Here is a 44,601-nt window from a genome sequence, read left to right on the forward strand (position 1 = left end):
ACGGATATCAACCTTGTTCGGTAGCGACATCGCGTTTCCGACCAGTGCTGCGGCCATGCCGTGATTCTGCAAGCTGACCATCAGATCCGCGGCAGCAATCAGACGCGTTTGCTCTCGCCCGGCCGCACTGGAAACATCGAGCGCCTCATCGTGGCGCCTGCATTCACTGATCGTTCCTTCGACAATCTGAAGCATTCCTTGCACCCCCACCCAGGATCGGCCTGAACATCATATTCCATGCGCCTCATCCCCCTATGAGATGAAGCGCCTCGTGATTCATGATGCAACTCGAACCGGTGCATCCGTGCACCGCCTTGGAATCAGATCACCGTCAGGTTGGCGTAGGCCATCACCAGCCACTTGCTGCCGGCGTCGGCAAACTCGACCTGTACACGCGCGTGCGCACCGTTGCCTTCGTAGTCGGTGACCATGCCTTCGCCGAACTTGGGATGGTTGACCAACGCGCCGAGCTTGATCGGCGGCGCTTCGATCGCGGCATGTCCCATCACCCGGCTGGTGCCCAGCGAGGCCGGCCGCGAGACCTGCACCTTCGGGCGCACTTCGTTCAACAGCTCACGCGGGATCTCGCGCAGGAAGCGCGAGGGCAGGCTGTAGTTGTCCTGGCCGTGGATGCGGCGCGACTCGGCATAGCCCAGGATCAGCTTCTGGCGCGCACGGGTGATGCCGACGTAAGCCAACCGGCGCTCTTCCTCCAGCCGCCCGCTTTCCTCCAGCGAACGCGCGCTCGGGAACAACCCTTCTTCCATGCCGGCCAGGAACACCAGCGGGAACTCCAGGCCCTTGGCCGAGTGCAGCGTCATCAACTGCACGCCTTCCTCGCCTGCCTGCGCCTGGCCTTCGCCGGCTTCCAGTGAGGCATAGGACAGGAAAGCCACCAGCTCGCTCATGTCCTCGGCGCCCTCCTCGATGTCGTCATCGCGACGCACAAAGCGTGAGGCCACCGAGATCAGTTCATCGAGGTTGTCGGTGCGCGACTCCGAATCCAGCGCGTTGCGGCTTTCCTTGCTCCAGTGCTCGCGCAATGCCGAACGGGTCAGCACATGCTCGATGCGCTCGGCCAGGTTCATCGGCGCCGTTTCGACGGTTATCTGCTGCACCAGGTTGATGAAGCCGGCCAGCGCATTCTTGGCACGCGAAGTCAGGTCATTGCCCTGCGTGGCCAGCATCGACGCTTCCCACAACGACAGCGATTGCTGCCGTGCGATGCGGCGCACCTCGTCCAGGGTGCGCTCGCCGATGCCACGCGTGGGCGTGTTCACCGCGCGCTCGAAGGCCGCATCATCGTTACGGTTGGTCATCAAGCGCAGGTAGGCCAGCGCGTCCTTGATTTCGGCACGCTCGAAGAAGCGCATGCCGCCGTACACGCGGTACGGCACCTGCTCGCTGAGCATCGCTTCTTCGAAGGCGCGCGACTGCGCGTTGCTGCGGTAGAGCACGGCGATGTCGCCATAGCTGCCGCCATCGCGCACCCACTGCCGCGCACGGTCGACCAGGTAACGCGCCTCGTCCATCTCGTTGTAGGCGGCAAACAGGTCGATCGGGTCGCCGTCGCCGCTATCGGTCCACAACTGCTTGCCGATGCGATCGGGGTTGTGCGCGATCACAGCGTTGGCCGCGCCCAGGATGTTGGCGCTGGAGCGGTAGTTCTGCTCCAGGCGGATGGTCTCGGCACCCGGGAAATCCTTCAGGAAGCGCTGTACGTTCTCTACCTTCGCGCCGCGCCAGCCATAGATGGCCTGGTCGTCGTCGCCAACCACGAACACATGCCCGCTGTCGCCGGCCAGCACGCGCACGAAGGCGTACTGGATGGCGTTGGTGTCCTGGAACTCGTCCACCAGGATCTCGCGGAACCGCGCGCGGTAATGCGCCAGCAGCGCCGGGTTGTCGCGCAGCAGCTCATGCGCGCGCAGCAACAGCTCGGCGAAGTCGACCAGGCCGGCGCGGTCGCAGCGCTCCTGGTAGGCCGCATAGGCCTGGCGCAGGGTTTCGCCCCACTGGTCGTGCGGCTCGGGCTGGATGTGCTGCGGGCGGCGGCCCTCATCCTTCTGCGCGTTGATCCACCACATGATCTGCTTGGGCGGGTACTTGCCGTCATCCAGCTCCAGCTGCTGCACCACGCGCTTGACCAGCCGCAACTGGTCGTCCGAATCCATCACCTGGAAGGCTTCGGGCAGCTTGGCCTCGGCCCAGTGCAGGCGCAGCAGGCGGTGGGCCAGGCCGTGGAAGGTGCCGATCCACATGCCGCGGCTGCCGTTGCGCAGCTGCAGGTCGATGCGGTGCCGCATCTCACCGGCGGCCTTGTTGGTGAACGTCACCGCGAAGATGCCGTGCGTCGGCACGCCGAAGACTTCGTTCAGCCAGGCAATGCGGTGGGTGAGCACGCGCGTCTTGCCGGAACCGGCGCCGGCAAGGATCAGGTGGTGACCAAGAGGCGCGGAAACGGCCTCGCGCTGGGCCGCATTCAGCCCGTCGAGAAGGTGGGAGACATCCATCCGGCCATTTTACGCCAGACCGTCTCAATGACTGATCCCTCGATTGGCCGGGTACGACGATGGGGTGGCATACATGCGTATCGCACGGATGTCGGGGGGCTGAAGCGCAGGGTTTGTCCCGGGTTTCGACCGTGCAACAGGAAGCTCTCACGGCCTTGGTGCGTCATTTGACAGTGCAACCGGCACCCCAATAGAGTGTCATCGGCATTACGGTAGTTGCACTGCATGGATCAGCGGTAAGTCAACTTTCAGGAGAAGGATCATGGGAAAGATGATCAATGCACTCGCGGGCACGCTCGCGCTGATGGCTGTTCATGGCGCGGCACTCGCAGAGTCGGCCTCCCCGTCCGTACAGGATGTCGATCACCGCCAGGTGCTTCCTGTCTTGGTCAAGGTGGATGCCAAAGGCCGCGTATCCGGCGTCAATCCCGCCTTTCGCCTTTCTCCCAGGCTGAACCGCCTGCTGGAGGACAACCTGCAGGAAATCGTCACTGCTCCCGCCAACAACAAGGACGGCCGCGCAATCAGCAGTCAGTTCATTGCCAACATGGCCTTGACCACACTGACCGCCGAAGACGGCAGCCAGGCCGTCCAGTTCACTTACGTCTCCTCGCAGAGCATCCCGCGCGGTGAATGGTCGTGGGCGCATGTCGACAATCGACGCCTTGCCCTGATGAACCGGGACCAGCCGGTTCGCGGAGGCGAACGCTTCGAGCCATCATTCCGCTCGATGAATCCCCCCAAGGCACCCAACACCGGCGGATCCGAACCGCCCCCCGCTGGCGGCGGCCAGGGGAAGTCCTGAAACAACAGAGGGGCGCCAACGGCGCCCCTCTTCATTCCCCCGCCAATCATTCCCTGCCCCGCAGGGGTGACGGTTCAGCCCAGCGCCACAGCCGCCTGCGCCGCCTGGCCACGCAATTCCGGAATGGCCAGGCTTTCCCACAGCCGGCCGATGCGCAGGCTGCCCAGTACCTGCACGCGCGGCTCGACCGCGCCGTCGGCGTCGATCAGGCTGCCGTCCGGCGCACTGTCGATGCCCATGCCGTGCGGCCCCGGGCGCGCCAGCCCGCTGCCCAGCAATTGCTGCAGCAGGGGATTGCGCATGGCCTGGGCGCGCATCTCCACGCCGGTGGCGTTGACCACGCAGTGCACGTCCAGCGGCAACGGATGACGGCGCAGGTCCATGGCGGTCAGCCGCACGCAGGCACCCTCGCTGACCGCGGTCTCCAACCGGCCGCGATGCAGCACCAGCCGCTTTTCCTGCTGCATCTGCACCAGCTGTGCATGCACGGAGCCGGCGATGCGGTGGCGGTGGATGTCCCAATAGCGCACCACGTGGCGCAGGAAGCGCCGCTGGTCATCGCAGGACAGCGTCTGCCACAGCGCCTGGCCCATCGGCCGGATCCGCTCCATCACGTTCTGCCAGGGGATGCCGCGCGCGGCGGCCGCGCGCGCATGCCCGCGCAGGGCATGCAGGCGCTGGCGCAGGTTCATCGCCAGCAGCGGCTCCGGGTCGTAATCGGCGGCCGGCCCCTTGGCATGTGGCAACGGCATCAGGGCATGCCGTGACAGCACGTGGATACGCCCGCGGTGGCCGCTGGCCAGCAGCGACACCACGGTGTCGGCCATGCTCAGGCCGGAGCCGATGATCGCCACGTCGGCATGCTCGGCGATGCCACGTACCGCCGCGAAATCCCATGCCTCCACGCGCTTGCCCTCGGGCAGCGAGCCAGCGCCACGGGCCGGCAACGGGCGCAATGCATTGCCCGAGGCCAGCACCACGCGCCGGGCCTGCACCGCCTGCCCGGAGGCCAGGACCAGGCGCAGGCCATCACCGTCACGGTCCAGCTCAAGCACGCGCTCGGCGCGGATCTCCAGCTGTGCGGCGCTGCTGTCCACGGCCTGCTGCAGGCGCGCGCGCAGGTACTCGGCGTACCGCCAGCGCGGCACGAAGCTCGCGGCCAGCGTGTCGCGTGCCACCCCGGGGAAGGCCTGGGTGTGGATCAGGTAATCGAGGAAGTCCTCGACCTGGTCGGGGAAGCCGCCCATCTTGCCGGCCGGCACGTTGAGCAGGTGCTCATCGTAGGGCGTGGCGTAGGCCACGCCGCGCGCCAGTGGCAACGAGGGCTCCAGGATCAGGATGCGCAACGCCGACCGCGCGCCGCGCAGCAGGCCGATGGCGGTGAGGACGCCGGCGGCACCGCCGCCGATGATGGCCACGTCACACGGCCCGGGGGTATCTAGAACGCTCATCCGCCCGATTGTAGGCGATGCCATCCCCCTGCCTGATGCCCTGCCGGCATGTGTTCATGGGCGATGCGCCGGCGGGCTTTCACACGCCTGAAACACAGAACCCGCCTTGCGGCGGGTCCTGGGTGGAACGGTAGACCAGGCAATCCGGTTGGATTACTTGATCTTGCCTTCCTTGTACATCACGTGCTTGCGCACCACCGGATCGTACTTCAGGAATTCCATCTTCCCCGGGGTGTTCTTCTTGTTCTTGTCGGTCGTGTAGAAGTGGCCAGTGCCGGCCGAGGAAATCATACGGACCTTATCGCGCTTACCTGCCATGATCGTTTACTCCTCAGACCTTTTCGCCGCGGGCACGCAGCTCAGCCAGAACGGAATCGATGCCGTTCTTGTCGATGGTGCGCAGTGCATGCGCGGAAACACGAAGCTTGACCCAGCGGTTCTCGCTGGCGACCCAGAAACGACGCTCGTGCAGGTTCGGCTGGAAACGACGACGGGTCTTGTTGTTGGCGTGCGAGACGTTGTTACCCGTCTGCACTCGCTTGCCGGAAACTTGGCATACGCGGGACATTGCGCACCTCGGTAATGTTGGTGACTTCCTTAGCCAGGAAGACGGCGGCCCCGGCGGTTGCCCGCCACGTGTCATGGGAATCAAAGGGTTACGCTGACAAGGGTGGGCGAATGACACGTTCCCGACCACCAATCCGGAGGTTTCCGGACACAGCGAGCCGGTAATTATGCCGCGCGAAGTCCCCGAGTGCAAATCACCGGCCGCAGCGGGGCCTACTGGGGGGCGAAGTCCAGCGTGCGGCGCCAGCGCAGCGGCGTGCCGGCCCGGCCCGGGTCCGGCGGGAACAGGCTCAGGTAGCCGGCGGCGATGGCGCGGTCACGCAGGCGTTCACCCACGCCCTCGGCCACTTCCACCTCCACATGGGTGACCTTGCCTTGCGGGTCGACGTCCATCGCCCAGACCAGCCGGCCCGACCATTGTTCCGGCGGGATCGAGGCATCGTAGTTCGGGCGGCCGGCGACGTAGGGAATGCCACGCTCCTGGAACAACGGCGAGTCCTCCAGGCTTGGATCGACGCGGATCGTCGCGGTGTTGGTGCCGCCGTCACCGAGGAGGACATGCGCCGTCCAGTCTCCCGGCCTGCCACCGATGCCCAGGTCGGCCCGGTAGCACCGTTTGGCACCGCGGTAGTCGTCATAGCGGTGCAGGGACACCTGCTTGCCGTCGGCATCGCGCAGCTCCAGCTGCAGGCCGCCGACATCGTCGGTCGTGGCATTGGCGGCCACGCAGATCTGGTGCTGGTGATCGCCCGTCATGACGAACTGCCGCGTCTGCTGGCGGGCAATCGCGTCAGCCGGCGTCCTGGACCACAGGAACTCGATGTAGATGGGGCTGTCCTGCGCGGCGGCCGGGCCACACAGCGACAACAGAACCGGCACGGCAAGATGGTGCATACGCATGGGCCCGCTCCCTGAATGTACCTCCCGACTCTAGCCAGCCCGGCGCACGCACATCAAGTCAGGCCGCACGTGCCTGCGCGCCACGCAGCTCACGCCATACTGCCCGCGCCACCTTCCAAGCCGAGCGCAGGAACAGCAGCAGCAAGGCCACGGCGATCAGCAGGTCCGGCCAACCGGCACCGAACGCCCACACCGCCAGCGCGGCCAGGATCACGGCACTGCCTTCGTACACATCGTTCAGCGAACACGCCCAGGCCGAGGCCAGGTTGATGTCGCCCTGTCGGTACGGCCACAGCAGGCGCAGGCACAGCAGGTTGGCGACCAGATTCAGCAGCGCGGCGATGCCCATGCTTTCGAACAGCGGCAGGTGCGGATGGGCCAGCTTCCAGCCGATGCCCACGGCCACCGCGATGGCCGCGCACAGGATGAACACCGCCTTGAGCAGGGCCACGCGCGCCTTGGCGGCGAGGCTGGCGCCGACCACCGCCAGGCTCAGCGCATAGGTCAGCGCGTCGCCGAGATTGTCCAGGCTGCCGGACAGCAATGAGGCCGAGCCGCTGTGCCAGGCCGCGGCCATCATCATCACGAAGGTCAGCAGGTTGATGACCAGCACCTGCACCAGCACCCGCCGTTGGCGGGCCTGCATGCGTTCGACTTCCAGGGTTTTGCCGCAGCCGCAACACTCGCTCATGGGGACACCATTATCCGTCGTCGCCATTATCACGCCGAGCATGGCCGGATGCATCTGGCCAGGACCTCGCCGAGGTACTCGGCCGCGATCCACTATCACCCCGCTCTCAGGCCAACACGGCCCGACGCGGTCTCCCGGCTTGCGCGGCACCCGATGCAATCGGCTCGCCGGAAGCGGGAACCGCTCGCTCCCTGCCCCATGCCCGGATTCCCTCGATCTGTTCCGGCGCGGTTCGCGAGAGTGGCACCACGTTGTGGAAGCTGCGTCGGAACAACTCCGGATTCACCACGCCATCCCCGTGCAGGTAGGCCTCCTTGACGACCTCCCTCACCGCCGATTCCAGATCCGAGCCAGCAAAGCCTTCGGACAACTCCACCAGTTCGTTCAGCAACGACGCATCCAGCACCCCATCCGGCAGCCCGCGTCGGGCATAGATGCCGATGATGTCCCTGCGCTCCTCCGCGGTCGGCAAGTCGACGAAGAACAGTTCGTCGAAGCGTCCACGACGCAACAGCTCAGGCGGCAACCGGGACACGTCGTTGGCCGTCGCCACCACGAACACGCGCGTGCGCGCCTCCTGCAACCAGTAGAGGAACTGCCCTACCAGACGCGTCGAAGTCCCACCGTCACCACCACCGGTCGCACCGGCCAGACCCTTCTCGATCTCGTCAATCCAGAGCACGCAGGGCGCCACGTGGTCGGCGGTGGCCAGCGCCTCCTTCAGCCGCCCTTCGCTTTGGCCCAGGTACTGACCATGGATGGTCGACAGGTCAAGCCGATACAACGGAAGCTGCCAGTCATGCGCGATCGCCTTGGCGGAAAGTGACTTGCCGCATCCAGGCACGCCCACCAACAGCACACCGCGTGGCGGACGTATGCCGCGCTCGCGCAGGTCCGCCGTGAGCAGCGGGCGTTCGCGCTGCAGCCAGGCCTTGAGCCCGCCCAGTCCGCCCACCGTCATCTCGGCGCTGCGCACCGAAACGCGCTCGATACCACTGATGTCGGCGAAGATCCGATCCTTGGCCGACATCAGCTCGACCATGTCGGCCTTGGCAATGCGACCATTGACCAACAGCGTGGCAATGATGTTTTCGGCCTCAAGACGCGATACACCGGCCAGGATCGCAGCAGCACGCGACACGTCCTGCTCATCCCACTCGATCGGGAACTGGCTGCGGTAGGGGTCGATCTGCTCGCGGATGATCGCCGCCATCTCATCCTCATTCGGCGCAGACAACTGCACCGACATACCCAGCCTCTGCAGCTGCCCGAAGATAGGCTTGCTGGTGACCACCACCAACGAGCCACCGTGGTCGGCCGCCAACATCACCACGTCGATCAGCTGACGTGACGAAGCGGTGTCATCCTCAAGGTCCGAGACCTCGGTGAGCACGAAACTCAGGTTCTGCCGCTGGGTCATCTGCTGGCTGGCGAAGTCCACCGCGCCAATGACCGAACGATCCTCGTTCACCACGCGACCACTGGCCAACTCGCGCGTTCCCTGGGACAGGGTATGCACGAAGAACGGCGCATTGAGGCTGCCGGCAACTTCGCGCAGGATGTCCAGAACACGGGCGCGCTCTGTGCTGCGGATCGATATGAACGGAACCCGGGCCTTGAGGTAGCGCGTCAGTGTTGCCTTGAATTCACTTGCGTCGGTCATCGTCAAACCAGGAATGAGCGCCGTTTGGATGGCACTGATGAAGGAGGAGGTTCTCCGGCAGCGGGAACCGGCACGGGCATTGCAGCCTGGAAATGACACAGGTCCTGCTGGCGCAGCGTTCGCAGCAGCGCATCCGAGCGTTGGCTGCGCGCACCATCCTCCAGGGACTGTTGCATTGCTTGCGCCGCTTTCTGCAGCAATTCCTGCAGATGACTGCGCAACACTTCCGGCAGCACCTCCAGGCTTGCCAGCCAGTGGAGCACGGTCAGTTGGCGCCGTGCATCCAGCAGCGCACGCACGACGTCAACCTCATCGCGACAGTACTTGAAACTGCGATCGAGGCGGGAGCCCAGCGCCTTCAGGCGCTGGTCGAATACCTCATTTATGCGCTCACTGAACAACGTCGCCACACCCGGCGTCCAGTCCAATTGCCCCTGGCGCATGGCATGCAGCACTGACTCGTCGTCGCCGCCCTGGGCAAAGCGCTCCAGGGCGCTGCTCCAGTCTGCATAGACACGCGGGATAACCACGACCATGACTCAGCGTCGACGGCGGACGAAGCCATTGCCGGGAAGCAGGTCCCAACCTGGCAGAGCGCCGGCCAATGCTTCTGAAACCACTTGGGCAGATGCAACCTCGCCGCTTTCAGGTGACGACGGCGCTGCTGGCCCCACCGTCTGGGCAGGCAACGGCGGTGGCATCGGCGAATCAATCAATTGACGTGTCATGCGTGCCTCCTCAGGCAGTTGCCAGTACCCGACGGGCGGCATCGTGGCCGCCCAAAGCGAACTGGTCGGGGCTTGCCGACTCCAGCAAAGCAATCAGCGATTCGGACTGGGCGTCACGTCGGTCGAGCTCGCGCCGGACTTCCACCACCTCGGCCAGGCACGCCTTCAGGACCTGCAGCGACTGCACGCGTGCCTGGTCGAACTGGCTGCGCAGCTTGGCGCGCACGCCATCGAGGTTCTTGTAACTGACCCCGACCCACAGCAGCAGACCCGCACCCATTGCCATGGCGACCAGCGAACCGAATCCGGCCACGATCAGCAGGATCGCCAAAGCCAGGCCCAACCAATGCAACACGCCCAGCTTCACTTTCGCCAAGGCCGCCTGCAGTTGCGCCTCCAGATGCCCACCCAGCGATGCCTCCAGCTCACGCTGGTTCCCACCATCGCGGGTGATGCCGGTCCAGCCACTGATACTGATCGTGATATCGCCCGGCACATGCGCACGGATCTGCGCCGTCAGGTCCTGGTGCGCATCAAGGATCCAGCTACGCGACAATGCCGTGGCAAAACGCTGCGTGGCCCGCGATGCATGGCTCGTCTCCGGATGCATCGCCGAGTTGGTCAGCAGCTGGGTGAAGCTGACCTGCTCATCCAGCGTCTGCTGGAGGTCGTAGCGCTTCTGTGCGGCCGGGCGGTCACCACCTTCGGAGATGATCAACCGGCACATTTCCTCCTCGCGGCGCAGCGGGAGCTCCTCATCGTCGAAATGCGAAGTCAGCTTTTCGAGCAGGCGGTCTACATCCGCAGCCAGACTAGCCGTCGCCCTGGCTGGCCCCGCGAAAACACCCTCGAAGTGATCGGTGACCACCGCATGCAGCCCGCAGCCGTTGAGGGCATCCTGCAAGGCCGGCCACGTCGGGCTATGCCTGCCCAGGTTGGGAAAGCGCGCACTGTCGTCCCCGTTTGGCATCTTCGACCGCAACGCATCGACCCACTGCGCCCGCTGCTCCTCGACAAAACCCGCACGCTGGGATAACTCGTCGATCCAGCCAGCAGTGCGCTTGAGGCACCCCTGCGCCGTCTCCAGCCCGAACACGCCGCCGGCGATGGCATCGATCAACACGACGGTCTGGCGATCCAGGAGCATCGGATTCTGCTGCGCCATGTAGCGATCCATCCACTGCTGCGCAGCAGCAATACGGCCAGCGCGACGACACACCAGTGCAAACAGCAGGCTGGTCTTCTCGTCATCGCGGCGCAATGCTTCAGCCAGCCCGCGCTCTGCCAGGTCGCGGTTGTCGCTCAACCAGGCCGCCAATGCCACCAGCGCCGGCGCCAGCCAATAGCCCGGCGCAGCCAGCATCAACTGCTCGGTCGCGGCATTGATCGTGTCACGACGCACCAACCGTACATCCGCGGCCTGCAGGATACCGGTCGTCTGGCGACGAACATCCGCATGATGACCGAACCGCGATTCCAGCTCCTGACGCACCTTGACATGGCGGGTCTCGGCCAGGCCCAGTTCCTTGGCCCTGGTATCGGCGATGACAAAGGCATCAAACGCCTGTTGCAGCTTTTCCAGCTTTTCGCGGGTGTCCTCGACGTTGGACTGCACATAGCCGACCTGATCGCTCAACGCGCCAAGATCGTTGTTGATCGCACGCAGGTTGCTGGTGATGGCGGACAGGTCCGCCAGGTGGATGATGCGTTCTCCGCTCATTACGCCCCCTCGATGATTGCCGTTTTGCCGGACCCACTGACCGCCACCATGCGCGTGGCATATACCTCGATGCAGGCATAGGAGCGATGCAGTGCAAGCGCTCGCGCCCGCTCAAGCGTCAACGGCAGGGGCTGGCCGATCTTGTAGTGGTCAATGATCAACCCGTCCAGCGCCAGGGTATGGACCTCATAGGGTTGGCCCAGATAGCAACGCGAAACGATGCCGATCAATTGCTCGCCATCAACCAGCTCGCCCAGCTCGGCCTCAATCGCTGCCTTCAGGGCATCCAGTGCTTTCCGATCATGCACGTGAACACCGGCATCCAGCCCTGCCACGGCCTGCAGGTAAGTCGATGAGCGCGGCTGCCGGAGACGCTGCAACCGCGCTTCAGGCGATTGCAGCGTCGTGAGGGCGGCGCGGGAGCGGTCCACCACCGGGGTCACCGACAAGGTAGTCTCCGTACCGGTCAAAAGCGTTCGAACCATCTCCCTGTCCTTGTCGTGCCCCTACAAACCGTAGCCGCAACGGTACCAGCTCGGCCGACCTCGTCCAAGATCAACCCGGCGTGTAGGGATATTCCTTACATGCCTGTTCAAGCGGCAGTCCTGCGATGCAGCCAGCGGTACAGCACCGGCAGCAACAGCAGGGTCAGCAACGTCGAGGAGACGATGCCACCGATCACCACCGTGGCCAGCGGGCGTTGCACTTCCGAGCCGGCGCCGACGTTGAACGCCATCGGCACGAAGCCCAGCGAGGCGACCAGCGCGGTCATCAGCACCGGACGCAGGCGGCCCAGCGCGCCTTCGCGCACCGCCACGTCCAGCGAACGGCCCTGTTCGCGCAGGTGGCGCACGAAGCTGATCATCACCAGCCCGTTGAGCACCGCCACGCCGGACAGGGCGATGAACCCGATGCCGGCCGAGATCGACAACGGAATGCCGCGCAGCGCCAGGGCCAGCACGCCACCGGTCAGTGCCAACGGTACGCCGCTGAACACGATGGCCGCGTCCTTGCCCGAGCCGAATGCCCAGAACAGCAGCGCGAAGATCAGCACCAGCGTCACCGGTACCACCACCGCCAGGCGCTGGCTGGCCGAGATCAGCTGTTCGAAGCTGCCCCCGTATTCCACCCAGTAGCCGGCCGGCACCTTCACCTGCGCATCCACCGCCGCCTGCAGGTCGGCGACGAAACTGCCCAGGTCGCGGTCGCGTACGTTGGCGGTGACCACGATGCGGCGCTTGCCGTTGTCGCGGTTGATCTGGTTCGGCCCCTCGCTGCTCTCGATGCGGGCCAGCTCACGCAACGGCACGGTGCGCGCGTCACCGCTGCGCCAGCCACCGGCGCGACTGGACTCATCGGCGCTGTCCTGCGCCAACGCCGGTTCCAGCGACACCGGCAGGTCGGCCAGCGCAGCCGGGTCCTGGCGCAGGGCCTCGGGCAGGCGCACGACGATGTCGAAGCGGCGGTCACCCTCGAACAACTGCCCCGCCACGCGCCCGCCCACCGCGGTGGACACGGTGGCCTGCAGTTGGCCCGGGTTGAGCCCGTAGCCGGCCAGCGCGCTGCGATCGGGCGTGACCGTCAGCAACGGCAGGCCACTGGTCTCCTCCAATCGCACGTCCGCTGCGCCCGGCACCTTCCCGGCGACCTCGGCGATGCGCTGGCCGACCTGCGCCAGGGTTTCCATGTCGTCACCGAACAGCATCACCGCCACGTCGGCACGCACGCCGGAGATCAGCTCGTTCATGCGCATCTGGATCGGCTGGGTGAACTCGTAGTTGTTGCCCGGCAGTTCCTCCACCGCGGCTTCGAGTTCGGCCAACAGCTGCACGCGCGGCTTGCGTGGGTCCGGCCACTGCTTGCGCGGCTTCATCATGATGAAGGTATCGGCCACCGACGGCGGCATCGGGTCGGAGGCCACCTCCGGCGTACCGATCTTGGAGAACACCTTGTCCACCTCGGCGAACTGCAGCAGGCGCATTTCCACCTGCTTCTGCATGTTCACCGACTGGGTCAGGCTGGTGCCGGGAATGCGCATGGCATGCATCGCCACGTCACCTTCGTCCAGGTTGGGCACGAACTCGCTGCCCAACCGGGTGGCCAGCAGGCCACACAGCACCACCAGCAACGCCGCACCACCGACGATCCAGCGCCCGCGCCGCAGCACCGCGTCCAGCAACGGCTCGTAACGGCACCGCAGCCAGGCCATCAGGCGGTTCTCCTTCTCCTCCACGCGCCCACCCAGGAACAACGCGATCGCGGCGGGCACGAAGGTCAGGGCCAGCAGCATCGCGCCGGTCAGGGCCAGCACCACGGTGATCGCCATCGGGTGGAACATTTTCCCCTCCACGCCGGTGAGCGCGAAGATCGGCAGGTACACCGCGGTGATGATGCCCAAGCCGAACAGGCTGGGGCGGATCACCTCGGCGGTGGCGCTGGCAGTCTCGGCGAAGCGCTCCTCCAGCGTCATCGCCCGGCCCAGGGCATGCGCGCGTTCGCCGAAGCGACGCAGGCAGTTCTCGATGATGATCACCGCGCCGTCGACGATCAGGCCGAAGTCCAGCGCCCCCAGGCTCATCAGGTTGGCCGACACGCCGCCGCGCGCCATGCCGGTCAGCGTGAACAGCATCGACAGCGGGATCACCGCCGCGGTGATCAGCGCCGCGCGGAAATGACCGAGCAGCAGGAACAGCACCACGATCACCAGCAGCGCGCCTTCCAGCAGGTTCTTGGCCACGGTCTGGATGGTGCGGTCCACCAGCGCGGTGCGGTCATAGCTGGCGGTGACGGTGACGCCTTCGGGCAGGCTGCGTTGTGCCTGTTCCAGCTTGGCGGCGGCGGCCTGCGCCACCTCGCGGCTGTTGGCCCCGACCAGCATCACCACGGTGCCCATCACCACCTCGTGGCCGTTCTGGGTGGCCGCGCCGCTGCGCAGCTCCGGGCCCTCGGCGACCTCGGCCACGTCGTGCACGTGGATCGGCACGCCTTCGCGGCGGGCCAGTACGATGTTGCCGATCTCCTCCACGCCGCTCACCTGCCCGGGCACGCGTACCAGGAACTGCTGGCCGTTGCGCTCGATGTAGCCGGCGCCGACGTTCTGGTTGTTGCCCTCCACCGCTTCGGCGACGTCGTCGAGGGTGAAGCCCAACGCGCGCAGCTTGGCCGGGTCCGGAGTGATGTGGATCTGCCGCTGGTAGCCACCGATGGTGTTGACCTCGGTGACGCCCGGCACATTGCGCAGCTGTGGGCGCACCACCCAGTCCTGCAGCGTGCGCAGGTCGGTGGCGGTGTACGCGGTGCCGTCCGGTTTGCGCGCCTCGGGATCGGCGTCGATGGTGTACATGAAGATCTCACCCAGGCCGGTGGCGATCGGCCCCAGCTGCGGATCCAGCCCTTCAGGCAGCTGTGATTTCACCTGCTGCAGGCGTTCGGCCACCTGCTGGCGGGCGAAGTACAGGTCGGTGCCATCCTTGAACACCACCGTCACCTGCGACAGGCCGTAACGCGACAGTGAACGCACCTGCTCGAGTTTCGGCAGGCCGGCCATCACCGTTTCCACCGGATAGGTGATGCGCTGTTCGGCCTCCAGCGGTGAGTAGCCTTCGGCCGCGGTGTTGATCTGCACCTGGACGTTGGTGATGTCGGGCGTGGCGTCGATCGGCAGGCGGGTGAAGCTCCAGCTGCCGATGGCGATCAGGGCCAGCGTCAGCACCATCATCAACCAGCGGTGCGCGATGGCCGCGCGGATGATGCGCTCAAGCATGGCGCGGCCCTCCGTGGATGCGTTGGCGGCAATCAATGTTCATGCGACGCCCCCGCCTTGCCGATATCGGCCTTGACCACGTAACTCTGCTCGACCACGACCTGCTCGCCGGCGCGCAGGCCATCCTTGACCTCGACCTTGGCGGCATCCCGCGCGCCCAGCGTCACCTCGCGCGCGGTGTAGGTCTCGCCCTCGCGCACGAACACCACGTCGTGCCCATCCATGCTCTGCAGCGCCGACAGCGGCACCACGACGGCGGCCGGCTGCATCGCCACCACGATGCGCGCCTTCACCGCCGCGCCCGGGCGCCACAAGCCGTCCTCGTTGCGCACGACCGCGCGTGCCACCGTGCTCTGGCTGGCGGTGGCGGTGCCCGGCAGCACGCGTTCGAGCGTGGTGGCCTGGCTGACGCCATCGGTCATGCGGGTGACGGTGACCGGCACGCCGGCGGTGATGTGCTGGGTGTCGGCACCGAAGATGTGCAGGTCCACCCACAACTCGGACAGGTCGCCGATCTCGAACAGCGGCGTGCCCTCGCCCGCCACCGCGCCGACCTGCGCCTGCCGCGACAGCACCACGCCGCTGATCGGTGCACTGACGCCGTAGGTGGTCAGGCTCAGGTTGCTGTCGATGCTGGCCAGCGCCTGGCCGGCGCTGACGCGGTCACCCACGTTGGCCCGCAGCGCGCGGATCGGGCCGGGGAAGCGCGCCATCACCTGCGCCACGCGGCCGTCGACCGGCGTGAGCAGGCCCTGCACCTCATGCTCGTCGGCGACGGTGCCGGACTGTGCAGGCGCGCTGACGATGCCGGCCTGCTGTGCCATCGCCGCCTTGATGGTGGTGCGTTCGGCTTCTTCCTCGCCTTCCTCATGGGCGTGGCCGGCTTCGTCGTGGCCGGCCTCTTGCGCGGTGGCGGACGCCGCTGCCTCGGGCTTGCCGCCGCAGGCACTCAACGACAGCACCAACAGCACCAGTGCGGCGGTGGAAATCAACGGGGTGCGGCTCATCGTGCGTTCTCCAGGGCAACGGTGGCGTCATCGGCGAGCATCGACTGGCCGGTGAGACGCTGGATTTCAATCAGGGCAGTCTGTGCGGCGATGGCCGAATCGAGCTGGCGCTGGCGCGCCTCGATGCGCATGGCCTGCAACTGCGCCCATTCCATATAGCTGGCCGCGCCGGCACGCCAGGCCTGTTCGGCGGCGCGCTCGGCCTTCTGCAGCTGCGGCAGCACGTCGCGCTGCAGGCGTTCCACCTCCAGCCGTGCACCGGCATAGCGGCCGTGTGCTTCGGCCAGCGTGGCGTACAGCTGTTGCAGGCGCGCCTTGCGCTCATAGGGCAGCAACGCGAGGTTGGCCTCGGCTTCGCGGATTTCCGGCGCGGCGCGGCGGGCGCTGCCGAGCGGAATGCTGAACCCCCCGACCAGCGACGTGGCGCTGTCGGCGCGGCTGTTGCGCACCCCGACCTGCCAGTTCCAGTCCGGGCGCGCGGCCGTACGTGCCAGCTGCAGCTGGGCATCGCGGACGCGCTCCTCGCCCAGCAACTCGGCCAGCTCCGGTGCACGCTGCAGTTCGTCGGCCAGCACGTCGAAGTCACGTGCCGCCGGCAGGCGCAGGGCATCGCCACTGACCGACGCGAAGCCCGCCTGGCGTGCGCCCCACAGGGCGGCCAGGGCCAGGCGCGCCGAGGCGGCCTCCTGGGTGGCGCGGTCGCGGTCCAGCTCGGCCTGCGCCAGCATCGCCTGCGCGGTGAACAGCACCGATTCCGGTGATGCACCGGCCTGCAACCGCACGCGCGCGGCATTCACCGCACGACGGCGCTGCTCGATGTCGGTCAGGGCGATGTCCAGCGCGGACTGCGCGCGCGCCACGTCGAGGTAGCGACGGGCGGTTTCTGCCAGCAAGTCCAGCCGCGCGGTGGCACGCTGCGGGGCCAGGGCGTCGAGGTGGGACTGCGCCAGCAGGCGGCGCGCGTCGAGCTTGCCGCCGCGCTCCAGCACGCCGGACAGGCTGACGGTGGTTTCCAGCCCCTTCAGGCCGCGGTTGTCGCCGCTGCCGAGCAGGTTCTCGACATCGACGCCGAACTGCAGCGGCGGGCGCAGCGAAGCGGCGTCCCGGCGTGCTTCCAGCACGGGACGTTGTGCATCGACCAATTGCAGGTCGGGGTGGTCAACGGCGACGCGGGCAATGGCCGCGTCCAGGCTCAACGGAACAGCAGACACCGGTGCCTGCGCGTACACGCGCGGCACCAGCGCAAAGGCGGCTATCGCCGCCAGGCGCATCCACATGGGGAATCTCCAGATAGCAGTTGCAGACGTGGGAGCCGGCCAATGGGCCGGGACGTCAGGCGGCTATCGGGGGACGGAACAGGCTCTCGGCCGGCTGCGAGGCGCACTGCGGCACCTGCGCCAGCGGTGCGGACTGCACCGGCGGGAACGACAGCGACCACGCCGGCGCCAGGGTCGGCAGCACGCCGCCATGGCCGTGGCAGTCCACGCAGTGCACCAGGGCATGCAACAGCGCGTTGGCGGCATCCTCGGCATCGGGCGCCTTGGCCAGCGCCGCGTCGTCGTGTTCATGCACGTCGGCGCCGATATCGGCATGCGACAGCATGTGGATGTCGGTCAATGCCGAGGCCAGCGAGGTACCGAACACGCCGAAACCCACCAGCGCCAGCATCAGCAGGCGCAGCAGGAACAGGCGGCGGTGGCGCAGAGACTGCAGCATCGGCGCAGCCTACCGGTGGTGGGGGCCGTTACACAATCGCAGGGGGCAAAAGCTGCCCTCATCCGGCGCTGCGCGCCACCTTCTCCCGCACGCGGGAGAAGGGCTTGCGTACTGCAATTGCAGGTATTGCTCCAGCGGGCGACCAACCCCTCCCTTCTCCCGCAAGCGGGAGAAGGTGGCGCGCAGCGCCGGATGAGGGCGCCTTTGCTTCGGCCTTACTTGGCGTTCTTGCGTTGCTCAATATAGGCACGCACCTGCTGCTCCAGCACCGGCAGCGGCACCGAACCCAGGCGCAGGATGGTGTCGTGGAAGCCCTTGACGTCGAAGCGGCTGCCCAGAGCCTGCTCGGCCTCGGCACGCAGACGCACGATGGTGATCTCGCCCAGCTTGTAGCTCAATGCCTGCGCCGGCCAGGAGATGTAGCGGTCGACCTCGGTGGTCACCTCATGCTCGCTCAGCGCGGTGTGGTCACGCAGGTAGGCGATGGCGTGCTCGCGGGTCCAGCCGTAGTGATGCAGGCCGGTGTCGATCACCAGCCGGCAGGCACGCCACATCTCGTAGGTAAGCCGACCGAAGTCCTCGTACGGGGTCTGGTAGATGCCCATCTCCACGCCGAGCTTCTCGGTATACAGGCCCCAGCCCTCGCCGTAGGCGGAGATGTAGTTGTTGCGACGGAACTCCGGCAGGTCGGTCTGCTCGGCGGCCAATGCGCCCTGCAGCGCGTGGCCCGGGTCGGACTCATGCAGGGTCAACGCCGGCAGGTTGTACAGCGGGCGTGCCGGCAGGTTGTAGGTGTTGAGCCAGTAGGTGCCCATGCCGCCGCGGCCGGCGGTCCAGAACGGGGCGATGTCCGGCGGCACCGGCACGATGGTGAAGCGCGCGCGCGGCAGCGTCATGTAGCGGCCGATCACGCCGTCCACGCGCTTGGAGATCCACGCCGCGCGCCACAGCAGTTCGTCCGGGGTCTTGGCGTAGAACTGCGGGTCGGTACGCAGGAACTGGAGGAAATCGGCGAAGCGGGTGTCCGGGCTTTTGCCGGTGAAGCCGACCTTGTCGATGATGGCGTTCATCTCGCCCTGGATGCGCTTCACCTCGGCCAGGCCCTGCGCATGGATCTCCTGCGGGCTCATGTCCAGCGTGGTGTACTCGCGGATCTGCTGGCGGTAGAACTCCTTGCCGCCGGGCATCTTCTCGGCGGCAAGGGTGGTGCGCGACTGCGGCACGTACTCTTCGCGGAAGAAGGTCAACAGCTTGCCGAACGCCGGTACCACGCTGCCGCTGATGGCCTGCCGGGCATCGGCCTGCAGGCTGGCCTGCTCGGCGGCGGGGATGCTGGACGGCATCTTCTGCAACGGTTCGTACAGCGGCGACTGGGTCGGGTCCTTCAGCCCGGCCACGGTCGAGATCGACACGTCGCGGCCTTCAAGCACCGCGCGCGGCACGCTGAAGCCGCGCGCCAGGCCGGCGCGCATGTTGACCATCTGCTGGTCGAAGTAGCGCGGCACGTCGTTCAGGCGCGCGATGTAGGCGCGGTACTCGGCGGCGGTCTTCATCTCGCGCCGGGCCATGAAGCTCAGGTTCGACCAGAACGAGGAGTCCGAGTTGAACGGCATCTCGTAGGTGCCCTGGCGCACTTCGTCGGCCAGGTTCTCCACCTGGTACCTGTAGATGGCGTAGTTGACCTGGTTCTCGGCCGAGAGCGTGGCCGGGTCGATGCCCTCCAGCTGCTTGAGCACCTCGTCCCACACCTTGAGCCGGGCCTGCTGGGCCTGCGCGCCGACATCGGGCAGGGTGGTGGCGTCGGCCGGGGCGTCACCGTCCTCGCTGGCCTCGCCGCCGCCGGTCTGCCGCCAGGCCCATTCCTTCTCGTAGATCGCCTGGAACCGGGCATCGGCCGCCTGCGTCGCCAGCGTGGACGGCGCGGCAGGCTGGGCGGCAAGGGCAGGCACGGCGCTCAGGCCGAGGGCAAGCAGGAGGGCGGCGGTCAGCGGTGATTTCACGATCAGGATTCCCCGGATGAAGACAGTTCACCCCCGATCATCGCATTGAAGCCGCCGCCCGACCTAGACCGATTCAGGCGGCAAAAGCGCCGGAATCGCGCCGCCGTCAGTGCCCTGCCTTGTCCCGTTTCCAGCCGCGGTGCTTGATGTCCAGGCGCAGGCTGTACAGCGCGGTGAAGGCCGGGAACAGGTTCTGGATGACGCCGACCGCGTCCTGCTTGGCCGAGAACACGAAGTAGCTCAGCGTCATCAGGCTGCCCAGCACGCTCATGTACCAGAACAGGCGCGGGATCACCGGCTTGCCGGCGCGCCGCGAGGCGACGAACTGCACCAGCCAGCGTCCGCCGAACATCAACGCGCCGGTCAGGCCGATGAGCTTCCACGGCGACATGTGCACGCCGGTCCACTCCAGCCAGACCAGCGGCTGGTTCATGAAATCCATGCTCAGAGCTCCTCCACCGCCGTGCGTTTGGAGCGGGTGATCAGCCATGCCACGCCGCGCAGGTCACGGATGCCGACCATGGCACGGCCGAAGTTGTTGTACTTGGACACGCCCGCGGTGCGATGGCGGTGGTTGACCGGCACGCTCACGGTCTTCCAGCCGGCGCGCTGCATCAGCGCCGGCAGGTAGCGGTGCATGTGGTCGAAGTACGGCAGGTCGAGGAAGGCATCGCGGTCGAACAGCTTGATGCCGCAGCCGGTGTCGGGGGTGTCGTCGCGCAGCATGCGCGCGCGGATGGCATTGGCCCACTTGCTGGCCCAGCGCTTGGAGCCGCTGTCCTGGCGGTTGACCCGCCAGCCGGCGAACAGCTTGACCCCGCCCTCGGCGGTATCGCGCGCGGCCAGCAGCCTGGGGATGTCGGCCGGGTCGTTCTGGCCGTCGCCGTCGAGGGTGGCGATCCACGGCGCGCGCGCCGCCTTGACCCCGGTCCGCACCGCGGTGCTCTGGCCGCTCTGCTGCACGTGGTGCAGCACCCGCAGCTCGGGGTTGGCGGCCTTCAGCGCCTGCAGCACCTGCAGGCTGTCGTCCCTGGAGTTGTCGTCTACGTAGACGATCTCGAAGGGCACCTTGCCGCGCAGCGCAGCGGTGATTTCGTTGACCAGCGGGGCGACGTTGTCGCGCTCGTTGAAGACGGGGACGACCACCGAGAGGGCAGGCTGGTTCATGACGCGATCCGTTGGCAATGCGTATTCAGGAAGACCGCGCATTTTCCCGCTTCCGTATTAGCGGGAGATGAAATCAGGCGCGCGGTCCGAAGTAGGTGCGGCACCACTCCACCACCGGTGGCAGGCCCACTTCAATCGGGGTGGCCGGCTCGTAGCCGAAGGCCGCCCTGGCCCGCGCGGTATCGGCCATGGTCTGGACCATGTCGCCGGGCTGCATGGGCTTGTAGACCTTGTTGGCCGGCCGGCCGGCGGCCGAGGCGATCACGTCGATGAAGTGCTCCAGCTCCACCGGTGTGTGGTTGCCGAGGTTGAACACCTGATGCGGCGTGGCCTCGGCACTGGGATGCGACAGCGCCCCGAGGATACCGGTGACGATGTCGGAAACATGTGTGAAGTCGCGGCGCATGTGGCCATCATTGAACACCTCGATGCTGCGCCCGGCCAGCACCGCGCGCGAGAACAGCAGCGGCGCCATGTCCGGCCGGCCCCACGGGCCATACACGGTGAAGAAGCGCAGCCCGGTGGCGCGCAGGCCATACAGCTGGGCGTAGGTGTAGGCCATCAGCTCGTTGGCGGCCTTGGTGGCGGCGTACAGCGAGCGCGGCTGGTCCACGCGCTGGTCCTCGGAGAACGGCGGCGTGGCCGAATTGCCGTAGACCGAGCTGCTGGAGGCGTACACCAGGTGCTGCACGCCGCGGTGGCGGCACAGCTCCAGCAGGTTGACGAAGCCGACCAGGTTGCTCTGCACGTAGGCGTGCGGGTTTTCCAGCGAATACCGCACGCCGGCCTGCGCGGCCAGGTGGATCACCCGGGTCGGCTGCACTTCATCGAACAATGCGGCCAGGCCGTCGCGGTCGGTGATGTCCAGCGCGCGGAGGTCCACCTGCGGGCACAGCGCGGCCACCCTGTCCCGCTTGATCTGCGGGTCGTAGTAGTCGTTGTAGTTGTCCAGCCCCATCACCCGCTCGCCACGGGCGGACAGCGCCTGGCAGGTGTAGGCACCAATGAAGCCGGCCGCGCCGGTCACGAGAAGGGTCATCAGAACTATCCAGACGTAATGACGGCATTTTCGCCGCCAACGATACAGATTTCACCGGTCTGCCCTGTCCGGGGAGCATCACGCCGTGCCGCGCTGTCATCGGCCCGGTCCCACGCGAGGCCGGTGGCCACCTCACCACAGGGTCAGCGGTGCTTCCCTGGCCAGGGTTTCCTTGCGTTCCTTGCTGTAGGCCCACCAGGGCTGCGGAGAATCCCCCGCCATGAAGCGCACGATGGACAGGAACACATCGATCACGCAGGGGTCGTGCACCACGCCGGTCTTCAGGCACAGCTGGGCATACATGTCGTAGGGATCACGCCCGCGCAGGTGCGCCGGGACACGGATTCCAATCAGACGGAGATCTTTCTCACAGGCCGGCCCGACATTCGGCAGGTCGGTCAGACGCAACAGATGATTGCGGTCGACCTTGGTGGGGTTCATTGCCTTGCGTTCACCTCAGGGGGATGAAGGGTGGCCGTCAGCCCTGCTGACGGCGACGCAACCGCTCGAGCACGCCCTCCAGCGTGTCCAGGTCGGTGTAATGGATGACCAGCTTGCCCTTGCCACCACGGCCGTGGGCGATCGCCACCTTGGTGCCCAGCGATTCGGACAGCTCGGTTTCCAGCGAGGCGATGTCGGCCTGCGGCGCGGTCGGCGACGGCTTGGCCTTGCGTGCGCCCGGCACCTTGCCGGCGGCGAACTGCTGGGCGCGGTGCTCGACCTCGCGCACCGACCAGCCCTGCTCGGCGGCTTCCTCGGCCAGCTTGGTGGCCAGTTCCGGCGCCAGCGTGAGCAGCGCGCGGGCATGGCCCATTTCCAGGCGACGGGTTTCCAGCAGCACGCGCACGCCGATGGGCAGGTCGATCAGGCGCAGCAGGTTGGACACCGAGGCGCGCGAGCGGCCGACGGCCTGCGCGGCTTCGGCGTGGGTCAGCGAGAACTCGCTGACCAACCGGGCCAGCGCCTCGGCCTCTTCCAGCGGGTTGAGGTCTTCGCGCTGGATGTTCTCGATCAGCGCCATCGCGATGACGGTGCGGTCTTCCAGCTCGCGCACCACCACCGGCACATCGTCCAGCCCGGCCAGGCGCGAGGCGCGCCAACGGCGTTCACCAGCGATGATTTCGTACTTGCCGCCCTCGATCTGGCGCACCAGGATCGGCTGGATGATGCCCTGCGCCTTGATCGACTCGGACAGCTCGGCCAGCTTGCCTTCGTCCATGTCGCGGCGCGGCTGGTACTTGCCCGGCTGCAGCTGGTCGATGGGCAGCTTGCGCAGCACCTCGCCCGGTTGCGGTTCGGCCACCGCGGCCACGGTCACCGGGGTGACGGCGCCCTTCGGGCCCAGCAGGGCATCCAGTCCACGGCCGAGGCCACGTTTCTTGGCACCGGCCATCAGACGGTCTCCACGGCCGGGGCGGCCTGCTTGCGTTCGTTGTTGCGGCGGATGATCTCACCGGCCAGGCCCAGGTAGGCCACGCCGCCACGAGAGCTGCGGTCGTAGCCGACGATGCTCTGGCCATGGCTGGGCGCCTCGGCCAGGCGTACGTTGCGCGGCACGATGGTGCGGAACACGCGGTCGCCGAAGTACTCGGTGAGCTGCGCGGACACCGCGTTGGCCAGGTTGTTGCGCACGTCGAACATGGTGCGCAGCACGCCCTCGATTTCCAGTGCCGGGTTCAGGTTGACCTTGAGCGCATCGATGGTCTGCACCAGCGCGCTGAGGCCTTCCAGGGCGTAGTACTCGCACTGCATCGGCACGATCACCGAGTCGGCGGCGGCCAAGGCGTTGAGGGTCAGCAGCGACAGCGCCGGCGGGCAGTCGATCAGGATGAAGTCGTATTCATCGCGGATCGGCGCCAGCGCGCGCTTGAGCCGCTGCTCGCGCTCGCCCTGCTCCATCAGCTGGATCTCCGCGGCGGTCAGGTCGATGTTGCCGGGCAGCAGGTCATAGCCCTCGGCGGTCTGCACGCGCACTTCGACGGCGCTGTTCTCGCCGAGCAGGAGGTCGCAGGTGGAAGCTGCGACTTCACGCTTGTCCACGCCACTGCCCATGGTCGCGTTGCCCTGCGAATCCAGGTCGACCAGCAACACACGCTTGGGTGCGGCGGCAAGGGAAGCAGCCAGATTGACGGCCGTGGTGGTCTTGCCGACGCCGCCTTTCTGGTTGGCGATGGCGATGATGCGAGCCATGCAGGAGAGCCTCGTGGGCGGGGTTGGACTGGTCATTATGGGGGTAGCGGCGCGCAGGCGGAAATCGGCGTGCCTTTCGGGGGCAATGGCTGCCCCTCCCCGGCCTCCCCTTGCCGGCGGCAACGGGAGGGGGAGCGTTGTCGGAATGATCCCGGGGCGGCCCGCCGGCGTGGGGCCGGCTGGAGCGGGTCCGGGCTTACCTGCGTTCGGCCACGACCAGGTGGCGGTCACCGACCAGGCCGGGGACCTGCAGCGGACGCACTTCCAGTACCTGCCAGTCGGCCGGCAGCTGGGCGATCTCCTCGTGCGGGTAGACGCCCTTCATGGCCAGCAGCTGGCCGCCGGGGCGCAACAGGTGACCGCCGACCTCGACGATGCCGGCCAGGGTGTCCATGGCGCGGGCGGTGAGGTTGTCGTAGGCACCGGGCTCATCCAGCGCCTCGGCCCGCGACTCGGCGACGCGGGCGTTCTTCAGGCCCAGCTGGCGCACGGCCTCGCGCAGGAAGCGGGCCTTCTTGCCATTGCTCTCGACCAGGGTGACCTGCAGCTGCGGGTGGGTGATGGCCAGCGGGATGCCAGGCAGCCCGGGGCCGGTGCCGAGGTCGGCCAGGGTGCCGGCGGTGACGTGGCTGGCCATGGCCAGCGAGTCGAGCAGGTGACGGGTGACCATTTCGCGCGGATCGCGGATGGCGGTGAGGTTGTAGGTACGGTTCCAGCGCACCAGCAGGGCTAGGTAAGCCAGCAGCGGGGGGGCGAGCGCGGCGTCCAGGCCCATGGCCTGCAGGCCCTGCTGCAGGTCGGTGCTGACGTCGGGCGGGAGGGAGGTGTCGTTCATGGCGGGGATTATCGCAGGAGCGGGGGAAGGCTTTGGCTTTGGCTTTGGCTTTGGCTTTGGCTTTGGCTTTGGCTTTGGCTTTAGCGCTGCTTCTGCCCCCTCCCTTGCGCCGAAGGCGTAGGGGAGGGTTGGGGAGGGGTCGCTCTGGCTCTGGCTTTGCCTACTGAAAGGACCGGGACGGTATCGGTCGGGGCAAATGCAACAGCAACAGCTACCCCCCCCTCCCCTACGCCTTTGGCGCAAGGGAGGGGGTTGGAGCAGAAGCATAAAAAAGGCCGCTTTCGCGGCCTTTCTTCGTTTCGCTCATCACAGTGGATACCACCCACCCATCACAGCGGATACCACGCCAGCGCCGCGCGGAAATCGGCCGTGGCCTGCCACTCGTGCAAGTGCCAGCGGCCAGCCTCGCCCAGTCCCGGGTCGCACCACACCAATTGCAGCGCCCCCGCCGCGTCCGGCGCGAACTGCAGCTTCTCCAGCCCGAACGAGATGCCGTGCCCGTGCGCCTTCAACAGGGCTTCCTTGGCGCACCACACCCGGAAGAACCACTGCTGGCATGCCGCGTCGTCCAGCCCGTCCAGCCACTGGATCTCCTGCGGGTGGAAGAAACGCCGGATCACCTCGCGCATCTGCCGGCGCGGCCGCTGCTGTTCCAGGTCCACCCCCAGGCGTGCGCCCTGCCCCAGCGCCACCAGCAGATGCGGGCCGCTGTGGCTCCAGCCGGTGCCGTAGTGGGCCAGCTCCCCGATCAACCACGGGCGATTGCGCTCATCCCGCGTCAACGGCAGGTCCTGCGGGGTGCTGCCCAGCACATCGGCCAGCAGCACGCGTGCCTGCGGCTCGCCGCGCGTGCCCGGGACATGCGGCAGCAGCCAGACCCGCACCGGGTCGAAATCCCAACGTTCCACGTAACCCCTCATGCTGAACAAACCACCGCCGCTTCAACAGGACGTTCACCGCGGTGCGCGTTGACTGTCCGCACCGCACCGTCCCCGGGTGCATTCACGCTGGGAGATACACGCATGGGCATCATCGTCTGGCTGGTCATCGGTGGCATCGTCGGCTGGCTTGCCAGCCTCATCATGCGCCGTGATGCACAGCAGGGCATCATCCTGAACATCGTGGTCGGCATCATCGGCGCCATGATCGCCGGCTTCCTGTTTGGCGGTGGCAGCATCAATGCCGCCATCACCCTGCGCTCGTTCGTGCTGTCGCTGCTGGGCGCGGTGATCCTGCTGGCCATCGTCAACCTGTTCACGCGCAAGAGCATCCGCTGAAACGCAGCATGGCGCCATTCGACCGGGCCCGGCCAGCAATGGCCGGGCCTTGCCGTTTCAGCCCTGCGCCAACTGTACCCAGGCCGGGGCATGGTCGCTGGGGCGGTCCCAGGTGCGGGGCTCGCGGTCGATGCCCGAGGCCTGCGCGCGCGGCTTGAGCGCGTCGGACACCAGGGTCAGGTCGATGCGCAGGCCCAGGTTGCGGCGGAACCCGGCGGCGCGGTAATCCCACCAGCTGAAGATGCCGCCGTCGTCGTTGTGCAGGCGGAAGCCGTCGTGCAGGCCCAGCTCCAGGATCTTGCGCAGGCCGGCACGCTCGGCGGTGGAAGTCAGGATGTGGTTCTCGTTCCACACCATCGGGTCGGGCACGTCGCGCTCGTCCGGGGCGATGTTGAAATCGCCCAGCACCACCAGCTGCGGGTGCTTGTGCAGCTCGTCGGCGATCCAGCCACGCACCGCCTCCAGCCAGCGCAGCTTGTAGGCATATTTGTCCGTGCCCACGTCCTGGCCGTTGACCACGTACAGGTTGATGATGCGCACGCCGTTGACGGTGCCGGCGATCACCCGCTTCTGCTCGTCCTCGAAGCCGGGGATGCCGATCTGCACGTCCTTGATCGGGTGCCGCGACAGCAGCGCCACGCCGTTATAGGTCTTCTGCCCGGCGAACACGTTGCGGTAGCCCAGTTCGAGCAGGCGCGTGTCCGGGAACTTGTGGTCCTCCAGCTTGGTTTCCTGGATGCCGACCACGTCGGGGGCAAAGTCGGCCAGCCACTGTTCCAGGTGCGGCAGGCGGACGTTGAGCGAGTTGACGTTCCATGAGGCGATTTTCATGGGGGGATTCTAGCCGGGGTGGGGAAACATGGCCCCCTTGGGCCGAGCGCCGCGATGTGGCGTACGTGCCGGATCAGAAGCGCCCCCATCCGCCCTTCGGGCACCTTCCCCCGCTTGCGGGGGAAGGGAGGGGTCCGGGGTTGCGGGCGATGTCGGCCAGACTCGCCGTCATGGCAGCAAAACTGAATGGGTTGCGCAGCGCCATGTCCGGCGCGAGGGACTCCCGGTAGAGCCCCCGCCGCGCGTGGCCCGGCACCGCCCGGGGCGGCAGGTTGTGGGCGGCCTGATCCGGCAAAGCGCAACAAACGCTATTGCATGAATGTTCGGGAATACACTTTTTCCCGGTTCCGATTTGCGCAGACTGCCCTCAAGGTTAGAGGGAACCCCATGCGTAGCAAGCTGTTTGTGCCCGGCGCACGTCCGGAGCTGTTCGACAAGGCCATGGCCGGACCGGCCGATGCCCTGTCTTTCGATCTGGAAGATTCCGTGCCGGAAGCCGGCAAGACGGCTGCACGGGCGGCCGTGGCCGCGTTCCTGGCGCGCCCGGAGGTGGTGGCCGGCGGCAAGCTGCTGATCGTGCGCACCAATGCCACCGACAGCCCGCACTTCGCCGCCGACCTCCAGTCCGTGGCCGTGCCCGGCGTGTGGCTGCTCAACATTCCCAAGATCGAATCGGCCGCGCAGGTGCGCGAGGTCGCCACGGCGCTGGAACAGGCCGAGGCCGCCAACGGCGTAGCCCAGCCGATCGGGCTGCTGATCAACATCGAGACCCCGCGCGGGCTGCGCAACGCCGCCGAATTGGCCGCCGCGCATCCGCGCGTGGCCGGGCTGCAGCTGGGCCTGGGCGACCTGTTCGCGCCCAACGGCATCGCGCGTGACCCGGCCAACGTGCAGGCCACGTTGTTCGCGGTGAAGATGGCCGCCGCCGAAGCCGGGGTGTTCGCCTGCGACGGCGCATGGCCGGACGTGGCCGACGCCGAGGGCTTCACGGTCGAGGCAACCATGGCGCAGAAGCTGGGCTTCATCGGCAAGAGCTGCATCCACCCGCGCCAGGTGGCGCTGGCCAACACCCTCTTCAGCGTGCCCGAGGCACTGGTCGCCGAGGCACGGCGTATCCTCGCCGCCGCCAAGCAGGCCGATGCGCAGGGCCGCGGCGCGTTCCTGTTCGAGGGGCGCATGGTCGACCTGCCGTTCCTGCGCCGTGCCGAAGCCATCGTCGCCGGGGCCGGCCACGCCTGATCCTTCCTCAAGGTGACGGCCTGGGCCGGCGCCTCCGCTTTACTTTCCGGGGTCCATCCCATGTCCAAGCACGCGGCCAATGCACCGGCCTTCCTGAAGCGCCCCCTCTCCCTCGGCCTGCGCCTGCTGCTGGCGCTCACCCTGCTGGTGACCGGTGGCATCGCCTCGGCCGGGGAAAGCCTCAATGCCGTGGCCACCGGCCTGCTGCCGACGCTGCCCGATGGCCGTGCGCCGCAGCAGATGCTGGCCCTGCAGGACCAGCTGCTGGCCGTGGAAGGCGAGCGCGCCTGGTACCTGGGCAAGGGCGAGCAGGCCTGGAAGCCGCTGCAGTTGGGCAAGACCCCCGCCCATGCGCTCCACGGCCTGGTCCGTTACGGCGATGCCAGCTGGCTGCTGGTCGGCGAGGGTGCCGGCCAGGCCAACCGCCTGGATCAGGTCACCCGCAAGGGTGATGCGCTGGTGGCCGGACAATCGCTGCCCCTGCCCTCGCCGCTGGCACAGGCGGTGGCCACCACCCTGGACGGTGACCTGTACGTGGCCGGCGTCGATGGTGCCGGCAAGCGCCAGCTGCTGCGCCGGCCCGCTGGCAACGGCACCTGGGTGCCGGCCCCGATGTGGCCGGGCGATGCCGCCGCCGCGGCGATGCAGGCCCAGAAGGGCGCGTTGTACGTGGTCGATGCACCGGTTGCCGGCAACGCACAGCAGCTGTGGCGCTGGACCACCGACAAGGGCTGGGTGTCGCTGCCGGGCATGGACGGCACGCTGGTCCCCGGCTCGCTGCGCGCGCTCGGCCAGGCCCACCTGCTGATGCAGGTGCGTGACCGCCAGGGCGCGGTCAACGCGCGCACCTTCCACACCATCACCAGCGCCTGGGCGACCGTGGCCGGCAGCGGCGCCGACGCCCCGACCGCCACCGCCAGCTGGGGCAACGGCCTGGCCTGGGCCAGCGCCGACGGCAGCCTGCACACCTTCGAGATGCAGACCGGCAAGCACCTGCTGGGCTGGATGGACTGGACGGTGATCATCGTCTACCTGGCCGCGATGCTGGGCATGGGCGCCTGGTTCTACTTCCGCGAGAAGCGCGGCAATACCGCCGACTTCTTCGTCGGTGGCCGCAGCATCCCGTTCTGGGCGGCCGGCGTGAGCCTGTATGCCACCAACACCAGCTCGATCAGCTTCATCGCCATCCCGGCCAAGGCGTTCGAGACCAACTGGCAGTACCTGACCAACAACCTGATCGCGGTGCTGGGCCTGATGTTCGTGGCGGTGTGGATCGTGCCGCTGCTGCGCCGGCTGGACCTGATGAGCGTGTTCTCCTACCTGGAAACCCGCTTCCACCCGGCCATCCGCATGCTCGCCAGCGCGCTGTGCATCGTCATGCAGATCGGCGCGCGCATGAGCGTGGTGCTGTTCCTGCCAGCGCTGGCGATTGCCACCATCACCGGCATCAGCGTGGTGTGGAGCATCATGATGATGGGCGTGTTCACCATCATCTACACCGCGATGGGTGGCATGAAGGCGGTGATCTGGACCGACTTCGTGCAGGTCATCGTCAAGATGGGCGGCGCGATCTTCGCCATCGGCTTCATCGTGTGGACGCTGAAGGGCGGCTTCAGCGAGTTCGTCGCCACCGCGGCGATGGAAGACAAGACCAAGCTGTTCGACTTCAGCTTCGACCTGACCAAGGCCACCGTGTGGGGCTTCATCTTCCTGGTGGTGTTCGACGTGGTGCTGACCTTCCCGAAGGACCAGGTGCTGATGCAGCGCACCCTGGCCACCAAGTCGGATAAGGAAGCCGGGCGTTCGATCTGGGCGTTCGCCGCGATCATGATCCCGGGCGGCTTCATCTTCTACGGCATCGGCACCGCGTTGTGGGTGTTCTACAAGAACAACCCGCAGCGCCTGGACCCGCTGCTGCCGATCGATGCCACCTTCCCGCTGTTCATCGCCGCCGAACTGCCGCCGGGCGTCACCGGGCTGATCATCGCCGGCGTGTTCGCCGCGGCGATGGCGACGCTGTCGAGCATCATGAACAGCGTGGCCACGCTGATCTCGGTGGACTTCTACGAGCGCCTGGCCAAGAACCCGAACCCGCGCAAGAGCGTGCTGTTCGCCGAGATCTCCACCGTCATGGTGGGCCTGGTGGCGATCGGCCTGGCGCTGATCATGTCGCGCTACGACATCCACTCGCTGTTCGACGTGTCCATCGAACTGGCCGGCCTGCTCGGCGGTGGTTTCGCCGGTGCCTACACGCTGGGCATGTTCACCCGCCGCGCGAACTCGCAGGGCGTGGCGATCGGCGTGGCCGCCTCGATCGTGCTGACCTTCGTGGCCTGGTGGTTCAAGCTGGTGCACCCGTACTTCTACCTGGCCATCTCGATCATGCTGTGCATCGTGATCGGCTACCTGGCCAGCCTGTGCTTCCCCGCCCCCACCCGCTCGCTCAAGGGCCTGACGATCTACAAGCAGGACGCGGTGTGAAGGCCAGCCACGACGCCAGGACCATGACGTTGGTCGCATCGCCAGCGCCGGCCGGCTGGTGTAGCGTTGCGGCCAGCTGAGAGGTCATACCGTGGAAACCCAGTTCCTCAATACCTTCGTCACCGTCGTGGACCGTGGCTCGATGGCCGCGGCCGCACGCCTGCTGCACATCACCCCGGCGGCGGTGGCCCAACAGATCCGCACCCTGGAGCGTGAGCTCGGGGCGCCGCTGATCGCCCGCGCCGGGCGCACCGTCAGCGTCACCGAGGAGGGCGCGCGCATCCTGCAGCGGGCGCGCGACCTGCTGCGTGACGTGGCTGACCTGCGCAGCGTGGCCAACGAAAGCGGCATGGCCGGCGAGCTGCGCCTGGGCGCCTGCCCGACCGCGCTGGGCGGGCTGGTGCCGGACATGCTGGCGCGGATGGTGGCCAAGTTCCCGGAGATCAACGTCTTCATCAAGCCGGGCTATTCGGCCGACCTGTACGGTGCGGTGGAATCGGGCGACCTGGACGCGGCGATGGTGCTGCAGGCCCCGTTCCCGCTGCCCAAGACCTGCGACTGGCAGCTGCTGCGCGAGGAGCCGTTGGTGGTGCTGGCCCCGGCGCGGCTGGCCGGCTGCGACCCGCACCAGCTGCTGCGCGAGGAGCCGCTGATCCGCTACGACCGGCACGAATGGGGTGGCCGCCAGGCCGACGAATACCTGCGCAAGGTGGGCATCGTGCCGCGTGAGCGGTTCGAGCTGAATGCGCTCAACGCGATCGCCGTGATGGTGGACCGCGGCCTGGGCGTCTCGCTGGTGCCGGACTGGGCCAAGCCCTGGCCCGAAGGCATTTCGGTGGTCAGCCTGCCGCTGCCGCAGCCCAGCGAACCGCGCCGGATCGGGCTGGTCTGGTCGCGCGCCTCGGTGCGCCTGCGCCAGGTCAACGCCCTGCTGGAAGAAGCCCGCGCCGCGTTGATCCGGTAATGCCGGCGATGCCCGGCGTGGGCATCCCCCGGAAAGCCCCCGCCGAACATGGCTGCACCCCACCGCGATGCGGTGCGGGGTTGGCGCAGTGCCGGGCCATGCCCGGCAGCTGGCCTTGCCGGGAACGCCCCGGCCGAGCATGGCGCCGCGCCCCGTCTCCGGGGCGGTTCCAGCACCGTCCAATCGCAACAAACACTAGGCAATGAACATACCCAGTCGCGCTTCCTTCGCCAGAAAGCCGCCCCTAGTCTCTGCCCATCGTCGAAGGTGCGCCTGACGTTCCCACGCGGGCACCGGTGCATCAAACGGCAGCATGAAAGGGGCACAAGTCCCCGTCTCGATTACCGGTGCAGGCCGCCCCCCAGCTGTCTGTACACCGTTTCCACATCAGGGGGAGAGGAAGCAATGATCAAGCCACTTACTGCTGCCATCAGCACTGTTCTGCTTGCCAGCGCCATTGCGCCGGCGATGGCGCAGGATGCAAGCAAAGCCCATGACGATGCGGTCAGCCTGGACCAGGTCATCGTCACCGGTACCCGTACCCCGGTCGCGATCGAGAAGGTCCCCGGCGCGGTCACCCTGGTGACCCCGGAGCAGGTGCAGCGCACCTTGAACCTGACCGAAGATGCCACCGCCGTGCTCGCACGCATGGTGCCGGGCTACTCCGAATCCTCGCAGGCGATGAGCAACTCCGGTGAGACCCTGCGCGGCCGCATCGCGCTGCGCCTGTTCGACGGCGTGCCGCAGGGTTCGCCGCTGCGCGAAGGCAACCGCAACGGCACCTTCACCGACATGGGCGTGATCGGCCGCATCGAGGTCATCAACGGCCCGTCCGCCGCCGAAGGCATCGGCGGTGCCGGTGGCGTGATCAACTACCTGTCCAAGAACCCGGAAGTGGATGGCCACCAGACCACCATCTCCACCCGCTACGGCACCCAGTTCAAGGGCGACAGCGACCAGACCAAGATCGGCGTGATGCACACCTACAAGGATGATGCGGCCGACTTCCTGATCAGCGGTGCCTACATCGACCGTGGCATCGCCTATGACGGCGACGGCCGCCGCGTCGGCCTGAACACCTCCGGCTCGCTGTCGGACTCGTACAGCAAGAACCTGTTCGTGAAGGGCGGCTACAACTTCGGCGAAGGCCAGATGCAGCGCATCCAGGCCAGCTACAGCAACTTCCACATCGGCGGCAAGCACAACTACATCCCGGTGGAAGGCTGCCGCTTCGACCCGGTGAGCTGCCCGAACCCGACCACCAACACCGCCGAGAAGGGCTCCATCGCCGGCTCGCTGGCCGAGTTCAACGACTTCGAGCAGTTCGCGGTGAAGTACACCAACGCCGACTTCTTCGGCGGCGACCTGAGCATCGATGCGTACTGGGCCGAGCAGGCCATGCGCTACGTGCCGGAGAACGGTGCCGATCGCCAGCTGACCAAGCCGGCACCGCCGGAAGACCAGCGCATCTGGGACCAGTCGGAGATCAACAGCAAGAAGAAGGGCCTGCGCTTCGGCTATGCCTACGGCGACCTGTTCAAGGTCGAAGGCCTGCGCCTGCGCGCCGGCCTGGACATGGTGGAAGACACCGCCGAACAGCGCCTGGCCCTGACCAACCGCCTGTGGGTGCCGCCGATGAAGTACACCAGCCTGGCGCCGTACGCACAGCTGAGCTGGGACATCGGCCCGGTCACGCTGGATGCCGGCATCCGCCGCGAGGACGGCGAGCTGGAGATCGACAGCTACACCACCGTTGCCTTCCGCGACCACACCCCGGTGCAGGGCGGCAAGATGGACTACAAGGCCAACATGCCGAACTTCGGCGCGATCTGGCGCATCACCGATGCGTGGTCGGTGTTTGGTTCGTACTCAGAAGGCTTCGGCATCGCCAACGTCGGCATCCCGCTGCGCAACATCCAGGCCAACAGCCCGTGCAAGGCCGTGTCCTGCATCGCCGACCTGCAGCCGCTGATCACCAAGAACAAGGAAATCGGCGTCAACTGGCGCGGTGCCAAGGGCCAGGTGGGCGCGTCGGTGTACCGCTCGACCTCGGACTTCGGCTCGACCCTGACCATCGACCCGGTCACCGAAGACTTCATCCTGACCCGCGCACCGGTCGAGATCGAAGGCTTCGAGCTCAACAGCGCCTGGACCTTCAACGAGCACTGGAAGGCCACCTTCCTGTACTCGCGCATCCGTGGCCAGACCCAGTACTACCCGGGTTCGGGCCTGAAGAAGGAAATGGGCATCCTGGACATCTCGCCGGACAAGGTGAATGCCTCGCTGACCTGGACGCCGAACGACAACCTCAACGCCACCCTGGGCGTGAGCAAGACCTTCGACCGCGACCTGCGGGAGACCTTCACCAACCCGACCAATGGTGCGGTCTACGCCAACGAAGAGAACACCTATGGCTACGCGCTGTGGGACCTGAGCGTGAACTACGACACCGGCCGCTTCGGCCAGCTGTCGCTGGGCATCGAGAACCTGTTCGACAAGCAGTACGTTTTGACCTGGTCGCAGCTGCCGGGCTGGCAGAACTACTTCTCCGGCCGCGGCCGGATGGTCTCGCTCTCGCACACCATCAAGTTCTGATAACGGGCTGATGGACAACGGCGCCACGGGCAACCGTGGCGCCGTTTTCTTTGCCTGCCGGATGCGTCACAAGCGGATGTTTCTTGTTGCGTCGCAAGAAAAAACATCGCCTTTCTTCAACCAACAAAAGCTCACGTCTGAAGCTAGCCGCCCGTCCTTCTTCCCTGCCCCTGCGCACGCCTAGGCTGCATCCACAGGGGCACGGCGCGTCGGGAGGGACGTGGCCAGCGGTCATTACCTGCAGCAGTCGCCGCACGCATGCGGCAAAGCAGTTCAAGCGCGTCTTCTCATACATCCATCGAGATAAGAACGAACATGAAGAACTTGCCTGTGACGTTGGGGGTTTTCCTGCTGGCCGCTGCGGTCAGCGACAGTGTGCGCGCACAACAGGTGGACGCGGCGCAGGCGCGCGAGGACGAACGCGCCGCCAGCAGCAGCGGCAGGAAGCCTGCCCAGGCCACCGACCTGGACCGGGTGATCGTCACCGGCGTGCGCGCGCCCAAGGCCGTGGACAAGATCCCCGGCGCGATCTCGATCATCACCCCGGAAGAGATCCGGCAGTCGCTGGTCATCACCGAGGACAACACCGCGGTGCTGGCACGCACCATCCCCGGCTACGCCGAATCCTCGCAGGCGATGACCAACTCCGGCGAGTCGCTGCGCGGACGCATCCCGCTGCGCCTGTTCGACAGCATCCCGCAGGGCTCGCCGCTGCGCGAAGGCACCCGCAACGGCACCTTCACCGACATGGGCGTGATCGGCCGCATCGAGGTCATCAATGGTCCCTCGGCGGCCGAGGGCATCGGTGCCACCGGCGGGGTGATCAACTACATCTCCAAGGTGCCCGAGCACGACGGCAGCGAGACCACGATCAGCGCGCGCTACCAGACCCAGTTCCACGATGACAGCGTGGGCTGGAAGCTGGGCCTGAGCCACGCGATCAAGCAGGACAACTACGACTTCCTGGCCAGCGTCTCGCAGCTGGAGCGCGGCATGGCCTACGACGCGAAGGGCCGCAGCATCGGCATGAATTCCAGCGGCTCGCTGGCCGACTCGCAGTCGCGCAACCTGTACATGAAGGGCGGCTTCAACTTCGGCCAGGACGGCGAGCAGCGCCTGCAGGCCACCTACAGCAACTTCAACATCGGCGGCAACGGCGACTACATCCAGGTGGTCGGCTGCAAGGGCCCGCATGACTGGCCGCCGTGCGACACGCCGTACCCGAACACCTCGGTGAAGGGCCACATCGACGGCCAGCGCGATGCGCTCAACAAGTTCATCCAGTACAGCCTGCAGTACACCCACAACGACTTCTTCGGCGGCACGCTGGACCTGGTCGGCTACCAGGCCGACCAGGGCATGCGTTTCCTGCCGGAGAACGGCGCCGACCGCCAGCTGGTCAAGCCGGCGCCGGCCGACGACGCCGACCGCATCTTCGACCAGTCCGAGATCCAATCGGAGAAGAAGGGCCTGCGCACCTCGTGGACGCGCCCGACGCTGTTCGGCGTGGATGGCCTGGAGCTGCACACCGGCGTGGACTTCGTGCAGGACGTGGCGCAGCAGCGGCTGGTGATGACCGACCGCGTGTGGGTGCCGCCGATGGACTACAAGAGCGTGGCCCCCTACGCGCAGCTGAGCTGGGACATCGGCCCGGTGACGGTCAGTGGCGGCCTGCGCCGCGAGAACGGCGAGCTGGACGTGGACAGCTATACCACCGTGGCCTACCGCAACAGCGTGTTCGTCGAAGGCGGCACCCTGGACTACACCGCCAACCTGCCCAACATCGGCGCGATCTGGCGCGTGACCGACCAGTTCTCGCTGTTCAGCGCCTACAGCAAGGGCTTCACCCTGCCGGACATCGGCATCCCGCTGCGCAACGTGAACTACACCGGGCAGTCGGTGAAGGGCATCCTCGACCTGCAGGCGATCATCGTCGACAACATCGACATCGGCTTCAACTGGCGCGGTTCGCGGGGCGCGCTCAGTGGCAGCTGGTACCACTCCACCTCCGACTTCGGCGCGTCGCTGGAAGTGGACCCGCTGACCAGCGACTTCATCATGACCCGCGCGCCCACCGACATCAAAGGCATCGAGTTCACCGGTGAGTTCCGCTTCACCGACACGTTCAAGATCACCGGCCTGTACACGCACCTGCGTGGCTGGACCTCGTTCTGGGGCCCGGATCCGCAGGGCCGCTACGACGCCGGCCCGTTGAAGAAGCCGCTGGGCATCTTCGACGCCACCCCGGACAAGATCAACGTCGCGCTGGTATGGAAGGCGTTGCCCAACCTGGACGCCACGCTGGGGGCGAGCATGCTGCGCGACCGCCACCTGACCAGCTCGGCGGTGCGCGAGTACGACGGGGAGACCTTCGACTACGACGAGAAGATCAACGGCTACACGCTGTGGGATCTGGGCGTGAACTACGATAGTGGCCGCTTCGGGACGTTCTCGCTGGGCGTGGACAACCTGTTCAACAAGTACTACATCCTCAGCGGCTCGCAGGGCGATGGCTGGCAGAACTACTGGGCCGGTCGCGGCCGGGTGGTCTCGTTGAGCTATTCGTACACGTTCCGCTGATGAGCTCAGGAGTGCACGCCATGCATCAAACCATCGCAACACCGCGCAGCCGTCGCTGGCTGCGCCGTGGCGCCGCACTCCTGTTGTGCCTGTCCGCGCCGCTGCTGCACGCTGGAGACCGCTGGCAGCGGCTGGATGGCTTCCTGCAGGCCAGCACCGCACCGGGCCAGTTCCCGGGCGCGGTGGCGCTGGTCGAGCACGATGGCCGCATCGTGTTCCAGCAGCACTACGGCCACGCCGACAGCGCTGGCCACCGGCCACTGCAATCCGACAGCATCTTCCGCATCTATTCGATGACCAAGCCGGTGACCTCGGTCGCCGTGCTGATGTTGCTGGAAGAAGGCAAGCTGTCATTGGACGATCCACTGGCGCGCTACCTTCCCGAGTTCGCCGACCGCACCGTGGTGACCGGTGGCGACCTGCAACATCCGCAGACCGAAGATGCACCGCGCGCGATTACCCTGCGCCATCTGCTCACCCATACCAGCGGCTTCGCGGCGGCGTCGGATACGCACCGGGTGGCGACCAAGCTGTTGACCGCGGCCGATGTCGACAGCGCGACCTCGCTGCAGGACGTTGCACGCCGCTTGTCCACGCTGCCGTTGGCCGATGCGCCCGGCACACACTTCCATTACGAGGGAAGCAATACCGAACTGCTGGCGCGCGTGGTCGAGGTGGTCAGCGGACAGCCGTTCGCGCAGTTCCTGCAACAACGCATCTTCAGCCCGCTGGCGATGCACGACACCGGTTTTGAAGTGCCGCTGGCGCAGCGTGGTCGCGTGGTCGAACTGCCCACCAGCAACGACGATGGCAGCCTGCGCGTGGCCGACACGCTCAGCGCGCGCAATCCGGGCGTGCGCCTGAAAGGCTATGACAGCGGCGCCGGCGGCCTGTACTCCACCGCTGCCGACTACCTGAAGTTTGCCCACATGCTGCTCGACGATGGCCGCAGCGGGACACAACAGCTGCTCTCGCGCAAGACCGTCGAGCTGATGATGAGCGACCAGCTCGCTGGCTTCGAGCCGGCCATCAGCAGCTATGGCGCGGGCGAGGGCTTCGGCCTGGGCGGCTATGTCATCACCAACCCGGCTTACCGCGGCAAGCTCGGCAGCGTTGGCCAGTTCGGCTGGTCGGGCGCGGCGTCCACCTATTTCACCATCGACCGCAAGGAAAAGCTGGTGGCCATCCTGCTGATGCAATACCTGCCCAGCGGTGACAAGGCGCTCGCCTCACCTTCCACCCGTTTCTACAACCTCGTTTACCAGGCCATTCAATGAGTTCCACCGTACTTGTCGCCGGCTCGGCCAACCTCGACTTCGTGGTCCGCGCCGCGCACGTGCCGGCGCCCGGCGAAACCGTGCTGGGCCGCGAGTTCCGCACCTTCCCCGGTGGCAAGGGTGCCAACCAGGCCGTGGCCTGCGCGCGTGCCGGTGGCGCCCGCACCCGGATGCTGCTCGCATTGGGCCAGGATGATTTCGCCACGCCGATCGAAACCTCGCTGCGCGATGCCGACGTGCAGCTGCACGCGGTGCGCGATGCGCAGCTGCCGACCGGCACCGCCTTCATCTGCCTGTCCGACGATGCCGAGAACGCCATCACCGTCGCGCCCGGCGCCAACATGGCATTGCAGCCCGAACACCTGCCCGCGCTGGACGGGGTGCAATGGCTGCTGCTGCAGCTGGAAACCCCGCTCGACACCGTGCTGGCCTATGCAGTGGCCGCACGTGCGGCCGGGGTCAAGGTCGCGCTCAACGCCGCACCGGCGCAGGTGCTGCCGGCCGAGCTGCTGGCGCAACTGGACATGCTGATCGTCAACGAGGGCGAACTGGACGTGGTCGCCGGCAACCCGCCGGACCTGGCCAGCGGGATGGCGCGGCTGGACGTGCCGTGCGTGATCGTCACCCTCGGTGCGCGCGGCTGCCTGGCGCGGCACGAAGGCCGTACCCTGCTGCAGCCGGCGTTCGCCATTTCGCCGGTGGATACCACCGCCGCCGGCGATACGTTCTGCGGCACGCTGGTGGCATCGCTGGCCCGTGGTGAAGCCCTGCAGCAGGCGCTGCTGGCGGCCAGCGCGGCCTCTGCCCTGGCCTGCACGCGGCTGGGCGCACAATCCAGCATTCCCGACCACGCCGAGGTCACCGCGTTGCTGGCCGATTCCGGCCGTGTCCCCGGCACCGACGCCCATGCCGCGCTCGCGGCCTGGTGCGCGCTTTGACCGCTTGCTCCCCCCTGTTTTTCGTTGGATGAATGCCATGACCACGCCGTACCCCACGCCTGACTACGACAACGACAGCCCCGACCACGGGCGCGAGGCGATCACCACCGAGTACAAGTTCTCGCACGTCACCACCGGCCGCTACCTGCCCACCCCGGGCAAGGCACCGGCCTGGCCGTTCGCCGACATCGGCAGCTGGATGATCGACGCCAACGCCAGTGCCGGCGACTGGCTGACCGAGCTGAAGGACTGGCGCCGTGAGCACCTGGTGCGGATCGGCTACACCGACGTGAACTACCGCCGCCCCGAGCTGCAGTGGGCACAGCGCAACTTCGTGCACGCGCAGATGATGGTCGAGGACCGCTACTTCTTCGACGTGGAGACCGCGCAGTACACCGTGGACAAGTACCTGGACGACCTGGTCGCGCGCTTCGGCGGGCTGGACTCGGTGCTGATCTGGTACATCTACCCGAACATCGGCATCGATGACCGCAACCAGTTCGACCTGGCGCACACGCTGCCCGGCGGCCTGGAAGGGCTGACCGCTGCCGTGAAGGCCTTCCAGAAGCGCGGCGTGCGCGTGTTCCTGCCGGCCAAGCCGTGGGACCACGGTACCCGCGACCCGGGCGTGACCCATTGGGACGGCATGGCCGAGATCATCAAGGCCACCGGCGCCGATGGCATCAACGGCGATACCTTCAACGGCGTGCCGCGCGCGTTCTTCGACGCCTGCGACGCCAACGGCAACCCGGTGGTGGTGCAGCCCGAATCCACCATCAGCTCGGAAGAACAGCTGATCTGGAACGTGCAGAGCTGGGGCAAGAAGGCCCCGGACGGCCCGGTGCCACCAGTGTCCAAGTGGAAGTGGCTGGAGCCGCGCCACATGGTCAACTACGAGAACCGTTGGGGCCGCAACCGCAACCACGACCTGCAGTATTGCTTCTTCAACGGCATCGGCTACAACGCCTGGGAGAATATCTGGGGCATCTGGAACCAGTTCACCGCGCGCGATGGCGAAACCCTGCGCCGCATCGCCGCGATCTACCGCCAGTTCCCGCAGCTGGTGGTATCGATGGACTGGGAGCCGTACCAGGTCTGCTACCAGGGCGGCATCTTCGCCAGCAAGTTCCCGGTCGATGGGCTGAGCCTGCACACCTTCATCAACCGCAACGAATACGCGGTCAACGGCGAGCAGATCGGCCTGCCGCACGTGGACGGCACCCGCTACTACGATGTGTGGCACGGCGTGGAACTGTCGCCGTCGATCCGCGATGGCGTGGCGGTGATCGAACTGCCGATGGAAGCACGTGGCTTCGGCGCGGTGCTGAGCGTGCAGCCGGGCGTGGTGCTTGAGGGCTTTGACGCCTTCATGGCCGACGCCGCCACGCGCGCCGCGCAGCCGCTCAACAGCCATTCCGGTGCATGGAAGGCGCTGGGCCAGCAGCTGCGCGAGATCCCGGCCACCCCGCCGCAGGCCAGTGCACCGGAAGGCATGGTCACTGTCCCCGCCGGTGAGTTCGTGTTCGCCGTCGGCGGTGTCGAGATCGAAGGCTTCAACTGGGCCGGACAGGACGTGCAATTCCCGTGGGAAGACTGCCCGCGCCGCCACCATCGCAAACACATGCAGATGGCGTCCTTCCACATCGACCGCTTCCCGGTCACCAATGCGCAGTTCAAGGCGTTCATCGATGCCACCGGCTACCACCCGGCCGATGACATCAACTTCCTCGCCCATTGGGTGGACGGCGCGCCGCGCGCCGGCTGGGACAACAAGCCGGTGATCTGGGTCTCGCTGGAAGACGCGCGTGCCTACGCCACGTGGGCCGGCAAGCGCCTGCCGCACGAATGGGAATGGCAGTACGCCGCGCAGGGAAGCGATGGCCGCGCCTATCCGTGGGGCAACGACTGGGACGCCGCGCGCGTGCCGCGCGTGAACCGCGGCCGCCGCGTGCTGGCCCCGGCCGACGTCGACGCACACCCGCAGGGCGCCAGCCCGTTCGGCGTGCAGGACCTGGTCGGCAACGTGTGGCAGTGGACCGACGAGTTCGTCGACGAGCACACCCGCGCAGCGATCCTGCGCGGTGGCTCCAGCTACCAGCCGCAGACCTCGCACTGGTACTTCCCGCAGGCCTACCGCCTGGACCAGCACGGCAAGTACCTGCTGATGGCACCGGCCAAGGACCGCAGCGGCATGCTGGGCTTCCGTTGCGTGGTGGACGCGGCATGAGTGCGGCCATCCACAACGGCCAGCAGCTGGTGACACCGGCGGCGGTGCGGCTCGATGGCCTGTTCGGGCAGATGCTGGCCGCCAACCGCAGCGGCCGGCTGAGCCACTTCATCGTCGACGAGGACAGCCCGTCGATCAGCATCTTCGGCCAGGCCCACAAACAGCAGAACCAGGAAGGCGACTGGTACGGCGAGCATGCCGGCAAGTGGCTCTCGGCCACCGCCCGCGCGGTGGCGCAGGGCGGCCAACCGCAGCTGGAAGCGAACCTGCGCCGCGTCGCCGACTGGTTGATCAGCCAGCAGGACGAAGATGGCTATCTGGGCAACTATGCCGCCGACCGCCGCTTCACCGTGCCGCAGCCGCCCAAGCCGGAAAGCTGGAACGGCGAGCCGGCGCTGCGCACCTGGGACATCTGGACCCACAGCTACCTGATCCTGGGCTTCCTGGAAACCTGGCGTGCATTGGGCGATGACAGCTACCTGCAGGCCGCGCGTCGCATCGCCGACCTGTGCTGGCAGGCGCTGGAATCGGGCATCGACATCACCACGCTGGGCAATCACCACGGAATGTCGGCCACGGTGCTGCTGGACCCGGCCGCCGACCTGTACCTGGTCACCGGTGAGCCGCGTTACCTCGCGCTGGCCGAGAAAGTCCTGCAGCAGGCCAACGCCAATCCGCGCCTGGCCCTGCTCGACAAGGGCATCGCCGGCGAGGACGCGGCGTTCATCGCCACCGGCAAGGCCTACCAGCTGTCCTGGAACCTCGTCGGCCTGGCCAAGCTGTACAAGGCCACCGGCAAGCACGACTACCGGATCGCCATCGACAACCTGTGGCACAACATCCGCGCGCAGCACCTCACCCTCGGCGGTGGCCCGTGGGGGGGCGTGGCGCACCGCTCGCGCGAAGTGTTCAATGCGCCGCGCACGTTCTTCCCGCAGGCCTACGTGGAAACCTGCTCGGTACTGGCCTGGATGCAGCTCAACCGCGAGCTGCTGGCCATCACCGGCCATGCGCGCTACGCCGAGGAACTGGAGCGTACCGCCTACAACGACCTGCTCGCGGCGATGGCGCCCAACGGCGAGGACTGGTGCTACTACACCTTCCCCAACGGCAAGCGCGTGCACACCACGTATTGGCGCTGCTGCAAGTCCTCCGGCGCGATGGCGGTGGAGGAACTGCCGCAGGTGGCCTATGGCGTCGCCGCCGATGGCGGCCTGCGGGTGAACCTGTACGGACCCGGCCAGGCCACGCTGCCGCAGGCCGAGGCCGGCGCGGTGACGCTGCAGCAGCAGACCCGCTACCCGTTCGACGGCCAGGTCACGCTGCGCGTCTCGCCCGAGCGCAACGCCACCTTCAGCGTCGGCCTGCGCATCCCGGCCTGGGCCGAGGACGCACGCATCCAGGTCAATGGCATCACCGTGCCGGTGCAGCCCGGCGATGACGGCTTCGTGCAGATCCTGCGCGAATGGAAGGCCGGTGACCTGGTCAACCTGCGCCTGCCGCTGCAGCCGCAGCTGCAGCGCGCGGCCAACATCAACGTGCAGGAATCGCGCGCACCCGACGGCTCGCCGGTGGCGCAGGAAGTGCTGCGCTGGGAGTACGTCGGCCTGACCTATGGCCCACTGGTCTATGCCACCGGGCTGATCGACGGCTTCAAGACCGACGAGACGGTGCGGCTGCCGCACGGCGACCCGTCGAAGTGGCTGCAGGTCGGTGAGGACCGGGGCGAAGGCGCCGCGGTGACGATGCAGCTGGACTGCCGCGCGCCGCTGGTGTTCGAGCCCTACTACCGCTGCGGTGGCCGTGAGCACGGTGCATGGCGCCTGAGCTGGCTGTCGCTGGCGCCTTCGTGATCCACCCGCCGGTGCCGGCCACGCCAGGTGCGTTGCCGGCATCGGCAGGACGATGCGTCCCGTTCCATCACGGTGTCAGGGGCGCTCGATGGGCTGTGGAAGGTTTTTGTCCTCGCTGAAAATACCCGCACGATCTGTTTCTTCCGGTGGCACGGGAGGAAACTGCAAGCAAGGAATCGAGTAACCCCATGTCTGCAAGCCACACCCCTTCTCCCTTTGATGTCGCCACGCGCGAAGGTGCCACCGGTCCGCTCAGCGGCATCCGCGTGCTCGACCTGAGCGCCTACATCGCCGGCCCCTACGGCTGCACGCTGCTGGCCGACCAGGGCGCGGAAGTGATCAAGGTTGAACCGCCGGTGGGCGACAACCTGCGCAAGTACCCCTCCACGCTGGAAGCGGAAAGCCGGGCGTTCCTCGGCGTGAACCGCTCCAAGCGCGGCGTGGTGCTGGACCTGAAGGAACCGGACCAGCGCGCGGTGCTGATGCGGCTGGTGCGCGAGGCCGACGTGCTGGTGCACAACTTCCGCCCGAGCGTGCCGGCGCGGCTGGGCATCGACTTCGAGAGCCTGAACCGGATCAACCCGCGCCTGGTGTACTGCGCGGTCACCGGGTACGGCGAAGGCGGCCCGCTGAAGGACAAGGCCGGCTACGACCAGGTGCTGCAGACCATGACCGGCATGTGCGCGATGCAGGGCAAGCCCGGCGGTGCGCCGGAGATCCTGTACGGCTCGGTGGTGGACTACTACGCCGCCGCGCTGGTCGCCGCCGGCGTATCCTCGGCGCTGTACGAGCGCGAGCGCAGTGGTGAAGGCCAGTACGTGGGCGTGTCGCTGCTGCGCAGCGCGCTGACCATGCAGTCGGCACGGATGATCTGGGCCGAGGGCGAGCCCGAGGGCGTGGGCCGTGACATGCGTTCGGGCGGCGTCACCGGCATCCATCCCACCGCGCACGGCCACCTGTACATCTCGGCCAACACGCCGCGCTTCTGGCAGGCCTTGTGCGAGAAGACCGGCTTGCCGGAACTGGCCACCGACCCGCGCTACGACAGTGTGCGCAAGCGCGCCGAGCATTCCGATGAACTGCTGGCCAAGCTGCATGCCGCGCTGGCCACGCGCAGTGCACTGGAGTGGGAAGCCCTGTTCGGCGAGGAAGTACCGTGCGCGGCCGCGCGCAAGGTCGAGGACATGTTCGAGCACCCGCAGGTGCTGGCCGAGGAAATGATCACCACCCTGCCGCACCCGCTGCTGGGCAGCTACCGTGGCATCACCCGTCCCATCGTGTTCGGGCGCACCCCGGGCCCGCAGCCGTTTGCCGCGCCGGTGTTCGACCAGGACACCGCGGCTGTCATCGCGCGCATCGATGATGACGGCGCCACCGACTGACCTGGAGTACCCGCATGACCGCTGCATCCAAGCTCGCCCAGCTGCGTGAACTGTCCGTCGTCGTCGCCGATACCGGTGACTACGAGGCCATCAAGCGCCTGCGTCCGGTGGACTGCACCACCAACCCGACCCTGGTGAAGAAGGCCCTCGACCTGCCGGTGTATGCCGCGTTGATCGAGCGCGAGCTGCAGTGGGGCCGCGG

General features: G+C 67.2%; 38 protein-coding genes (1 of these 38 only partly in view). 13 read left to right on the top strand and 25 right to left on the bottom strand.

Going from position 1 to position 44,601, the window contains the following annotated elements; translation table 11 throughout:
- Positions 1 to 195, bottom strand: the beginning of a protein-coding gene (locus tag AC06FE_RS07135) for a hypothetical protein (protein WP_478072640.1). It extends 525 nt beyond the left edge of the window; the window shows 195 of its 720 coding nt (coding positions 1–195); its start codon is at positions 193 to 195; its stop codon lies beyond the left edge, outside the window.
- 125 nt (positions 196 to 320) lie between these two features.
- Complete coding sequence (uvrD, locus tag AC06FE_RS07140; protein WP_478072641.1) at positions 321 to 2,513, bottom strand: DNA helicase II; 2,193 nt, start codon at positions 2,511 to 2,513, stop codon at positions 321 to 323.
- 262 nt (positions 2,514 to 2,775) lie between these two features.
- On the opposite strand from uvrD, the gene AC06FE_RS07145 reads away from it, so the two are divergent.
- Positions 2,776 to 3,318, top strand: coding sequence for a hypothetical protein (locus AC06FE_RS07145; protein WP_313253655.1), 543 nt, complete (start codon positions 2,776 to 2,778; stop codon positions 3,316 to 3,318).
- A gap of 74 nt (positions 3,319 to 3,392) precedes the next feature.
- Here AC06FE_RS07145 and AC06FE_RS07150 read toward each other — a convergent pair whose 3' ends face one another.
- From AC06FE_RS07150 to AC06FE_RS07255, 22 genes are all read right to left on the bottom strand, one after another.
- The gene (locus tag AC06FE_RS07150; RefSeq protein ID WP_478072642.1) at positions 3,393 to 4,769 is read right to left on the bottom strand and encodes an FAD/NAD(P)-binding protein; all 1,377 of its coding nucleotides are present in this window, start codon (positions 4,767 to 4,769) and stop codon (positions 3,393 to 3,395) included.
- Between the two features lie 153 nt (positions 4,770 to 4,922).
- A complete protein-coding gene (gene rpmG, locus AC06FE_RS07155; protein WP_172675037.1) occupies positions 4,923 to 5,090 on the bottom strand; it encodes a 50S ribosomal protein L33 in 168 nt (55 codons plus the stop codon).
- Positions 5,091 to 5,100: 10 nt separating this feature from the next.
- Positions 5,101 to 5,337, bottom strand: a complete 237-nt coding sequence (rpmB, locus tag AC06FE_RS07160) for a 50S ribosomal protein L28 (RefSeq protein WP_132863867.1) — start codon at positions 5,335 to 5,337, stop codon at positions 5,101 to 5,103.
- 212 nt (positions 5,338 to 5,549) lie between these two features.
- On the bottom strand, positions 5,550 to 6,236 hold the full coding sequence (locus AC06FE_RS07165) for a hypothetical protein (RefSeq protein ID WP_478072643.1): 687 nt from the start codon (positions 6,234 to 6,236) through the stop codon (positions 5,550 to 5,552).
- Positions 6,237 to 6,294: 58 nt separating this feature from the next.
- Positions 6,295 to 6,927 carry a cation efflux transmembrane domain-containing protein gene (locus AC06FE_RS07170; RefSeq protein WP_478072645.1) on the bottom strand — a complete coding sequence of 211 codons (633 nt, stop codon included), beginning with the start codon at positions 6,925 to 6,927 and terminating at the stop codon, positions 6,295 to 6,297.
- A 106-nt stretch (positions 6,928 to 7,033) separates the two neighbouring features.
- On the bottom strand, positions 7,034 to 8,590 hold the full coding sequence (locus AC06FE_RS07175; protein WP_192287095.1) for an AAA family ATPase: 1,557 nt from the start codon (positions 8,588 to 8,590) through the stop codon (positions 7,034 to 7,036).
- A 2-nt stretch (positions 8,591 to 8,592) separates the two neighbouring features.
- Positions 8,593 to 9,126 (bottom strand): hypothetical protein, encoded by a 534-nt coding sequence (locus AC06FE_RS07180; protein WP_478072646.1) that lies wholly within the window; start codon positions 9,124 to 9,126, stop codon positions 8,593 to 8,595.
- A 202-nt stretch (positions 9,127 to 9,328) separates the two neighbouring features.
- On the bottom strand, positions 9,329 to 11,038 hold the full coding sequence (locus tag AC06FE_RS07185; protein ID WP_478072647.1) for a hypothetical protein: 1,710 nt from the start codon (positions 11,036 to 11,038) through the stop codon (positions 9,329 to 9,331).
- Positions 11,038 to 11,487, bottom strand: a complete 450-nt coding sequence (locus AC06FE_RS07190; RefSeq protein ID WP_478072648.1) for a hypothetical protein — start codon at positions 11,485 to 11,487, stop codon at positions 11,038 to 11,040. The genes AC06FE_RS07185 and AC06FE_RS07190 overlap by 1 nt, the downstream gene beginning before the upstream one ends.
- Positions 11,488 to 11,630: 143 nt before the next feature.
- Positions 11,631 to 14,801 carry an efflux RND transporter permease subunit gene (locus AC06FE_RS07195; RefSeq protein ID WP_478072649.1) on the bottom strand — a complete coding sequence of 1,057 codons (3,171 nt, stop codon included), beginning with the start codon at positions 14,799 to 14,801 and terminating at the stop codon, positions 11,631 to 11,633.
- 32 nt (positions 14,802 to 14,833) lie between these two features.
- Entirely contained in the window at positions 14,834 to 15,808 is a 975-nt protein-coding gene (locus AC06FE_RS07200; protein ID WP_313253666.1) for an efflux RND transporter periplasmic adaptor subunit, read from the bottom strand.
- The gene (locus tag AC06FE_RS07205) at positions 15,805 to 17,085 is read right to left on the bottom strand and encodes a TolC family protein (RefSeq protein WP_478072650.1); all 1,281 of its coding nucleotides are present in this window, start codon (positions 17,083 to 17,085) and stop codon (positions 15,805 to 15,807) included. The genes AC06FE_RS07200 and AC06FE_RS07205 overlap by 4 nt, the downstream gene beginning before the upstream one ends.
- 55 nt (positions 17,086 to 17,140) lie before the next feature.
- Positions 17,141 to 17,524: a hypothetical protein gene (locus AC06FE_RS07210; RefSeq protein WP_313253672.1), complete on the bottom strand. Its 384-nt coding sequence runs from the start codon at positions 17,522 to 17,524 to the stop codon at positions 17,141 to 17,143.
- Positions 17,525 to 17,739: 215 nt separating this feature from the next.
- Positions 17,740 to 19,524 carry a DUF885 domain-containing protein gene (locus AC06FE_RS07215; protein WP_478072651.1) on the bottom strand — a complete coding sequence of 595 codons (1,785 nt, stop codon included), beginning with the start codon at positions 19,522 to 19,524 and terminating at the stop codon, positions 17,740 to 17,742.
- A gap of 106 nt (positions 19,525 to 19,630) precedes the next feature.
- The gene (locus tag AC06FE_RS07220) at positions 19,631 to 19,966 is read right to left on the bottom strand and encodes a lipid-A-disaccharide synthase N-terminal domain-containing protein (RefSeq protein ID WP_425603631.1); all 336 of its coding nucleotides are present in this window, start codon (positions 19,964 to 19,966) and stop codon (positions 19,631 to 19,633) included.
- A gap of 2 nt (positions 19,967 to 19,968) precedes the next feature.
- Positions 19,969 to 20,691 carry a glycosyltransferase family 2 protein gene (locus AC06FE_RS07225; RefSeq protein WP_192287104.1) on the bottom strand — a complete coding sequence of 241 codons (723 nt, stop codon included), beginning with the start codon at positions 20,689 to 20,691 and terminating at the stop codon, positions 19,969 to 19,971.
- A 73-nt stretch (positions 20,692 to 20,764) separates the two neighbouring features.
- Positions 20,765 to 21,730, bottom strand: coding sequence for an NAD-dependent epimerase/dehydratase family protein (locus AC06FE_RS07230; RefSeq protein ID WP_478072652.1), 966 nt, complete (start codon positions 21,728 to 21,730; stop codon positions 20,765 to 20,767).
- A gap of 132 nt (positions 21,731 to 21,862) precedes the next feature.
- Positions 21,863 to 22,171, bottom strand: coding sequence for a helix-hairpin-helix domain-containing protein (locus tag AC06FE_RS07235; protein ID WP_132863885.1), 309 nt, complete (start codon positions 22,169 to 22,171; stop codon positions 21,863 to 21,865).
- Between the two features lie 37 nt (positions 22,172 to 22,208).
- On the bottom strand, positions 22,209 to 23,123 hold the full coding sequence (locus AC06FE_RS07240; protein ID WP_132863887.1) for a ParB/RepB/Spo0J family partition protein: 915 nt from the start codon (positions 23,121 to 23,123) through the stop codon (positions 22,209 to 22,211).
- Positions 23,123 to 23,920, bottom strand: a complete 798-nt coding sequence (locus tag AC06FE_RS07245; RefSeq protein WP_132863889.1) for a ParA family protein — start codon at positions 23,918 to 23,920, stop codon at positions 23,123 to 23,125. The genes AC06FE_RS07240 and AC06FE_RS07245 overlap by 1 nt, the downstream gene beginning before the upstream one ends.
- Positions 23,921 to 24,116: 196 nt before the next feature.
- Positions 24,117 to 24,755, bottom strand: a complete 639-nt coding sequence (rsmG, locus tag AC06FE_RS07250) for a 16S rRNA (guanine(527)-N(7))-methyltransferase RsmG (RefSeq protein ID WP_192287106.1) — start codon at positions 24,753 to 24,755, stop codon at positions 24,117 to 24,119.
- A gap of 329 nt (positions 24,756 to 25,084) precedes the next feature.
- Positions 25,085 to 25,663: a 4'-phosphopantetheinyl transferase family protein gene (locus AC06FE_RS07255; RefSeq protein WP_318639532.1), complete on the bottom strand. Its 579-nt coding sequence runs from the start codon at positions 25,661 to 25,663 to the stop codon at positions 25,085 to 25,087.
- Positions 25,664 to 25,777: 114 nt separating this feature from the next.
- Between AC06FE_RS07255 and AC06FE_RS07260 the strand changes: the two genes are divergently transcribed.
- On the top strand, positions 25,778 to 26,032 hold the full coding sequence (locus AC06FE_RS07260; RefSeq protein ID WP_192287108.1) for a GlsB/YeaQ/YmgE family stress response membrane protein: 255 nt from the start codon (positions 25,778 to 25,780) through the stop codon (positions 26,030 to 26,032).
- 57 nt (positions 26,033 to 26,089) lie between these two features.
- On the opposite strand, the gene xth is transcribed toward AC06FE_RS07260, so the two are convergent.
- Positions 26,090 to 26,863: an exodeoxyribonuclease III gene (gene xth / locus AC06FE_RS07265; RefSeq protein WP_478072653.1), complete on the bottom strand. Its 774-nt coding sequence runs from the start codon at positions 26,861 to 26,863 to the stop codon at positions 26,090 to 26,092.
- Positions 26,864 to 27,250: 387 nt separating this feature from the next.
- Between xth and AC06FE_RS07270 the strand changes: the two genes are divergently transcribed.
- From AC06FE_RS07270 to AC06FE_RS07320, 11 genes are all read left to right on the top strand, one after another.
- A complete protein-coding gene (locus AC06FE_RS07270; protein ID WP_478072654.1) occupies positions 27,251 to 28,102 on the top strand; it encodes an HpcH/HpaI aldolase/citrate lyase family protein in 852 nt (283 codons plus the stop codon).
- Positions 28,103 to 28,162: 60 nt separating this feature from the next.
- Positions 28,163 to 30,583, top strand: coding sequence for a sodium:solute symporter family protein (locus tag AC06FE_RS07275; RefSeq protein ID WP_478072655.1), 2,421 nt, complete (start codon positions 28,163 to 28,165; stop codon positions 30,581 to 30,583).
- Positions 30,584 to 30,674: 91 nt separating this feature from the next.
- Positions 30,675 to 31,547: a LysR family transcriptional regulator gene (locus AC06FE_RS07280; protein ID WP_132863914.1), complete on the top strand. Its 873-nt coding sequence runs from the start codon at positions 30,675 to 30,677 to the stop codon at positions 31,545 to 31,547.
- Positions 31,548 to 31,952: 405 nt separating this feature from the next.
- Positions 31,953 to 34,142 carry a TonB-dependent receptor gene (locus AC06FE_RS07285; protein ID WP_313256259.1) on the top strand — a complete coding sequence of 730 codons (2,190 nt, stop codon included), beginning with the start codon at positions 31,953 to 31,955 and terminating at the stop codon, positions 34,140 to 34,142.
- Positions 34,143 to 34,457: 315 nt separating this feature from the next.
- A complete protein-coding gene (locus tag AC06FE_RS07290; RefSeq protein WP_192287113.1) occupies positions 34,458 to 36,722 on the top strand; it encodes a TonB-dependent receptor in 2,265 nt (754 codons plus the stop codon).
- A 20-nt stretch (positions 36,723 to 36,742) separates the two neighbouring features.
- A complete protein-coding gene (locus AC06FE_RS07295) occupies positions 36,743 to 37,999 on the top strand; it encodes a serine hydrolase domain-containing protein (RefSeq protein ID WP_478072656.1) in 1,257 nt (418 codons plus the stop codon).
- Positions 37,996 to 38,937: a ribokinase gene (locus tag AC06FE_RS07300; RefSeq protein WP_478072657.1), complete on the top strand. Its 942-nt coding sequence runs from the start codon at positions 37,996 to 37,998 to the stop codon at positions 38,935 to 38,937. The genes AC06FE_RS07295 and AC06FE_RS07300 overlap by 4 nt, the downstream gene beginning before the upstream one ends.
- A gap of 37 nt (positions 38,938 to 38,974) precedes the next feature.
- Positions 38,975 to 41,164, top strand: a complete 2,190-nt coding sequence (locus tag AC06FE_RS07305; protein ID WP_478072658.1) for a formylglycine-generating enzyme family protein — start codon at positions 38,975 to 38,977, stop codon at positions 41,162 to 41,164.
- Positions 41,161 to 43,017, top strand: coding sequence for a glycoside hydrolase family 127 protein (locus tag AC06FE_RS07310; protein WP_478072659.1), 1,857 nt, complete (start codon positions 41,161 to 41,163; stop codon positions 43,015 to 43,017). The genes AC06FE_RS07305 and AC06FE_RS07310 overlap by 4 nt, the downstream gene beginning before the upstream one ends.
- Positions 43,018 to 43,205: 188 nt before the next feature.
- Entirely contained in the window at positions 43,206 to 44,399 is a 1,194-nt protein-coding gene (locus AC06FE_RS07315) for a CaiB/BaiF CoA transferase family protein (protein WP_192287118.1), read from the top strand.
- 14 nt (positions 44,400 to 44,413) lie between these two features.
- Positions 44,414 to 44,601: transaldolase family protein (locus tag AC06FE_RS07320; RefSeq protein ID WP_478072660.1), on the top strand; the 188-nt coding region annotated here is incomplete at its 3' end.

The organism is Stenotrophomonas sp. Steno-C18 (assembly GCF_056393195.1).

What these genes read in the sequence shown, in the direction of transcription:
- AC06FE_RS07175 (WP_192287095.1), bottom strand. Translation starts at nt 8,590, where the DNA reads ATGACCGACGCAAGTGAATTCAAGGCAACACTGACGCGCTACCTCAAG.
- AC06FE_RS07185 (WP_478072647.1), bottom strand. Translation starts at nt 11,038, where the DNA reads ATGAGCGGAGAACGCATCATCCACCTGGCGGACCTGTCCGCCATCACC.
- uvrD (WP_478072641.1), bottom strand. Translation starts at nt 2,513, where the DNA reads ATGGATGTCTCCCACCTTCTCGACGGGCTGAATGCGGCCCAGCGCGAG.
- AC06FE_RS07165 (WP_478072643.1), bottom strand. Translation starts at nt 6,236, where the DNA reads ATGCGTATGCACCATCTTGCCGTGCCGGTTCTGTTGTCGCTGTGTGGC.
- AC06FE_RS07210 (WP_313253672.1), bottom strand. Translation starts at nt 17,524, where the DNA reads ATGCTGCAGTCTCTGCGCCACCGCCGCCTGTTCCTGCTGCGCCTGCTG.
- AC06FE_RS07275 (WP_478072655.1), top strand. Translation starts at nt 28,163, where the DNA reads ATGTCCAAGCACGCGGCCAATGCACCGGCCTTCCTGAAGCGCCCCCTC.
- AC06FE_RS07235 (WP_132863885.1), bottom strand. Translation starts at nt 22,171, where the DNA reads ATGAACCCCACCAAGGTCGACCGCAATCATCTGTTGCGTCTGACCGAC.
- AC06FE_RS07220 (WP_425603631.1), bottom strand. Translation starts at nt 19,966, where the DNA reads ATGGATTTCATGAACCAGCCGCTGGTCTGGCTGGAGTGGACCGGCGTG.
- AC06FE_RS07230 (WP_478072652.1), bottom strand. Translation starts at nt 21,730, where the DNA reads ATGACCCTTCTCGTGACCGGCGCGGCCGGCTTCATTGGTGCCTACACC.
- AC06FE_RS07245 (WP_132863889.1), bottom strand. Translation starts at nt 23,920, where the DNA reads ATGGCTCGCATCATCGCCATCGCCAACCAGAAAGGCGGCGTCGGCAAG.
- AC06FE_RS07260 (WP_192287108.1), top strand. Translation starts at nt 25,778, where the DNA reads ATGGGCATCATCGTCTGGCTGGTCATCGGTGGCATCGTCGGCTGGCTT.
- AC06FE_RS07270 (WP_478072654.1), top strand. Translation starts at nt 27,251, where the DNA reads ATGCGTAGCAAGCTGTTTGTGCCCGGCGCACGTCCGGAGCTGTTCGAC.
- AC06FE_RS07170 (WP_478072645.1), bottom strand. Translation starts at nt 6,927, where the DNA reads ATGAGCGAGTGTTGCGGCTGCGGCAAAACCCTGGAAGTCGAACGCATG.
- AC06FE_RS07195 (WP_478072649.1), bottom strand. Translation starts at nt 14,801, where the DNA reads ATGCTTGAGCGCATCATCCGCGCGGCCATCGCGCACCGCTGGTTGATG.
- AC06FE_RS07305 (WP_478072658.1), top strand. Translation starts at nt 38,975, where the DNA reads ATGACCACGCCGTACCCCACGCCTGACTACGACAACGACAGCCCCGAC.
- rpmB (WP_132863867.1), bottom strand. Translation starts at nt 5,337, where the DNA reads ATGTCCCGCGTATGCCAAGTTTCCGGCAAGCGAGTGCAGACGGGTAAC.
- AC06FE_RS07225 (WP_192287104.1), bottom strand. Translation starts at nt 20,691, where the DNA reads ATGAACCAGCCTGCCCTCTCGGTGGTCGTCCCCGTCTTCAACGAGCGC.
- AC06FE_RS07315 (WP_192287118.1), top strand. Translation starts at nt 43,206, where the DNA reads ATGTCTGCAAGCCACACCCCTTCTCCCTTTGATGTCGCCACGCGCGAA.
- AC06FE_RS07205 (WP_478072650.1), bottom strand. Translation starts at nt 17,085, where the DNA reads ATGTGGATGCGCCTGGCGGCGATAGCCGCCTTTGCGCTGGTGCCGCGC.
- AC06FE_RS07180 (WP_478072646.1), bottom strand. Translation starts at nt 9,126, where the DNA reads ATGGTCGTGGTTATCCCGCGTGTCTATGCAGACTGGAGCAGCGCCCTG.
- AC06FE_RS07150 (WP_478072642.1), bottom strand. Translation starts at nt 4,769, where the DNA reads ATGAGCGTTCTAGATACCCCCGGGCCGTGTGACGTGGCCATCATCGGC.
- AC06FE_RS07290 (WP_192287113.1), top strand. Translation starts at nt 34,458, where the DNA reads ATGAAGAACTTGCCTGTGACGTTGGGGGTTTTCCTGCTGGCCGCTGCG.
- AC06FE_RS07310 (WP_478072659.1), top strand. Translation starts at nt 41,161, where the DNA reads ATGAGTGCGGCCATCCACAACGGCCAGCAGCTGGTGACACCGGCGGCG.
- AC06FE_RS07240 (WP_132863887.1), bottom strand. Translation starts at nt 23,123, where the DNA reads ATGGCCGGTGCCAAGAAACGTGGCCTCGGCCGTGGACTGGATGCCCTG.
- xth (WP_478072653.1), bottom strand. Translation starts at nt 26,863, where the DNA reads ATGAAAATCGCCTCATGGAACGTCAACTCGCTCAACGTCCGCCTGCCG.
- AC06FE_RS07145 (WP_313253655.1), top strand. Translation starts at nt 2,776, where the DNA reads ATGGGAAAGATGATCAATGCACTCGCGGGCACGCTCGCGCTGATGGCT.
- AC06FE_RS07200 (WP_313253666.1), bottom strand. Translation starts at nt 15,808, where the DNA reads ATGAGCCGCACCCCGTTGATTTCCACCGCCGCACTGGTGCTGTTGGTG.
- AC06FE_RS07300 (WP_478072657.1), top strand. Translation starts at nt 37,996, where the DNA reads ATGAGTTCCACCGTACTTGTCGCCGGCTCGGCCAACCTCGACTTCGTG.
- AC06FE_RS07295 (WP_478072656.1), top strand. Translation starts at nt 36,743, where the DNA reads ATGCATCAAACCATCGCAACACCGCGCAGCCGTCGCTGGCTGCGCCGT.
- AC06FE_RS07285 (WP_313256259.1), top strand. Translation starts at nt 31,953, where the DNA reads ATGATCAAGCCACTTACTGCTGCCATCAGCACTGTTCTGCTTGCCAGC.
- rsmG (WP_192287106.1), bottom strand. Translation starts at nt 24,755, where the DNA reads ATGAACGACACCTCCCTCCCGCCCGACGTCAGCACCGACCTGCAGCAG.